Here is a 55,543-nt window from a genome sequence, read left to right on the forward strand (position 1 = left end):
CTGTTCGAGCGAAGTCGAGAACTTGGGGAAGGGTCTGCGCCGGGGCGATCGTGACGGGTGCATCGGGGGTGATCCTCCGGGAACTCCGGGAACGGTACGGATGGCCCGGACGCTAGGGAGGCACCGTTACTGAGGAATTACTGGCAGGGTGACGGGGGTCTCTGGCGCCCAAAAACTAACGGCGCTAGTTTGGGGCGCGGATCGACTACGCCGTAGCCACGGAACCCTCGGGAGGAATGCGATGAAGGCCCACGACGGGATGTACATCGGCGGCGAGTGGCGGGCCGCCGCGGGCACGGACACGATCGCGGTGGTCAACCCCGCGGACGAGCAGGTCATCGCCCAGGTCCCGGCGGGCATCGCGGAGGACGTCGACGCCGCCGTGTTCGCCGCCCACGAGGCGTTCCCCGCCTGGGCCGCGACCCCGCCCGCCGAACGCGCCGCGCGGATCGCCGCCCTGCGCGACGTCCTCGTCGCCCGCAAGGACGAGATCGCCGAGACCGTCACCGCCGAACTCGGCGCGCCCCTGCAGTTCTCGCAGATGGTGCACGCCGGCGTGCCGATCCTGGTCGCCGGCTCGTACGCCGAACTCGCCGCCTCGTACGCCTTCGAGGAGAAGGTCGGCAACTCCACCGTCTATGTCGAGCCGATCGGCGTCGTCGGCGCGATCACGCCCTGGAACTACCCGCTCCACCAGATCGTCGCGAAGGTCGCCCCCGCGCTCGCGGCGGGCTGCACCGTCGTCCTCAAGCCCGCCGAGGACACCCCGCTGACGGCTCAGCTCTTCGCCGAGGCCGTCCACGAAGCGGGCATTCCCGCGGGCGTGTTCAACCTCGTCACCGGCCTCGGCACCGTCGCCGGCCAGGCGCTCGCCGAGCACCCGGGCGTCGACCTGGTCTCCTTCACCGGCTCCACCGCCGTCGGCAAGCAGATCGGCGCCACCGCGGGCGCGGCCGTCAAGCGCGTCGCCCTCGAACTCGGCGGCAAGTCCGCCAACGTCATCCTGCCGAGCGCCGACCTCGCCAAGGCCGTCGGCGTCGGCATCGCCAACGTCATGGGCAACTCCGGCCAGACCTGCAGCGCCTGGACCCGCATGCTCGTCCACACGTCCCAGTACGACGAGGCGGTCACGCTCGCGGCCGAGGCCGCCACCAAGTACGGCGACCGCATCGGCCCGCTCGTCAACGCCAAGCAGCACGCGCGCGTGCGCGGCTACATCGAGAAGGGTGTCGCCGAGGGCGCCCGCCTCGTCGCCGGCGGCCCCGAAGCCCCGCGCGAGCAGGGCTACTTCGTCAGCCCGACCGTCTTCGCCGACGTCACCCCCGAGATGACCATCGCCCAGGAGGAGATCTTCGGCCCGGTCGTCTCGATCATCCGTTACGAGGACGAGGGCGACGCCCTGCGCATCGCCAACGGCACGGTGTACGGCCTGGCGGGCGCCGTCTGGGCGGCCGACGACGCCGAGGCGGTCGCGTTCGCGCGCCGGATGGACACCGGCCAGGTCGACATCAACGGCGGCCGCTTCAACCCCCTTGCCCCGTTCGGCGGTTACAAGCAGTCCGGCGTCGGCCGCGAGCTGGGCGCCCACGGCCTGTCCGAGTACCTCCAGACCAAGTCCCTCCAGTTCTAGGAGCTCCGCGCCTCATGGTCCGTGCCGCTGTACTCCCCGCCGTCGGCTCTCCCCTGGAGATCACGGAGATCGACCTGCCCGAGCCCGGCGCCGGCCAGGTCCGGGTCAGGCTCACCGCCGCCGGGGTCTGCCACTCCGACCTGTCCCTGACCAACGGCACGATGCGCGTGCCCGTCCCCGCGGTGCTCGGCCACGAGGGCGCCGGCACGGTCGTCTCCGTCGGCGAGGGCGTCACCCACGTCGCGCCCGGCGACGGGGTCGTCCTCAACTGGGCGCCCGCGTGCGGAAAGTGCCACGCCTGCTCACTGGGCGAGGTGTGGCTGTGCGCCGACGCCCTCACCGGCGCGGGCGCCGTGTACGCCCACCGCTCCGACGACGGCAGCGACCTCCACCCCGGCCTGAACGTCGCCGCGTTCGCCGAGGAGACGGTGGTCGCCGCGAACTGCGTCCTGCGCGCCCCCGAAGGCGTTCCCCTCGCCGACGCGGCCCTCCTCGGCTGCGCCGTTCTGACCGGGTACGGCGCCGTGCACCACTCGGCGCGGGTCCGCGAGGGCGAGACGGTCGCCGTCTTCGGTGTCGGCGGGGTCGGCCTCGCGACGCTGCAGGCGGCCCGTATCGCCGGCGCCTCGAAGATCATCGCCGTGGACGTCTCCCCGGCGAAGGAGGAACTGGCCCGCAAGGCCGGTGCCACCGACTACGTCGTGGCCTCCGAGACCACCGCACGCGAGATCCGCGGCCTCACCGGCAAGCAGGGCGTGGACGTCGCGGTCGAGTGCGTGGGCCGCGCGGTGACCATCCGTACCGCGTGGGAGTCCACCCGGCGCGGCGGCCGCACCACGGTCGTCGGCATCGGCGGCAAGGACCAGCAGGTCACCTTCAACGCCCTGGAGATCTTCCACTTCGGCCGCACGCTCTCCGGCTGCGTCTACGGCAACTCCGACCCGGCGAAGGACCTCCCGGTCCTGGCCGAGCACATCCGCGCGGGCCGCCTCGACCTGAGCGCGCTCGTCACCGAACACATCGCCCTCGACGGGATCCCCGCCGCCTTCGACAACATGATCGCGGGCAAGGGCGGACGGGCGCTGGTGGTCTTCTAGACCCGGACCCGGACCCGGACCAGTACCCGGACCCGTGTCCCTGTGACCCCGGTCGCCCCGCGCGGCCGGGGTCACAGGCCTGCCCGCACACCGCCTTCGCTTTCCCATGTGCAGGCAAAAACTGCTGCTGCGCAACCCGTTGACCTACGTACCGTCCGGTCAGTACGTTCCCCGAACCGCGGCGCCGCGGACCGTCCCCTCCCCGCAGTCACCGGAGTGTGCACGCATGGACACGGCACCATCCGCTCGCCCCGCAGCCACCGCTTCCCCCGAAGCCGAGACCCGCGCCCGAAGGAAGGTCGCCACCGCCGCCGCGCTCGCCTCGGCCGTCGAGTGGTACGACTACTTCGTCTTCGGCATCGCGGCCGCCCTCGTGCTCGGCGACCTCTACTTCCCCTCCGGCAGCTCGTCGGCGGGCGTGCTCGCCGCCTTCGCGACCTTCGCCGTCGGCTTCCTGGCCCGCCCGCTCGGCGGCGTCATCGCCGGCCAGCTCGGCGACAAGCGCGGCCGCAAGCCCATGCTCGTCCTCGCCCTGACCCTGATGGGCCTCGCCACCACGGGCATCGGCCTGCTCCCCACGTACGACACGATCGGCGTGGCCGCGCCGGTCCTCCTCGTCACCCTGCGGGTCGTGCAGGGACTCGCCGTCGGCGCCCAGTGGGGCGGCGCGATGCTGATGGCCACCGAGTACGCCCCCGAGGGCAAGCGCGGCCTCTACGGCAGCCTCGTCCAACTCGGCGTCCCCATCGGCGTGGTGACCGCCAACACCGTGTTCCTCCTCGCCGGCGCCCTCACCAGCGACAGTGCCTTCACCGCGTGGGGCTGGCGGCTCCCGTTCCTGGTGGGCCTGCTCGTTCTCGTGCTCGCCTGGTACATCCACACGAAGGTCGAGGAGACCCCCGAGTTCAAGGCCGCGGAAGCGGAACTGGCGAAGGCGGAGGCGGACCGCTCCCGCTCGCCGCTGCGCAGGATCCTGCGCGAACACCTCGGCACGGTCTTCCTCGCGGGCGGCTCCTTCGCCGTGAACACCGCGACGTTCTACATCATCATCACGGGAGTCCTCGACTACACGACCCGTGAACTCGGCATGGAGCGCGAGGCCGTCCTGACCGTCTCGCTCTGCATCAGCCTCACCCAACTCGCCCTGATCCCCGCGTCGGCGGCCCTCTCCGACCGCATCGGACGGCTGCGGATCTACGCGCTCGGCGCCGCCGGCCTCGTCGTGTGGGCCGTGCCGATGTTCCTGCTCATCGACACCGGCTCACTGCTCTGGCTGGCCGTGGGCACGTTCGTCACCAGCTGCTTCCTGAGCATCATGTACGGACCGCAGGCCGCCCTGTTCGCGGAGCTGTTCACCGCCGAGATGCGCTACACGGGAGCCTCGCTCGGATACCAGATCGCGGCGGTGTTCGGCGGCGGACTCGCGCCGTTCGTGATGGTGCTGCTCCTGGAGGCGACCGGCACGTCGATGGCCGTCTCCGGCTACATCATCGGGCTCGGCGTGATCGCCCTGGTCTCCATCAAGGTGCTTGCGGGGCGGGCGGCTGCGCGCTGAGCACCCCCGCCGCCATCGGCTCCGGCACCGCGGGTGCCGGAGCCGACGTCCGCAGTTTGGGGAAGGACCGGGCCGCCGCCAGGAAGGCGAACGTCGTCAGGACGAACGGCCAGGTGAACGTGTGCCCGCCCGACGGTGCGAACACCGCGGCCATGGCCGACGTCGCGGCCGTCGCGGTGAACGCGCCCGCCACGGCGTACCCGAGAGTGCGCGGACCGGACTCCAGGAACACCCCGCACAGGGCCAGCGCCACAAGGATCGCGTTGTAGCCCATGGTCCCGTCCGCGATCTGCGCGGCCGGAGCGCCGAGCGCCCACCCGGAGAGGATCCCGACGAGGCTGCCCACCGCCGCCACGGCCGCGGCCCTGCGGCTCGCGACGAGGAGCGCGGCGAGGACGAGCGCGCCGACGTACCACTGCGGCATGAAGAAGATCTCGGCAAAGCCCGTGAAGAACCCGCGCCACAGATCGGAGAAGCTGAGCGAAGTCGGCCCGGTCGCCGCGCTCGTGAGGGCGGCGAGGCCGTCACCGTGGTGCCAGATCCGCTCGAACCCCGGGGCCGCGGTGGTCATCGCGCTCGCGAGGAGGCAGTAGGGGAGCGTCAGCGACGGCAGGTTCCAGACGCCGAGCAGATTGACGACGGCCGCGGTGACCACGGTGACGATCACGCAGCCGGCCGCCGCGAGCAGCGCGGTCGACAGATGGCCGGCGCCCAGGAAGACCGCGAAACACAGCGCCGTCAGACAGGCGTTGAACCCTTCGAGTCCGGCCGAGAGGCGCTCGCGGTCCGCGCCGAGCAGCCGCGAGGTGGCCGTGCCGAGCGCCGTTCCGGCGATCCCGTAGAGCCCGTACTCCCACCCCGCGGCGAACAGCGCCACGGCGAGGAGCAGTCCGGCCGGGACGCTGGACAGAAAGACGACCTGGGCCTGCCCGCGCAGGACCTGAACGCCGTACTGCCTACAACCCGCGCCCCGATTAAGGGGTGATATGCCAGGAGTTGGGCCGTCCTTGGCCTGCCGCATGCCGCACTCCCGTGTTACGTCCGTGTTTCACCGAGCAGAACGGATGCACTTTACGGCTATCCCCTGAAAGCCGGAAGAAGGGGTGGTTGCCGTACATGAGCTGTACATGGGCCGTGCATGGGCGGTACATGAGCCCTAACGCAGCGCCTGGGCCTCGATCCCCAAGGCGTCGCCCAACGCCCGCTCCCCGTCCGGCGTGACCTTCACGGCCCGCTCCGACCCGATCCGCACGACCCAGCCCGCGTCGAGCGCGTGGCCGCACAGTGCCGCGCCCGCCGTCCCCGCGAGATGCTGCCGCCGCTCGGTCCAGTCCAGGCATGCCCGCGCCATGGGCCGGCGCCCCGAGTGCTCCAGCGCGATCCCCAACGCGCCGAACAGGTCCACCCCTTGCGGGGTCAGCGCGAACCCCGTCTCCGTTTGCAGATCCCCGCGCCGGACCAGCGCGTCCGTGAGCGCGATGCCGAGGCGCCCCGCCAGGTGGTCGTAACAGGTGCGCCCGCGCGCCATCGCGTCCCTCGCGCTCACCGCCCGCAGCGTCGGTGGCCGCTCCCCGCCGTCCGGCGCCGCATACGCCGCGAGTTCCTCGACGAGCTGGGCCACGCGCGCGTCCGCGAGCCGCACGTAACGGTGGCGCCCCTGCCGCTCCTCGGCGAGCAGGCCGCCCGCGACGAGCTTGCCCAGATGCTCGCTCGCCGTCGACGCCGCGACCCCCGCGTGCCGCGCCAGCTCACCGGCGGTCCACGCCCGTCCGTCGAGCAGCGCGAGCAGGCAGGCCGCGCGGGTCTCGTCGGCCATCAGTGCGGCGAGCGCGGCGAGGCGCGGTGCGCCGGGTTCCCTGTACTTCATGGGTCCAGGATGCGCCCGGCACGGTTCGGTGGCCGCCGAAACGTCAGTGCAGCGCTGCGACCTGCTCGTACTGCAGCGTGAGCCCGTCGAGGAGCGCCCGCAGGCCCGTCTCGAAGGCCCGCTCGTCGATCAGTTCCTGGCGGTCGGCGAGCAGGTGCGCCTGACCGAGGTGGGGATAGTCGGCGGGGTCGTACGCCGTCTCGTCGTCGACGAAGCCCCCGGCGAAGGAGCCGAGCGCGGAGCCCGTCACGAAGTACCGCATGAGCGCGCCGATCGACGTGGCCTGCGCCGGGGGCCAGCCCGCGTCCACCATCGAGCCGAACACGGCGTCGGCGAGCCGGAGCCCCGCGGGCCTGCGCCCCGGCCCCTGGGCGAGGACGGGGACGATGTTCGGGTGATCGAGGAGGGCGGCCCGGTACGACACCGCCCAGTCGTGCAGTGCGGTGCGCCAGTCGCGCCGGTCCGCGGGGTCGAACATCGACAGGTCGACCTGCGCGCTCACCGAGTCGGCGACCGCCTCCAGGATCTGGTCCTTGGTGCGGAAGTGGTTGTAGAGCGAGGGGCCGCTCACGCCCAGCTCGGCGGCGAGCCGCCGCGTCGAGACGGCCGCGAGGCCCTCGGCGTCGACGAGAGAGCGCGCCGCCGTGACGATGCGGTCGGTGCTCAGGAGGGGCTTGCGCGGTCGGGCCATGCGGCACATAGTAGGGCTGTCAGCTAAAAACTAGCAGTGCTAATTTAGTGCTCATTCACTCATGCCTGGGGTGTGGTCCATGAATCTGGAACTCAGCGAGGAGCAGACGGCCGTAAGGCAGCTCGCCAAGGACTTCGTGGCGCGCGAGATCACCCCGAACGTCGTCGGCTGGGACCGCGCCGAAGAGGTCGACCGCGGCATCGTCAAGAAGCTCGGCGACGTCGGCTTCCTGGGCCTGACCATCGACGAGGAGTACGGCGGCTCGGGCGGCGACCACCTTGCGTACTGCCTGGTCACGGAGGAGCTGGGGCGCGGCGACTCGTCCGTGCGCGGCATCGTCTCCGTCTCGCTCGGCCTGGTCACCAAGACGATCCAGTCGTACGGGACCGAGGAGCAGAAGCGGGAGTGGCTGCCGCGGCTCACGGCCGGTGAGGCCCTCGGCTGCTTCGGACTCACCGAGCCCGGCACCGGCTCCGACGCCGGCAGCCTCACCACCCGCGCCGTCCGCGACGGCGACTCATACGTGATCAACGGCTCCAAGATGTTCATCACGAACGGCACGTGGGCCGATGTCGTCCTCCTCTTCGCCCGCTCCACCGACGCCCCCGGACACAAGGGCGTCACCGCCTTCCTCGTCCCCACGGACACCCCCGGCCTCACCCGCCGCACCATCCACGGCAAGCTCGGCCTGCGCGGCCAGGCCACCGCCGAGCTGGTCCTCGAGGACGTCAGGGTCCCCGCCTCCGCGATGCTGGGCCCGGAGGGCAAGGGCTTCTCCATCGCCATGTCGGCGCTCGCCAAGGGGCGCATGTCCGTGGCCGCGGGCTGCGTCGGCATCGCGCAGGCCGCGCTCGACGCCGCCGTGGGATACGCGGCGGAGCGCGAGCAGTTCGGCAAGTCCATCGCCTCGTACCAGCTGGTGCAGGAGCTGATCAGCGACATCTCCGTCGACGTGGACGCCGCGCGCCTGCTGACCTGGCGCGTCGCCGATCTCATCGACCGGGGCGAGGACTTCGCGACGGCCGCCTCCAAGGCCAAGCTCTTCGCCTCCGAGGCCGCGGTGCGCTGCGCGAACAACGCCCTCCAGGTCTTCGGCGGCTACGGCTACATCGACGAGTACCCGGTCGGCAAACTCCTGCGCGACGCCCGCGTCATGACCCTCTACGAGGGCACCAGCCAGATCCAGAAGCTCATCATCGGCCGCGCGCTCACGGGTGTATCGGCCTTCTGAGACCGGCCTTCTGAGACCGGCCTTCTGAGACGGGCCTTCTGAGACCGGCCTGCTGGGACCGGGCTGTCGCGTCCGGCGTCTGAGTACGTTTATGAGTACGTGAGCGGATGGGGGTGCGCCCCCGTTCGCTCCATGCTGTCGCCCATGAGTGACACACCGGTCAAGCACAGGACCACCAACGCCTTCTACGGACAGGCCGTCGCCTCCTTCGCGCTCGCGCTCGTGGCGACCGCCGTCGGGGTCTACCGCATCGACGCCAGCGGCTGGGTCCGCGGCTTCCTCGCCATCGCCGTCCTCTATCTGACGACCTCCGCGTTCACGCTCGCCAAGGTCATCCGGGACCGCCAGGAGGTCGATCAGGTCGTCAGCCGTATCGACCAGGCCCGTATCGACAAGATCCTCGCCGAGCACGACCCCTTCAAGCCCGCGGTCTGACCCACGGACAAGGCCGCAGTCCGACCTACGGAACTAAGCGCTCGCTCACCTCTAGGGGTATGGTGTTCGTCCTGTCCACGGGAGGATTGTGAGCGAGCGATGAGCGCGGAGCGGCACGGCCAGAACGAGGCTGCCACGGACGACATGTCCTGGGCCGAGGTCACCCCGGACGCGGCCAGGCGGCTGCTGATCGCCGCCGTCGAGGCGTTCGCGGAGCGCGGCTACCACGCGACCACCACCAGGGACATCGCGAGCCGCGCGGGCATGAGCCCGGCCGCGCTCTACATCCACTACCGGACCAAGGAGGACCTGCTCCTGCGGATCAGCCGCATCGGCCACGAGAAGGCCCTGGAGATCCTCAAGGAGGCGGCCGCCGAAGAGGGCACCGCCGCCGAACGGCTCTCCGCGGCCGTGCGGTCCTTCGTCCGCTGGCACGCGGCACGCCATCTGACGGCGCGCGTCGTGCAGTACGAGCTGGACTCGCTGGGCGAGGAGCACCGGCCCGAGATCGTGGCCCTGCGCCGCGAGAGCGACGCCACCGTGCGCGAGATCATCAACGACGGTGTGAAAGCGGGGGAGTTCGACGTCCCCGACGTCCCCGGCACCACGCTGGCCGTGCTGTCGCTCTGCATCGACGTGGCGCGCTGGTTCAACACGGAGGGCCGCCGGACGCCCGACGAGGTCGGCGCGCTGTACGCCGACCTCGTCCTGCGGATGGTGGGGGTCCAGGTCTCCTGAGCCCCCAAGGGCTCAGAGGTAGTAGCGGGACACCGACTCGGCGACGCACACCGGCTTGTCGCCGCCGTCGCGCTCCACGGTGAAGGCGACCGAGACCTGGACGCCGCCGGGCACGTCGTCGACGCCGGTGATCTTCGCCGTGGCGCGCAGCCGGGAGCCGACAGGCACGGGGGCGGGGAAGCGGACCTTGTTCGTCCCGTAGTTCACGCCCATCTTCATGCCGTCGACCTTGATCAGCTGCGGCCCGAAGAGGGGGAGCAGCGACAGGGTCAGATAACCGTGCGCGATCGTCGTGCCGAACGGCCCGTCCTTGGCGCGCTCGGGGTCGACGTGGATCCACTGGTGGTCACCCGTGGCGTCCGCGAACTGGTCGATCCGCTTCTGCTCGATCTCGACCCAGTCGCTGTACCCCAGCTGCTCGCCCACTGCCGCGCGCAGCTCGTCGACCGTCGCGAAAACCCTCGGCTCTGCCATGTCCTGGCCTCCCATGTATGCACCATGCGTGGATGTCTAAGGCGGGTGTCTAACGAATGTCTAAGCGCTTGCTCAGCATGCTAGGGCGGGCGACCTCTGTCAACGACGGCAGGGTCGGCCCAGTAGGCTCGGCACGGTGCCCCAGATTCCAGTGAAGATCCACGAACTCACCGTCGGTCAGCTGTCGGCGCGCAGCGGAGCCGCCGTCTCGGCCCTGCACTTCTACGAGGCCAAGGGCCTGATCAGCAGCCGCCGCACGACGGGCAACCAGCGCCGCTACCACCGCGACATCCTGCGCAGGGTCGCCTTCATCCGCGCCGCCCAGCGCGTCGGCATCCCGCTCGCCACGATCCGTGACGCGCTGTCCGAGCTGCCCGAGGGGCGCACCCCGACCCGCGAGGACTGGGCGCACCTCTCCGAGGCCTGGCGCTCCGAACTGGACCAGCGCATCACCCAGCTGGGACGGCTGCGTGACCATCTGACCGACTGCATCGGGTGCGGCTGTCTGTCCCTGGAGAACTGCGTGCTCTCGAACCCGGACGACGTGTTCGGCGAACGCCTCAGCGGATCCCGCCTGATGAAGGAGGACCGGGGCCGCGCTTGAGGGGCAACCGCTCAGCGGGGTGCGGAGACCAGCCCCGACTCGTAGGCGGTGATGACCAGTTGGACCCGGTCCCGCGCGCCCAGTTTGGTGAACAGGCGCGCCACGTGCGACTTGGTCGTGGCCACGGTGATGTAGAGCTCGTCGGCGATCTCGCTGTTCGACCGGCCCAGCCCCACCAGCGTCAGGACCTCACGCTCCCGCTCGGTGATGCCCCCGAGCGGGCGGGGCGCGCGGGCGGGCGACGGCTCGGGGCGGCCCACGAAGTCCGCGATGAGGCGGCGGGTGATCCCCGGCGCGATCAGCGCGTCCCCGGCCGCGACGACCCGGATCGCGGCGAGGATGTCGTCGAGCGCCATGTCCTTGACCGCGAAACCGCTCGCGCCGGCGCGCAGCGCGCCATAGACGTGGTCGTCCTCGTCGAAGGTGGTCAGGATGAGCACACGCGTCGCCCCCGGGCCCGACGTGACCAGGCTCGTGGCCTCGATCCCGTTCATGCCCGGCATCCGGATGTCCATCACGATCACGTCGGGGCTGACCTCCTTCGCCAGCCGGACCGCCTCCTCGCCGTTCGCGGCCTCCCCGACGACCTCCAGGTCGGGGGTGTCGGCGATGAGGACGCGCAGCCCGGAGCGTACGAGCGGCTGGTCGTCGGCAAGCACCACGCGCACGGTCATCGGACGTCCGCCCCGGCCGCGTCCGCCCCGGCCACGGCGGCGTCGTCCGCTGCCGCGGCCGTCGGCTCCGGCAGCGGCAGCAGCGCCGCCACCCGGAAACCGCCCCCGGGCAGCGGCCCCGCGCTGAACTCCCCGTGCAGCAGCGCCACCCGCTCCCGCATCCCCGTGATCCCGAACCCCACGCCAGGCTCCGTGCCCCGCATCCCGCGCCCCTCGTCGACGATCTCCACGGACAGTTCATCCTCCCCGAACCCGACGCTCACGTGGCACCGCCCGGCGCCCGAGTGCCGCACCATGTTCGTCAGCGCCTCCTGCACGATCCGGTACGCCGACAGGTCGATGTCGGGCGGCAGTTGACGCCGCTGCCCGCTCCATCGCAGGTCGACCGCGACACCCGCGTCAGCGGTCGTGGCCGCCAGGCGCTCCAGTTCGCCGAGGCCCGGCGCGGGGCCGTACGGCGCGGCTTCCGGCTCCGCCGAAGAGCCCGACCTGCGCAGCGCGACGAGCGTGCGCCGCAGCCCCGACAGGGTCTCCCTGCTGGTCGCCTCGATGGCGCGCAGGGCCGCCCGCGCCTCCAGCGGCTGCGTCTCGATGACCCGGCTGCCGACACCGGCCTGGATCGCGATGATGCCGATGCTGTGCGCGACCTGGTCGTGCAACTCCCGGGCGATCCGCAGCCGTTCGGCGGTGATCGCCTCGGCGACCTCGTGCGACCGCAGCTCCGTCGCGTACCGGCGGCGCTCGCGGCCGAGGAGACCCACGACGCAGGCGGTGACCAGCGCCAGGAGGGCGATCGTGCCGATCACGATGAGGTTGTCGGGGCCGTGCGTGAAGCCGAGGACCGTCAGGCACTGCGTGAGGAACGTGAGGCAGACGGCGACCACCGACGCCCGCAGGGTGCGCGTCGCGACGACGTACCCGAGCATGAGGTCGACCGCGGCGAACGGCACGAACCACACCGGGCCGTGGTACTTGGCCACCGCCGGCAGGAGGGCCGTGACGAGCAGCATCGTGACCAGGGCCGCCATGGGCCTGCGCCGGACCAGGCCGACGAGCAGGACCGTCGCGAGCGCCGAGCCGCAGGCCGGGAGGATGCCGGGCGCCCACGGGTCCGCGCTGACCGCGGGGAGCAGCGCCATGAACGGGTACAGGACGGACCCGGTCCAGGTCAGAACGGAGCGGAGCGTCGCGTACGTGTGCTGGGGCGGCGAGGGTGTCAAGGTGGCGTCCACACCGGGATCGTAGGTGCGCGGCCCGCCCCCGGCATGAGCCCACGGGCTTCATCCCACGGGTGCATACGCGCCCGCCGGGGGCCGCCGAGGGGCCGATGCGCAGCCCTCACCCGCAGCGGCACCGTTGCTCCCGTGATCGAAGTCAGCGAACTCACCAAGCGGTACGGCGACAAGACCGCCGTCGACCAACTCTCCTTCACCGTGCGGCCCGGGCAGGTGACCGGCTTCCTCGGCCCCAACGGGGCGGGCAAGTCGACCACCATGCGGATGCTCCTCGGCCTGGACACGCCCACCGCCGGGACCTCCACCATCGGCGGCGTCCCCTTCCGCACCCACCCGCGCGGCCTGCGCCACGTCGGCGCGCTGCTCGACGCGCAGCAGGTCCACGGCGGGCGCAGCGCCACCGCGCACCTGGGCGCCCTGGCCCGCAGCAACCGCATCCCGGCGAGCCGCGTCGCCGAGGTGCTCGCCGAGGTGGGCCTGACCGAGGCGGCCGGGCGCCGCATCGGCGGGTTCTCGCTCGGCATGAAGCAGCGGCTCGGCATCGCGGCGGCCCTGCTCGGCGACCCTCCCGTCCTGATGTTCGACGAGCCGATCAACGGCATGGACCCGGAGGGCGTGCTCTGGGTACGCGGGCTCTTCCGCCGCCTGGCCGCCGAGGGACGCACCGTCTTCCTCTCCAGTCACCTCATGACGGAGATGGAGAGCACCGCGGACCAGCTGGTCGTGATCGGACAGGGCCGTCTCATCGCCGCCGAGTCCGTACGGGACTTCGCGGCCCGCAGCACCCGCTTCAGCGTGCTGGTCGCCACGCCGCAGGCCGGCGAACTGACGGCCGCCCTCACGGCGGCGGGCGCGTCCGTCGCGCCGCACGGCCCGCCGGAAGCGGCCAGGCTCGCCGTGACCGGGCTGCCCGCCGAGCGGATCGGAGCGCTCGCGTTCGAGCACCGGATCATGCTGCACGAGCTGACCAACCGGACGGCCTCGCTGGAAGAGGCGTTCATGGAACTCACCGCCGGGAGCGTCGAGTACCTGTCGGGAGACGCAGGAAAGGCGGGTCAGCCCCGATGACGAGCACGACTTCCCGCACCATGCCCACCACGGTCACGGCCGTCGTGGACGAACCGCCGGCCCGCTTCATCGACCTCGTCGCCGCCGAGTGGATCAAGGTGCGGTCGCTGCGGTCCACGCCCTGGGTGATCGTCCTGGTCGCGCTGGTCGTGACCGGCATGGCCGCGGCCCGCGCCCTCGCCGACTACAACAACTTCCCGTCCTACAACGCCCCCGCGCAGCAGGAGCACCCGTTCTCGCTGGGCGATTCCTTTCCGGCGGAGGGGTATCTGACGCTGATGCTCGCCGCCGTGGCCGTCGGCTCGATCGCCGCGGTCAGCGAGTACGGCAGCGGCCTGATCCGCACCACCACGGTGGCCGTCCCCGCGCGCGGCGCGGTGGTCCTCGCCAAGGCCGTCGTGCAGGTCGTCCTGTGGACCGTGGTCGGGTTGCTCGCCGCCCTGGGCTCGTTCTTCGTCGCTCAGACCATCCTCGGCGGGCGGGACGCCGCGATCCCGCTCAGCGACCCCGACTCGCTGCGGGCACTGGTGGCGTCCGCCCTGCTCGCCCCGGTGTGCGCGCTCGTCGGCCTCGGCCTCGGCGTCCTGATCCGGCACAGCGCCACCACTGTGGTCGCGGGTTCCTTCGTCCTGCTCCTGCTGCCGGTGTTCTTCTCGTCCCGCAAGCCGCTGTCCGCCACTTTCGCCAATGCGATGGTGCGCAACGCGTGGCAGCGCCTGGCCACGATCTACGGAACGCCGTCCGAGGCCTCGGTGTACCACGGGGCCACGGTCGGCGGGAGCTGGACCGTGTACGTGCTCTGGCCGCTGGTCGCGCTCGCGCTGGCGCTGGTCGTCGTACGGCGCCGCGACGTGTGACCGTGCCGAGCCGCACCCGTATCCGGGCGTCCGGATGTCTTCACCCGCACGGGAGTTGGGGATGAATGACAGCAGGACGGCAGGACTGATCACGGGGACGGGGAGACGCGCATGGGACTCGCCATCTGCTCGCTGAAGTACGAGGCCGCACGCTCGGGCTCGCAGAAGATCACCTACGACCGCGACGGCTACCACCTCGTCCGCTTCCCCTACGCGGCGGGCGAGGAGTCGTACGACCCCTGGAAGATGCACGATCCGGTGAAGGGGTCGAAGTACCCCGACACCCACTCCGGTCTGGTCCGGCCGAGTCACGACGGCTGGGGCACCCTGTCCGCGCTGGTCTTCTGGGAGCCGGATGCCGGACCGCGCGAGTTCAGGGCACGCTTCGTACGCGACCCGCTGGCCGGTTCGACCGGCTACGACTCGACCGCCACGACGGACTCGGCGCCGACCGGCGGCGGTCAATACCGGTCGTACACCTGGCAGATGTTCGTGCACCCGGGAACCCCGGTCGGCCTGAAGGTCTCGGTGCGTGGCTCGGGCGACGCGCTGATCCGTACGCCGCTGATCCTCGCCGAGTTCAAACTGGCCATCCAGACGGACGTGATCACACCGGTGAGCTGAGGCGCGCGAGTGGACCGGGGGTGCGGCTCATGGGCGGCACCCCCGTCGTGCTCACGCGGCCGTGCTCGTGCAGTCGTGCTCGTGCCGGTGCGCTCACGCCGAGACAAGGACCCGTGCGCGCCAGGCTCCGGCCAGGGACTCGGGGGTGAGGACGGGGCGCGGCACCACGATGCCGCAGTCGGTGCAGACCGGTCCGGACGACGGCTCGTGCGCCAGGTCGTGCGTCCAGAGGAGTGCCGTGCCGGTGCAGACGGGACAGGCCGTGCCGGGCTCCCGCTCCAGGGCCGCGATCAGCCGGTTGAGGACTTCCGCGAGGGGTTCGCGGGGGTGGACCATCGGGTCGTCGCACCAGGCGACGCCGAAGCCTCCCCAGGTCAGCCGGTGCCAGTCGTCGACCGTGCCCGGCCTGCGCAGCCCGTCGTGCTTCTCCTTGCGGCGGCGCTCCGCGAACTGGGTCTCGTACGCGAGCCAGACCGCCCGTGCGTCCTCGAGCTCGTCGAGCGCGGCCGTCAGCCGCGCCGGCTCGGGGGAGCGGTCCTCGGGGTCGAACCCGGCCCGCGAACACAGATGGTCCCAGGTCGCCCGGTGCCCGTAAGGGGCAAACCGCTCCAGGCACTTGCGCAGCGAGTACCGCCGCAGTGCCAGATCATTGCGCGGGTCGCGCGCCTGTCTCGCCAGACTCCGGAATCCGGCCATCGCCCTGCACCTCCGTCACACGTACATGTACTTCGGCGTCGTCGTCGAACGGACGTCGCCGAATAGACGTATCGACACTCGATTCGGATCCATGCCCGTCCATCCGAATTCCGATGGACTCCATCAGCGGCACCGCCTGGGGTGGGTACGTCCCAGGGGGTCGCGTGTGGCGATTCCGAAAAGGTGACGCATGTTCATCTTCAGTCGGGCGCCTACCGCCGGTAACCTCCGGCGCACCATCGTCGGGAGGATCAGGCATGCGACGGCGCACCCCACGAACCACCCAGCACAGAAGCTTCCGCAGAACTCTCCAGCACACGGCCGCCACCGCGGTGTTCGTCCTCGCTGCGGGGCTGTTGTCCCCGGCCGGCGAGGCGTCCGCCGCGGAGCCGGCACCGGCGCCCGACTACTGCGCCGGCCGGTGCGCGGACATCCTGCCGCCCGGCGCGAACGGCAACGCCACGCTGGCCGAGATTCTCGGCCACCGTCTCTTCGGCACCCAGCCCGCCCACGCAGACGATCAACTCGGCCCCTACGACGCGCTCTCGGCCGGGTACCCGTCCCTGACGGACGACACCCTCACCCAGTTCTTCAACGACTCCTCCTTCGGGGTCCCCGATGGTCAGGTCGGTTCCGTCACGCGCCCCCGCGACGATGTGACGATCACCCGTGACAAGAAGAACGGTGTACCCCACGTCAAAGGTTCCACGCGTTACGGAACAGAGTTCGGCGCCGGCTACGCCGCAGGTCAGGACCGCCTCTGGCTGATCGACCTGTTCCGGCACATCGGCCGGGGCGAGCTCACGTCGTTCGCGGGCGGCGCCCTCGCCAATCAAGGACTCGAGCAGGAGTTCTGGCCGCAGGCCCCGTACACCGAGCAGGACCTGGAGCAGCAGGTCGAGTACATCAGGACCACGCAGGGCGCCCGCGGCAAGCAGGCCATGGACGACGCGCAGGCCTATATCGACGGGCTCAACGCCTATCGCGAGAAGTCGAAGAACGGCCGTTACTTCCCCGGCGAGTACGTCCTCACCGGCAAGATCGACGCGATCACGAACGTGGGCGAGATCCAGCCGTTCAAGGTGACCGACATGATCGCGCTCGCCTCGGTCGTCGGCGGCCTCTTCGGGGGCGGCGGCGGGGGAGAGGTCGGCCAGGCCCTCTCCCTCCTGTCGGCGCAGCAGAAGTACGGCGTCGAGCGGGGCACCGAGGTCTGGGAGTCCTTCCGGGGGCGCGACGACCCCGAGGCCGTGGCGACCATCCACGACGGCACGAGCTTCCCCTACGGGGCCAAGCCGAAGAACCCGCGCGGGGAGGCGCTGCCCGACAAGGGCACCGTCGAGAGCGAACCGCTCGTCTACGACCGGGAGGGCTCGGCCAAGCCGGCCGAGGCGGGGCGCAAGACCCCCGTCAAGGCACCGGCGAAGCTCAAGCCGCTCCAGGGCATGTATGACAAGGGCGTGCTGCCCGCGGACACGTTCCGCAACTCCGACTCGAAGAAGGGCATGTCCAACGCCCTCCTTGTCTCCGGGAAGCACACCGCGTCCGGCCACCCGGTCGCCGTCTTCGGCCCGCAGACCGGGTACTTCGCCCCGCAGCTGCTGATGATGCAGGAGCTCCAGGGTCCGGGCATCAGCGCGCGCGGCGTCTCGTTCGCGGGCGTCGGCATGTACATCCAGCTCGGCCGCGGCCAGGACTACGCCTGGTCGGCGACCTCGGCGGGCCAGGACATCACGGACACGTACGCCGTGCAGCTGTGCGAGCCGGGCGGTGGCACCCCCACCAAGGAGTCCACCAACTACCTGTACCGCGGCACCTGCACGCCCATGGAGAAGCTGGAGAAGAAGAACGCCTGGAAGCCGACGCTCGCCGACTCCACGGCGGCCGGCTCATACCGGATGCAGGTCTTCCGCACGAAGTACGGCATCGTCACGCACCGCGCGACGGTCGACGGCAAGCCCGTCGCGTACACCTCACTGCGCTCGACGTACCGGCACGAGGCCGACTCCATCATCGGCTTCCAGATGCTGAACGACCCGTCGTACGTCAAGGACGCCGCGACCTTCGAGAGGGCGGCGCAGCACATCAGCTACGCCTTCAACTGGTTCTACGCCGACTCGCGCGACATCGCGTACTACAACAGCGGCGCCAACCCGGTGCGGGCCGACGACGTCGACGCCTCCTTCCCGGTGAAGGCCGAGAAGGCTTACGAGTGGCGGGACTTCGACCCGGTGGACAACACGGCCGCGTACACCCCGCCGTCCCAGCACCCGAACTCCGTCGACCAGGACTACTACATCTCCTGGAACAACAAGCAGGCCAAGGGGTTCGGCGCCGCCAACTTCAGTCTCGGCGCCGTACACCGCGCGAATCTGCTCGACGACCGGGTGAAGAAGCTCACGGCCGAGGGCGGCGTCACCAGGGCCTCGCTCACCCAGGCCATGGAGGAAGCCGCGCTCACGGATCTGCGGGGTGAGCAGGTGCTGCCCGAGATCCTCAAGGTCGTGCGCAGCAAGCCCGTGGACGACCCGGCCCTGAACAAGGCCGTGCAGCAGCTGGAGGCCTGGCGCAAGGCGGGCGCCCAGCGCAACCAGACCTCGGCCGGCTCGCACACGTACGCGCACCCGGACGCCGTACGCATCATGGACGCCTGGTGGCCGCTGCTGGTGAAGGCCGAGTTCGAACCCGGTCTCGGAGGCGACCTGTACGGGGCGCTCACCGGCCAGCTGACCGTCGACGAGTCGCCGTCCGCGGGCCACGGCCCGACCGGGGCGCACGCGGGATCGGCCTTCCAGTACGGCTGGTGGGGCTACGTCGACAAGGACCTGCGCACGGTCCTCGGGCAGCCGGTGAAGGGCAAGCTCGGCGCCGCCTACTGCGGCGGCGGCAAGCTCGACGCCTGCCGCGACGCCCTGCTCGCCACGCTCGTGCAGGCGGTCGCCAAGCCCGCCGCCGAGGTCTACCCCGGCGACGACGCGTGCAAGGCCGGCGACCAGTGGTGCTCGGACACGATCATCCACCGGGCCCTCGGCGGCATCACGCACCGCGGGATCCAGTGGCAGAACCGTCCGACGTACCAGCAGGTCGTCGAATTCCCGGCGCACCGGCCGTAGCCGACCGCTTCCATGGGGCACGCGCGCGCGTGCCCCATGGAAGGTCAGCCGACGGTCAGCCGAGTTCGCGCTCCCGCGTCTCCGGCAGGGCGAGGACACAGAGCAGGGAGACGACGGCCATGGCGCTGACGTACCAGCCCACCGAGGCCGAGCCGAACTCGCCCTGGAGCCGCGTCGCCACGAGCGGAGCCACCGCGCCGCCGAGCACGCCGCCCAGGTTGTACGCGAACGACGCCCCGGAGTAGCGCACGCGCACCCCGAACAGCTCCGGCAGATACGCGCCCATCGGCCCGTACACGACACCCATGCAGAACAGCGCGCCGCCCAGGGCGAGCGCGATCAGCACGGGCTGCTCGGTGTCCATCAGCGGGAAGAGGACCAGACCCCAGACCACCGCGAGTCCGGCGCCGGCCAGCACCAGCTTGCGGCGCCCGCCCGCGTCGGAGCGGGTCGCGGCCAGCCAGGTGCCCGCCGCGAGGAAGAGGCAGGCGACGAGCGAGACCGCGAGCATCGTGTTGCGCGGGACGCCGAGGGTCGTCGTGCCGTAGGCGAGGCAGTACGTGGTCGCGGTGTAGAAGAGCCCGTACGCGACGACCATGCCGCCCGCGCCGAGCAGGATCTCGCGGGGGTGCCGCTTGAAGACCTCCAGCGCAGGCGCCTTGCTCGCCTCCTGCTCCTTCATCACCTTGGCGAACACCGGCGTCTCACTGATCTTCAGCCGCACGAAGAGGCCGACGGCGACCAGCAGGAAGGAGAGCAGGAACGGCACGCGCCAGCCCCAGGAGTGGAACGCCTCGTCGTCGAGCGTCGTCGACAGGATCCAGAAGATGCCGGTCGCCGCGAAGAAGCCCACGGACGGGCCGAGTTGGGGGAACGCCGCGAACAGCCCGCGCTTGCCGCGCGGCGCGTGTTCCACGGCGAGCAGCGCGGCCCCGCCCCACTCGCCGCCGAGGCCCACGCCCTGGAGGAAGCGCAGCAGGACGAGCAGCACCGGCGCCCACACGCCCAAGGTGCCGTACCCGGGCAGCAGGCCGACGCACGCCGTCGACAGGCCCATCAGGAGCAGCGAGGCGACGAGTACGGACTTGCGGCCGACGCGGTCGCCGAAGTGGCCGAACAGGAGCGAGCCGATGGGGCGGGCCGCGAAGGCCACGGCGTACGTCGAGAAGGACGCGAGGGTGGCGTTGAGGGAGGAGAGGTTCGGGAAGAACGCGTCGTTGAGGACGAGGGCGGCGGCCGTTCCGTAGACGTAGAAGTCGTAGAACTCGATCGCGGTCCCGATGAAACTGGCGACGGCCACGCGGCGCAGGCTCTCGGGGTTGTCCCCGTCAGAATCCGCGCCGGTGACCGTGTCCTGCCTGGTGGAGTCGTCTTTGAGCACGTACTGCACTGTGGTTGTGCGTGTACATGGCAGTCAATACGCGGAATGGGTCGTCCCGTATCGCGAGACGTCACGGGACGACAGTCCTATTTGTGCGCCCTTACTGGTACGCCTGTACGCCCTTACTTGTAGGCCAGGTAGCGGCTGCGGACCGCCCGGAACGCCGCCAGTTCGCCCTGCCAGGCCGCGACCACCTCGTCCGTGGACGCCCCGGCGTCGATCATCGTCCGCACCTGGGTGGACCCCGTGAGCTTGTCGATCCAGTTGTCCGAGCGCCACGCGAAGCCGCTCCAGGACTTCTTCGCCGTCACCAGGAGCGCGATGCCGGTACGAACGGGGTCGTACGCGGCCCGGTCCCTGACGTGGATCTGTACCCCGCCGATCGTCTTGCCCTGGAACTTGGAGAACGTCGGCGCGAAGTACGCCTCGCGGAAGTCCACGCCGGGCAGGCGGAGTTCATTGGCGGCGGCCGCCCAGCGCCCGTCGACGTCCTCGGCGCCGAGCAGTTCGAAGGGGCGGGTCGTACCGCGGCCCTCGGAGAGGTTCGTGCCCTCGAACAGGCAGGTCCCCGAGTAGACGAGCGCGGTGTCGGGCGTCGGCATGTTCGGGCTCGGCGGCACCCACGGCAGCCCCGACGCGTCGTAGAAGTCGCGCCGCTTCCACCCCGTCATCCGGACCGTCTCCAGCTCGACGGGCTTCGCCAGGTACTCGCCGTTGAACAGGCGCGCCAGTTCCGTGACCGTCATTCCGTGGGCCTGGGAGATCTCGCGGCGGCCGACGAACGTCGCGAACTCCTTGTGCAGGACGGGCCCGTAGGCGTTCCGGCCGGTCACCGGGTTCGGGCGGTCGAGCACCACGAACTTCTTGCCCGCGAGCTGCGCGGCCTCCATGCAGTCGTAGAGCGTCCAGATGTACGTGTAGAAGCGGGCGCCCGCGTCCTGGATGTCGAAGACGACCGTGTCGACACCGGACGCGGTGAAGATGTCCGCCAGCGCCTGCCCGCTCTTCAAGTAGGTGTCGTAGACCGGCAGTCCGGTCGCCGGGTCGTCGTAGCGCCCCTCCGAGCCGCCGGCCTGCGCCGTGCCGCGGAAGCCGTGCTCGGGCCCGAACACCGCGGTCAGCTTCACCCGTTCGTCGGCGTGCATCACGTCGACGATGTGCTTGACGTCGCGTGTGACGCCGGTCGGGTTCGTCACGAAGCCGACCTTCTGCCCGGCGAGGATCCGGTATCCGTCGGCCGCGAGCCGCTCGAAACCGGTGCGGAGCCGGCCGCCGTCCTTCTCCGCGGCGAGCGCGGGGGACGCCGCGCCCGTCGTCGCGGCCACCGCCGAGGCGGTGGTGGCGGCGAGCAGGCTCCGTCTGGACACGTTCATGTGGTGACCTCCGTGATCGCGGAAGCTGGCATGTGCACGCACGCTAGCGCGCGCCGTGCTCCCGCGGAACGAAGCCGGCCGCCGACACCCCTTCCGTTGAGCTGACCGACTGCTTAGTCTGTGACCGATGTCGAGTCAAGGGAGACCGATGGTGGACAGCCTGCACGGCACGGGGGTCGTCGTCACCGGCGCGGGAGGCGGCATCGGAGCCGCACTCGCCCGCCGCTTCGCCGCTTCGGGAGCGCGCGTCGTCGTGAACGACCTGGACGCGGGGAAGGCCAAGGCGGTCGCGGACGAGATCGGCGCCAGAGCGGTCCCGGGCGACGCCTCCGCGATCGTGCCCGAGGCGTTGGACGCCCTGGACGGCACCGTCGACGTCTACTGCGCCAACGCGGGGCTCGCCTCCGGCGGCACCGAGGACGCCGACGAGCAGATCTGGGCCGACGCCTGGGACGTCAACGTCATGGCCCACGTCCGTGCCGCGAAGGCCCTGCTGCCCGGCTGGCTGGAGCGCGGCAGCGGCCGCTTCGTCTCCACCGTCTCCGCGGCGGGACTGCTCACGATGGTCGGCGCCGCGCCCTACAGCGTCACCAAGCACGGCGCGTACGCCTTCGCCGAATGGCTCTCCCTCACCTACGGCCACCGCGGGCTCAAGGTCCACGCGATCTGCCCCCAGGGCGTGCGTACGGACATGCTCACCGCCGCCGGATCGGCCGGGGAACTCGTCCTCGCGCCGACCGCCATCGAGCCCGAGGACGTCGCCGACGCGCTCTTCGCCGGCATGGAGGAGGACCGCTTCCTGATCCTCCCGCACCCCGAGGTCGCCGGGTACTACGCGGCCAGGGCCGCGACGCCCGACCGTTGGCTGTCGAACATGAACCACATCCAGCAGAAGTGGGAGGCCGCACAGAAGTGAGCTCCTCGATCTACGCGGCCAAGCCCTGGCTCGGCCGGCTCTCCGAGGCACAGCGGGCCCCGGTCACCCCGGCCGACTCCGTGCTGCACGCCTTCCGCGCCGCGGCCCGCACCGCCCCCGACCGCACCGCCGTCGCCTACTTCGACGGCCGCCTCAGCTACCGGGAGCTCGACGAGCTCAGCGACTCCGTCGCCGGGCACCTCGCCGCGCGCGGTCTCGAGCGCGGCGACCGCGCCGCCCTCATGCTGCAGAACTCCCCGCACTTCGTGATCGGCCTGCTCGCCGCCTACAAGGCGGGCGCCACCGTCGTCCCGGTCAACCCGATGTACAAGTCGGGCGAGGTCACCCACGTCCTGCACGACGCCGACGTCACCGCCCTGATCTGCTCGGACCGGGCCTGGGACACGTATCTGCGGGAGACCGCCGCGGATTCTCCCGTACGGATCGTGCTCACCGCCTGCGAGCTGGACCTCCAGACGCGCGGCGACGAGCGCGTCCTGAAGTTCGAGCGCGTCGAGCCGCGGGCCGAGGACGCCGACGACCTCCTGACGGTCGCCCGGCAGGGCCACGCGGCGCCCGAAGGCCGCGCCCCGGGCCCGGACGACATCGCGCTCATCAGCTACACCTCCGGCACCAGCGGCACGCCCAAGGGCGCCACGAACCTGCACCGCAACATCACGTACAACGCCGAGCGCCAGCGCACCGGACTCGGCATCCCCGAGGGCGGCACGTACTTCGGGCTCGCGCCGCTCTTCCACATCACCGGCATGGTCTGCGAGCTGGTCTCCTCCTTCGCGAACACGGGCACCCTCGTCCTCGCGTACCGCTTCGAGGCCGGCGTCGTCCTGGACGCGTTCGCCGAGCACCGGCCCGCCTACACCGTGGGCCCCTCGACCGCGTTCATGGCGCTCGCCGCGCACCCGGCCGCGACCCGCGAGCACTTCGCGTCCTTCCAGTCGATCTCGTCCGGCGGCGCGCCGGTGCCGCCCGCCCTCGTGGAGAAGTTCCGGGCCGGCTTCGGCCCCTACATCCACAACGGCTACGGCCTCACCGAGTGCACCGCCCCCTGCGCCTCCGTGCCGCCCGGCATGGAAGCCCCCGTCGACCCCGTCTCCGGCACCCTCGCCGTCGGCGTCCCGGGGCCCGAGAGCGTCGTGCGGATCGTGGACGACCTCGGGCAGGAGGTGCCCTTCGGCGAGCAGGGCGAGATCGCCGTCCGCGGTCCCCAGGTCGTGCCCGGCTACTGGAAGCGCCCCGACGCCACCGCCGAGTCCTTCCCCGACGGCGAACTGCGCACCGGCGACATCGGCTTCATGGACGCGAACGGCTGGCTCTACGTTGTCGACCGCAAGAAGGACATGATCAACGCGTCCGGCTTCAAGGTCTGGCCCCGCGAGGTCGAGGATGTCCTGTACACCCACGAGGCCGTGCGCGAGGCAGCCGTCGTGGGTGTCCCCGACCCCTATCGCGGTGAGACGGTCAGGGCGTACGTGAGCCTGCGCCCGGGAGCCTCGGTGGGCCCGGACGAGCTGTCCGCCTACTGCAAGGAACGGCTCGCCGCGTACAAATACCCGCGCGAGGTGGAGATCCTGCCCGAGCTGCCGAAGACGACGAGTGGGAAGATCCTCCGGCGGGAACTGCGTTCCCGTACACAGAACAGCTGATCGCAGGAGAAAGGCAGGTGGCGGCAGTGCCCAGGACGTCGGACGGAGACGGTACGCCCGTCCCTCAGAGGCTGCTCGCCGCCGCCACCCGGCTCTTCGCCGAGCGCGGTTACGACCGCACCTCGGTCCAGGAGATCGTCGAGGCGGCCGGTGTCACCAAGGGCGCGCTCTACCACTACTTCGGCTCGAAGGACGACCTGCTGCACGAGGTGTACGCGCGCGTGCTCCGCGTGCAGCAGGAGCGCCTCGACGCGTTCGCGGACGCCGACGCGCCGGTGGAGCAGCGGCTGCGCGACGCCGCCGCGGACGTGGTCGTCACGACCATCGAGAACCTCGACGACGCGTCGATCTTCTTCCGCTCCCTGCAGCACCTCAGCCCGGAGAAGAACAAGCAGGTACGGGCCGAACGAAGGCGCTACCACGAGCGGTTCAGGGCCCTGATCGAGGAGGGCCAGCGGTCCGGCGTGTTCTCCACGGCCACGCCCGCCGACCTGGTGGTCGACTACCACTTCGGGTCCGTGCACCACCTCTCCACCTGGTACCGCCCGGGGGGTCCGCTCGGCCCGCAGGAGGTCGCGGACCACCTCGCGGACCTGCTGCTGCGCGCACTGCGTCCCTGACGCAGCGCACGCTCCGACACAGCCGGAGGGCCCCCGCACTCACACCGAGTGCGGGGGCCCTTCGCCGTCAGGCCGTCAGGCCGTCACGGTGTCACCGCGTCACAGGTACTTCTTCAGCTCGCGCCGGGCCAGCGAGCGCTGGTGGACCTCGTCGGGGCCGTCCGCGAGGCGCAGGGTGCGCGCGCCCGCCCACAGTTCGGCCAGTGGGAAGTCCTGGCTGACGCCGCCCGCTCCGTGCAGCTGCACGGCCTGGTCGATGATGTCGACGACGGTGCGCGGGGTGGCGATCTTGATGGACTGGATCTCCGTGTGGGCGCCCTTGTTGCCGACGGTGTCCATCAGCCAGGCGGTCTTGAGGACGAGCAGGCGCAGCTGCTCCACCGCGACCCGCGCGTCCGCGATCCACTGCTGTACGACGCCCTGCTGGGCCAGCGGCTTGCCGAAGGCCGTACGGGCCACGGCTCGCTTGCACATCAGCTCGATGGCCCGCTCGGCCATGCCGATCAGGCGCATGCAGTGGTGGATACGGCCCGGACCGAGCCGCGCCTGGGCGATGGCGAAGCCGCCGCCCTCCTCGCCGATCAGGTTGCCGACGGGGACGTGGACGTGGTCGAAGACGACCTCGGCGTGACCGCCGTGGTAGTGGTCCTCGTACCCGTACACCTGCATGGCGCGCCGGATCTCGAGGCCGGGGGTGTCGCGGGGGACGAGCACCATGGACTGCTGGCGGCGGATGTCGGCGCCCTCGGGGTCCGTCTTGCCCATCACGATGAAGATCTTGCAGTCCGGGTTCATCGCCCCGGAGATGTACCACTTGCGGCCGGTGATGACGTACTCGGAGCCGTCGGCGGAGCGCTCGATGAGCGTGGTGATGTTCGTGGCGTCCGAGGAGGCCACCTCGGGCTCGGTCATCGCGAACGCCGAACGGATCTCACCGGCGAGCAGCGGCTCCAGCCACTGCTTCTGCTGGTGCTCGTCGCCGAACTGGGACAGCACCTCCATGTTGCCGGTGTCGGGGGCCGCGCAGTTCAGGGCCGTGGGCGCCAACTGCGGGCTGCGGCCGGTGATCTCGGCCAGCGGCGCGTACTGGAGGTTGGTCAGCCCGGCGCCGTGCTCCGCGTCGGGCAGGAAGAGGTTCCACAGCCCCTGCCGCCTGGCCTCGGCCTTCAGCTCCTCGACGACGGCCGGGGTGTCCCACGGGGAGGCGAGCTGCGCGCGCTGCTCGTGCGCGACGGCCTCGGCCGGGTACACGTGCTCGTCCATGAAGGCGAGGAGTTTGGCCCGCAGTTCCTCGGTGCGTGCGTCGAATGCGAAGTCCATTGCGGGTCAGCCTTTCTGAAGGGTCGTCAGGCCGTGGTCGATGAAGACGGGCACGAGCTCACCGATGCGGTCGAAGCCGGCGCCGACGGTCTGGCCGAGGGTGTAGCGGTAGTGGATGCCTTCGAGGATCACGGCGAGCTTGAACCAGGCGAAGGCCGTGTACCAGGAGACGGCGGAGACGTCGCGCCCCGAGCGCGCGGCGTACCGCTCGACGATCTCGGCGGGGTCGGGGTGCCCGGCGGCCGCGGCGGTCGTGGAGACGGGGGAGTCGGGCAGGTCCAGCTTCGCGCTGTACATCACCAGCAGGCCCAGGTCGGTGAGCGGGTCACCGAGCGTGGACATCTCCCAGTCGAGGACCGCCTTGATCCGGTCGACGCCGTCGGCGTCCTCGTTGATCAGGACGTTGTCGAGGCGGTAGTCGCCGTGCACGAGCGTGGGCGTGGGCGAGGCGGGAAGCGAGCGGCCGAGCGCGGCGTGCAACTCGTCGACACCGGCCAGCTCGCGGTTCCTGGAGGCGTCGAGCTGCTTGCCCCAGCGCCGCAGCTGCCGGTCGAGGAACCCGTCGGGCCGCCCGAAGTCCGCGAGGCCCACCTCGGCGGGGTCCACGGCGTGCAGGTCGACGAGGGTGTCCACGAGGGCGAGCACGGCGGCGCGGGTGCGCTCGGGGCCCAGCTGTGCGAGCTGGTCGGCCGTGCGGTACGGCGTGCCCGTCACGTACTCCATCACGTAGAACGGCGCGCCGAGCACGCTGTCGTCCTCGCACAGCAGCAGCGCCTCGGGCACCGGCACGGAGGTCGGGTGCAGGGCGCTGATCACCCGGTGCTCGCGCTTCATGTCGTGCGCGGTGGCGAGTACGTGACCCAGTGGCGGGCGCCGGACCACCCAGGTCGACGAGCCGTCGCCGACGAGGTACGTGAGGTTCGACCGGCCGCCCTCGACGATCCGCCCGGACAGCGGACCGGCCACGAGCCCCGGGCGCTCCCGGTCGAGGTGGCCGCGCAGCTGGTCGAGATCGAGACCTGGGGGGTGGCCGGCATTCATCGAATGTCCTCCGGAGGCAGTGTGAAGCAGTGTCGCCTCACATGATGCCGACCGGTCGGTATGTCGTCTAGAGCAGGGGCCGAACGTGATCCATCTCGTACGTTACTGCCCGTGTGCGGGCGATGCGGGTGCGTCCGGCGAGAACGCCGGCCGCACCCCGCGCGGCCGCAGGTCCGTCAGTGGTCGTCCCAGTGACCGTCGTGCTCCGCGTGCCGGTGGCCGTCGTGGACGTAGTCGACGTGATCGCCGTGCGTGACGGCCTCGTGCCCGCACTGCCGGCCGTGCTGGTGCTCGTGGCCCTGGTGCGTGGTGTGGGCGCCGGGCTCGCACTCGTCCCAGTGGCCGTTGTGCTCCGCGTGGAGATGCCCCTCGTGCGCGTAGTCGACGTGGTCGCCGTGCGGGACCGCGGTGTGGCCGCAGCCCTCACCGTGGGCGTGCTCGTGGGCGGGGTGTTCCTGGTGGAGAGTGGTCATGGATTCAGGCTAGCCGGAAATGCCCGGATCACTCCGCTATGGAACGCTTGTGCCTGTTCCTGTGACCTTCGCGAGGAGTGCGTCGGATGAAGGCGATCAGCTACAGCGGCTACGGCGGTCCCGAGGTACTCGAGTACGGCGAGGTGCGTGACCCCAAGGTCGGGCCCGACTCCGTCCTGGTGAAGGTCAGGGCCGCGGCGGTGAACCCCGTCGACTGGAAGGCCCGCGAGGGCTACCTGGCCCCGGCGCTCGACGCCGTCTTCCCGGTGATCCCCGGCTGGGACGTGTCCGGCGTCGTGGTCCAACCCGGCGCCTCCGTCACGGAGTTCGCCACCGGCGACGAGGTGATCGGCTACGTACGCGAGGACTTCCTCTCCCGTGGGACCTTCGCCGAGTACGTCGCCGCGCCCGTGCGGACCCTGGCGCGCAAGCCGCGGAACCTCACCTACGAGGAGGCCGCCGGGCTGCCGCTCGCCGGGCTCACCGCCTACCAGGTCCTGACCGGCGCCCTGGCCGTGCAGGAGGGCGACGTGGTGCTCGTCCACGCGGCGGCCGGCGGCGTCGGGTCGATCGCGGTGCAGCTGAGCCGCCACCTCGGTGCCCGCGTCATCGGCACGGCGAGCGAACGCAACCACGACTTCCTGCGGGAGCTGGGCGCCGAACCGGTCACGTACGGGGAAGGGCTCGCCGAACGCGTGCGGGCCCTCGCGCCGGAGGGCGTGGACGCCGTGTTCGACACGGTGGGCGGAGAGGCCCTGAAGGTGTCCGCGGACCTGCTGGCGCCGGGCGGCCGGATCGCGTCCATCGCCGATGCGTCGGTCGTCGACCTGGGCGGGCGCTACGTCTTCGTGCGCCCCGACGCCGCCGACCTCACGCGCCTCGCGGACCTCGCGGAACAGGACGTCATCACGGTGCACGTCGACGAGACGTTCCCGCTGGAGCGGACCGCCGACGCTCAGCGGCTGAGCGCCGAGGGCCGCACCAGGGGCAAGATCGTGGTCACTGTGCCGTGGCCCGACTGACGGGCAGGCATCGGCGCGGGCCCCCGTCACACCACCAGCGCCGCGGCGAACGCGGCCAGCGCCACAGAGCAGGCCACCGCCACGACGGCCGCGGGCGGGGTCAGCGCGGGCGGCCGGGCCTCGTGCAGCGCCAGATCGCGGATACGGCGGTGCGCCACCGCCAAAAACCCCAGCCACGCCAGGAAGCACAGGGCCGCGCCCAGCACGCCGAGGGTGTCCGCGCCGCCGCTCAGTGTCGTCTTGGCGGCGAGGATCGCCGCCACGGTGCAGGACAGCGTCGTCCGCCGCCAGGCGAGCCGCGTCCGCGCGGGCTGGAGCCCGGGATCGCGCCGGGGCGCTCCTCCGTCGCCGGCCGGCGACGGCCCCGGGCCGCTCACCCCGCCCACCCGGCCAGCACGACCACCACCATCGCGACGGCCACCAGCGCCACGACCACGCTCAACAGCGCCGGGAACCGCGAGACGGGCAGATCCTCGCCCCGCCGCATCGCCCGCTCGCAGCGCACCCAGTGGCTGACGGCCCGCAGGGAGCACAGGGCGCCCGCCGCGAGCAGCGCGAGCGCGAGACCGGCCCGCCAGGCCCAGCGCAGGTCCGGCAGGAACTGGTCCACGGCGAACCCGCCGCCGATCAGCGCGAGCGCCGTGCGCAGCCAGGCCAGGAACGTGCGCTCGTTGGCCAGTGAGAAGCGGTAGTCGGGTGTCTCGCCGTCCTCCCGGACCCGCTCGGGCGCGAACCAGAGGCGGACACTGCGCACAAATTCGATCACGGGGCGACCCTATCCGGGCGGCGTCGGCAGTTCCGTGGCCCCTGCACGGTAGACCCGCAGCCGCTCGTACGCGTCGAGCCCGTCCGGCACCCACGGCCACTCTTGGAGCCGCCGCTCCAGTTCCTCGTCGGTGAGGAAAGCGTGCCAGGCGACCTCCTCGGCCTGCGGGTCCACAGGCAGCTCGCAGCGCACCTCGTACAGGTACGACCACCAGGTCCGGCCCGCTCCGCCGTCGTACAGGAACTTGAACAGCGGCTCGGGGCGGGGCAGCCCGCGGACGCCGAGCTCCTCCTCCGCCTCGCGCAGCGCCGCGTCGCCGTAGGACTCGCCGGCGCCTACGACGCCGCCGACGAACATGTCGTACAGCGACGGGAACACCAGCTTCGACGGGGTGCGGCGGTGCACGAAGATCCGGCCGTCGGCGTCCCTGGCCTGGATGAACACGCACCGGTGGCGCAGTCCCCGGGCGTAGGCCTCGCCGCGCGGGGCCTGGCCGACCACCCGGTCGTGCTCGTCGACGATGTCGAGGACCTCCGCCGCCGGGTCCGGGGCGTCAGCAGCGGCAGCGGCGTTCGTGGGATCGGTGGGAGGGGTCATGCGCCCATGACACCAGAACCCGGCAGGCCCCGGCGGCTCAGACCCCGGCCCCCGCCCGGTTCCCCTCCCGAGGACCCGTGGTCGGCATCGCCGGGTGCATCCCCAGCAGCACGATCCCCGACACGATCGCCGTGAGCCCGGTCGCCTGCCAGGCGAGCGCCCCGGCGTCCGTGCGCAGTTGGTCGCCCATGAAACCGACCCCGCACGCGATGCCCGCCAGCGGCTGCGCCGCCGTCAGTGCGGGCAGCGACATCCGCAGCGGCGCCATCTCGAAGGCGCTCTGCACGAGGATCAGGCCCGTGACACCGAGCACCAGGACTCCGTACGGCTGCCAGCTGGTGAGCAACCCGGACCAGCCGCCCGACGAGAACAGTTGCCCGCTCATCCGCGTCAGCGCGTCCTGCACCCCGTAGAGGAGCCCGGCCGCCACGCCGAGGAGGACCGGGGCCGAACTCATCCGTGACTTCTTCGCGTACGCCGTGAGCAGCAGTGCGCCGCCCACCATCACGCCGATGATCACCCAGCGCCGCAGCGGGTCGGTGATCGCGTCCCCGCTGCGTGGCTCGCCCGCCACGATGAAGGCCGTCACCCCGCCCGCGAGCAGGGCCAGGCCCGACCAGCCCTGTTTGCCGAGCGACTGGCGGGTCTGGTGGCGCGAGAGGGCGAGCGCGAACAGGAGATTGGTCGCGAGCAGTGGCTCGACGAGGGAGATCTCCCCGTTGCCCAGCGCGATCGCGCCGAGCACCATGCCGCACACCATGAAACCTATGCCGAACAGCCAGCGCGGCACCCGTACGAGGTCGAGGAGCAGGCGCGGCGACAGGAAGTCGCTCAGCGGGGCGTGCTGCGCCGCGTTCTGCTGGAGCACGAATCCGATGCCGAGACAGAAGGCCGCGGAGACGGCGAGGACGAATACGAGAACCGACACGCTGCGCACCTCGAGAATGCAGGTATCAAGATCAGCCATGGGCGGGGCGTTGCACGGGTATATCGCCGACGATAGCGCCCCGCGGCACGCACTGCCCCGCGAGTGACCCGGTCGGCGAGGTTGACGCCGTCCACCCCTGTACCCAAGATCTGACCCACCGGTAACTTTCGAGAGGGACGGATCCCAATGACGTCGTACGACGCGGACGTGATCGTGATCGGGGCGGGCCTCGCCGGGCTCGCGGCGGTGGCGGAACTCGTGGACGCGGGCCGCAAGGTGATCCTGCTGGACCAGGAGCCGGAGCAGTCCATCGGCGGCCAGGCGCACTGGTCCTTCGGCGGGCTCTTCTTCGTCGACTCGCCCGAGCAGCGCCGCCTGCGGATCAAGGACAGTCACGCGCTCGCACTCCAGGACTGGATGGGCACCGCCGGCTTCGACCGTGCCGAGGACCACTGGCCGCGCAAGTGGGCCGAGGCCTACGTCGACTTCGCCGCGGGCGAGAAGCGGTCCTGGCTGCACCAGCAGGGCGTCCGGTTCTTCCCCGTGGTCGGCTGGGCCGAGCGAGGCGGATACGACGCGAACGGGCACGGGAACTCGGTGCCCCGCTTCCACATCACCTGGGGGACCGGCCCCGGCCTCGTCGCCCCCTTCGAGCGCCGGGTCAGGGAAGGCGTGGCGCGCGGTCTGGTCCAGCTGAAGTTCCGGCACCGGGTCACCGGCCTGTCCCGCAGCGCCGGCGCCGTCGACACCGTCAGCGGCGAGATCCTCGAACCGTCGTCCATCGAGCGCGGCCAGGGCAGCAGCCGTACGGTCACGGGCTCCTTCGAGCTCAAGGCGCAGGCGGTGATCGTCACCTCCGGCGGCATCGGCGGAAACCACGACCTGGTCCGCGCCAACTGGCCCGAGCGCCTCGGCACCCCGCCCGAGAAGATGCTTTCCGGCGTGCCCGCGCACGTCGACGGCCTGATGCTCGGGATAACGGAGGACGCGGGCGCGCACCTCATCAACCGCGACCGCATGTGGCACTACACCGAGGGCATCGAGAACTGGAACCCCATCTGGGACAAGCACGGCATCCGCATCCTGCCGGGCCCGTCCTCGCTCTGGCTCGACGCGCGCGGCGAGCGCCTGCCGGTGCCGCTCTTCCCCGGATTCGACACCCTCGGCACGCTCGACCACATCATGAAGACCGGGTACGGCTACACGTGGTTCGTGCTCAACCAGCGCATCATCGGCAAGGAATTCACCCTCAGCGGCTCCGAGCAGAACCCCGACCTGACGGGTAAGTCGGTACGCGGTGTCATCGACCGGGCCCGCGCCGACGTGCCGGCGCCCGTCAAGGCCTTCATGGACAACGGCGCCGACTTCGTCGTCGAGAAGGACCTCCCCGCCCTGGTGCGCGGCATGAACGCCCTCGCCGAGAAGTCGGGGGGCCCGCTGATCGACGAGGCCGACCTGCGCAGCACCCTCGTCGCCCGCGACCGCGAGATCGCCAACCCCTTCACCAAGGACCTCCAGGTGACCGCCATCCGCGGCACCCGCAAGTTCCTCGGCGACCGCCTCATCCGCACCGCGGCGCCGCACCGCATCCTCGACCCGAAGGCGGGCCCGCTGGTCGCGGTGCGCCTCAACATCCTCACCCGCAAGTCACTCGGGGGACTTGAGACCGACCTGTCCTCGCGCGTCCTGACGGAGGGCGGCGAGCCGCTGCCGGGTGTGTACGCGGCGGGGGAGGCGGCCGGGTTCGGCGGCGGCGGAGTACACGGCTACCGCTCCCTCGAAGGGACCTTCCTCGGCGGCTGCCTCTTCTCGGGACGCACGGCCGGCCGCGCCGCGGCCGCCGCGACCGGCTGAATCTCGCCTTGACAGCACCCCGGACGCTTCTTTGCAGTCCGGGGTGCTGTCTCGTGTCACCAGCTCAACAGCCCAGGTGAGAAAGGGAATTGGTGGATCGCGAGGGCGAACTCGGAGGATTGTGAAACGAGTTGGTGAAGGTCGCCCCTTGGTCTGCCCTTGACTCGGAGCACCCGGTACCGCTTTGCTGTGCGTGATCACCTCAAGTAAGCCGCGTCGTAGAGGATTTCCTGCGGTGCCCCCACCCCCGCCACCACTCGGGCGTGCCCGCAAGCGGGCCGCTGCCCCGTTCGACTCCGCGCTCGACGACAGCGGCCTCGTGGCCGCCCGCGCGGCCCTCGCTCAGGGGCGCTGGACCGAGGTCAGGGAACTGATCTCGGCCACCGGCGACGACTGGGACCGCCGCGGCCACCGCATCGTCGTCCTCGCCGAGGAACCCACCACCACCGCCTGGGTCAGGGACTGGCGGCTCGCCGAACCCGAGTCGGCCGACGCCGCCGTCCTGCTCGCCCTTGCCGCCGTGCAGCGCGCCCGGACCGGCAGGACGCGACCCGAAAAGGCCCGCGACGCCTGCCGCGAGGCCGCGGCCCTCGCACCCGCCGACCCCACGCCCTGGCTCGGACTCCTGCTCCTGGAACGGGACATGGGCCGCGAGGAAGACGTCGTCCGCCTCTTCGACGAGATCCGCCACCGCCACCCCGAGCACCACCACGCCCACCACCTGATGGTCGCCCGGCTCGCCGAACGCCGCCCCGACGCGGGCCAGGACCCGCTCCACGAGGTCTACGACTTCGCGTCCTGGGCCGCCGAACAGGCCGGCCCCGGATCACCGCTGGCCGTCCTGCCCGTCGTCGCGCACGCCGAGCGCTACCGCGTCCTCGCCGCAGCCGGCAGCGAACCGCCCGACGCCAAGGCGTCCGGACACTGGACGGGCCGCCGCGCCCGACTCGTGATGAAGACCGCCTTCGACTGGTGGCTCGAGTGGGGCGGTCCCGAGCGCCCCGCCCATCCGCGCGGTCGCGTCGACCTGAACTTCCTCGCCCACGCCAAGTCCTGCGAGGGCAGGCCCGCGGAGGCCGCCGCCCTGTTCCACCGCATCGGCCGGCACGCCACCGCGGCCCCCTGGTCGTACCCGGACCGTGATCCGCACGAAGCGTTCAGCGCCGCGCGCCGCGCCGCGCTGGGCACGGCCTAGGACGCCCCCGGACATCCACAGACATCCGCGGACATCCCCAGCACCCGCACCAGCAGCGCTCATCCACAGCCACAGGGAAGGGACAACCCCGCCATGATGACGGGCAGTTCGAGCACGAGCGACACGGCACGACCCCCCGCGTCCGGCGCGGGGATCAGCACGTTCAAGGGACAGGAGAGCGCCCTGCGCGCCGGCCGTCTCGGCACGGCGGGCCTGCTGCTCTCCGTGCTGGCCGCGACGGGCCCGCTCATGGTGGTCGCCGGCGTCATGCCCACCACGTTCGCCGTGATGGGCGTTGTCGGGCAGCCGCTGCTCTTCCTCATCCTGGGCGTCGTCCTCGCCCTGTTCAGTGTCGGCTACGCCGAGATGAGCCGCCACGTCCACAACGCCGGCGCCTTCTACGCGTACATATCCCGCGGCCTCGGCCCGACGGCGGGCGCCGGCGCCGCCCTGGTCGCTCTCGTCGCCTACAGCGTTCTGCAGGTCGGCATCTACGGAATGTTCGGCTTCGAGGTGTCCAACCTCCTCGCCACCTACCTCGACCTCAGCATCGCCTGGTGGATCCCGGCGCTGGTCGCCGTGCTCGCCGTCGGCGCGCTCGCCCTGCTGAAGATCGACGTGAACGCGCGCGTGCTCGGCGTACTCCTGCTCGTCGAGGTCGCGCTCGTCGTCGTCTTCGACATCGCGGCGATCGGCGACCCGGCCAAGGAGGGCCTGTCGCTGCACGCCTTCAACCCGGACACCCTCACCGGCGCGGGCGTCGGCACCGCCCTGTGCTTCTGCATCGCCGCCTTCACCGGCTTCGAGCAGGCGCCCGTGTACGCGGAGGAGACCAGCCGCCCGCACGTCCTCGTACCGCGCGTGATGTTCATGGCGGTCGGCTTCGTCGCCGTCTTCTTCGCCATCAGCTCCTGGGCGCTCACCGTCGCCGCGGGACCCTCCGCGATCATCCCGACCGCGCAGAAGCAGAGCGCGGGCCTGATGTTCTTCCTGACGGAGAGCAGGCTCGGCGGCACGTTCACGGACATCGTCCATGTCCTGTTCGTCACCGGCATGTTCGCGGCGCTCCTCAGCTTCCACAACGTCGTCTCGCGCTACGCCTTCGCCATGGGCCGCGAGGGCCTGCTGCCCGCCACCTTCGGCCGCACCAACAGCTCCAGCGGCGCGCCCGGCACCGGCTCCCTGCTCCAGACCGCCCTCTCCCTGGTCATCGTCGTGGCGTTCGCCGTCACCGACGACGGCAAGGCGGGCGACCCCACGGCGCCCGTGCTCAAGCTCTTCACCTGGGGCGGCAACGTCGGCGCCCTCGGCATCATCCTGCTGATGGCCACCGCCTCGCTTGCCGTGATCGTCTTCTTCGTCCGGCGCGGCGCGGCGGGCGCCCAGATCTGGCGCCTGATCGCGTCGGGGATCGCCGGGATCGCGCTGCTCGTCATCGCGTTCTACACGGTCAAGGACTTCGACGTCCTCGTCGGCTCGGGCCCCGGCTCCTCCCTCAACTGGGTGCTGCCCGGCATCATCGCGCTGGCCGCGGTCATCGGCCTCGTCCACGGCGTCGTCCTGCGCGGCAGGAACCCCGAGACGCACGCCCGGATCGGTCTCGGCAACGAGGCGTTCCAGCTGGAGAAGGCGGCCGGCGTGCCCGCCGAGAAGTGACAGAACGCTGACGAACACCCGTGGCCCCTGGTCTCCGGAGGCCACGGGTGCTCGAATCAGTGTGTGAACCCGGAAGAACCCGTACCGCCCGAGCGGGACGAACAGCGCGGAGCGCCCGTCGGCCGCCGCCTCGTCCTCGGCATGCTCGGACTCGGTGCCCTCGGCGTCGCCGCCGCGCCCACCCTCCAGCGCGGCCTCGAATCCTTCCTCGGCAGCGCCGCGGACAAGGACCCCACCGGCCTGACGGACCTCCTGCCGAACGGCGGCGGCTTCCGCTACTACTCGGTGGCCTCGTCCGTCCCGCACAGGTCGGCCGCCGACTACCGCCTCACCGTCGACGGCCTGGTCGACCGGCCCGCCACCTATACGCTCCCCGCGCTGCGGGCCCTCCCGCAGACCCGCCTCGTGCGCGACGTCCAGTGCGTCACCGGGTGGCGCGTGCCGGAAACCCCCTTCGAGGGCGTACGCCTGTCCAGCATCCTCGACGCGGCCGGGGTCCGGCCCTCCGCCAAGGCACTGCGGCTGACCTGCTTCGACGGTACGTACAGCGAGAGCCTCACACTGCCGCAGGCCCGCCGCGCCGACGTACTCGTCGCCCTGCGGATGCAGGACAAGCCCCTCGGCCACACCCATGGCGGACCCGTCCGCCTCTACGTCGGCCCCATGTACTTCTACAAGTCGGCGAAATGGCTGTCCGGTATCACCGTCACCGACCGCGTCGAACCCGGCTACTGGGAAGAGCGCGGCTACGACGTGGACGCGTGGGTCGGCCGCTCGAACGGACGCGACGATGAACCCACCCACTGAACTCCCGGCGCGCGTAAGGCGCTTCACCCGCTCCGAGACCTGGGTCCACCGGTCCATGGCCGCCCTCATGGGCCTGTGCGTCCTGACGGCGGCCTGCCTGTACGTACCCCAGTTCGCGGAGCTCGTCGGCCGCCGCGAACTCGTGGTCAGGCTCCACGAGTGGTCCGGTCTCCTGCTGCCCGCGCCCTACCTCGCCGGCCTCGCGTCCCGCGCCTTCCGTGCCGACCTGCGCCGCCTGAACCGCTTCGTCCCGCACGACCGCACCTGGCTGCGCTCCGCCCTGCGTCGCTCCGGCCCACGGCCCGCGGGCAAGTTCAACGCCGGTCAGAAGCTGTACGCGGGCTGGCTCGGGGGAGCGGTCCTGGTGATGCTCGGCACCGGCCTGCTCATGTGGTTCACCCACCTCACGCCGCTGACCTGGCGCACCGGCAGCACCTTCGTGCACGATTGGCTGTCGCTCGCCCTCGGCATCGTGATCGCCGGGCACATCGCGAAGGCCTGGGCGGACCCCGAGGCGCGGCTCGGGATGCGGACCGGGTTCGTGGGGAGGGAGTGGGCCGAGCGCGAGCACGGCGAGTGGCTGCCTTAAAGGCGCCGCGTCACGCGCTCGCGCCGAAGTCCAGCAGGACCTTGCACGCCCGCGCGCGGTCCGCGGCCAGCACGAACGCCGACTCCGCTTCCGCCACCGGGACCACCGCGCTGATCAGCTCCGCGAGCCCCGGCCGCTCGGCGAGCAGGCGCAGCGCGTCGTCGAACTCCGTGTGGAAGCGGAACGCCCCGCGCAGCTCGATCTCCCGGCTGACCACGAGGTTCCCCGCGAACGGGCTCTGTCCCGGCGGCAGCATCCCGAGCTGTACGACCACACCGCCGCGCCGCACATGGCGCAGGCAGCTGTCGAGCCCGGCGGCCACCCCCGACGCCTCGACGGCCGCGTGGGCCTCGTCGGGCCAGCCCTTGTCGGCCGGGTCGTCCGCGTGTACGAGGGTGTCGGCACCGGCGAGTTGCGCGTACCGGAGAGCTTGGGGGAGGAGGTCGGTGGCGGTCACGTGCGCCGCTCCGGCGGCCTTGGCCGCGGCGACGACGAGGCAGCCGATGGGGCCCGCGCCGGTCACGAGCACGTGCTTGCCCGCGACCGGTCCGGCCCGGCGCACCGCGTGCAGCGCCACCGCGAGGGGCTCGGCGAGGGCGGCCCGGTCGAGCGGAAGCCCGGCGGGCACGGCCCTCAACTGGGCGGCGGGGACGGCGATCCGCGCGGCGAAACCGCCCTGGACGTGCGGGGTGCGGGCGGCGCTGCCGAGGTAGCGGGTGTCGCGGCACACATTGCGCCGCCGGTCCGCGCACTCGGGGCAGGTCCCGCAGGGGGTGGCGGGGTGCACGGCGACGGCCGTGCCCGGCGCGGGGCCGGTGGCTCCGTCGCCGTACGAGATGACCGTGCCCACGACCTCGTGGCCGAGCAGCATGGGTTCCTGGAGCCGGAAGTCGCCGACGCCGCCGTGGCGCCAGTAGTGCAGGTCAGAGCCGCACACCCCGCCGTAGCGGACGGCTACGAGCGCCTGGCCCGGACCCGGTTCGGGGGAGGGCAGTTCGTCGACGCGCAGATCTCCCGCGCCGTGGATCACGCAGCCCAGCATCAGGTCTCCTCCAGCTGTGCGGTCTTCTAGAGAACGCTCGTCATGCCGCCGTCGACGTACAGGATCTGCCCGCTGACGAAGTCGGACGCGGGCGAGGCCAGGAACAGCGTGCCGCCGACGAGGTCGTCGGTGCGGCCCCAGCGGCCGGCGGGGGTCCTGCGGCGGACCCAGGCGCTGAACTCCTCGTCGCGGACGAGCGGCGCGGTCAGCTCGGTCTCGATGTAGCCGGGGCCGAGCCCGTTGACCTGGACTCCGGACGGTCCCCAGTCGGCGCACATGCCCTTGGTGAGCATCTTCAGGGCGCCCTTGGTGGCGGCGTAGGGCGCGATGCCGGGCCGCACGACCTCGCTCTGCAGCGAGCAGATGTTGATGATCTTTCCGTGGCCGCGTTCGACCATGCCGCGGGCCGCCTCACGGCCCACCAGGAACGCGCTCGTCAGATTGGTGTCGATCACCCGGTGCCAGTCGGCGTCGGTGAACTCCAGGAGCGGGGCGCGCAGTTGCATGCCCGCGTTGTTGACGAGGATGTCGAGCGGACCCACCCTCTCCTCGATCCCGGCGACTCCGGCGGCCACGGAGGGTCCGTCCGTGACGTCGAACGCCGCGGTGTGGACCGGGCCGAGGCCCGAGAGTTCCGAGGCCGCTGCCTTGAGCGCGGCCTCGTCGCGTCCGTTGAGGACGACGGTCGCGCCGGCCTCCAGGAGGCCGCGGGCCAGGGCGAACCCGATCCCGCGGCTGGAACCGGTCACCAGGGCGGTCCGGCCGCTGATGTCGAAGAGGGGGTGGGTCATCACTCGGTTACTCCAGTCACTCCACAGAGGGAGCCAGTTCATTAGGCCTCCCGCCGGCCGACTGAGGCCGCCAGGTGGCTGAGGCCGCTAGATGACCAGTGACAGCAGCAGGACCAGGCCACCGGCGACGACCGAGATGATCGTCTCCATGACGGACCAGGTCTTGATGGTCTGCCCGACGTTCAGGCCGAAGTATTCCTTCACCAGCCAGAAGCCCGCGTCGTTCACATGGCTGAAGAAGAGCGAGCCGGCGCCGATCGCGAGGACCAGCAGGGCCGTGTGCGCGGTCGACATGTCGGCCGCGAGCGGCGCCACGAGGCCGGCCGCCGAGATGGTCGCGACGGTGGCGGAGCCCGTGGCGAGGCGGATGACGACCGCGATCAGCCAGGCGAGCAGCAGGGCCGGGATCGACCAGTCCTTGGAGATGTCGAGGATCATCTGGCCCACGCCGGAGTCGACGAGGGTCTGCTTGAAGCCGCCGCCCGCGCCGACGATGAGGAGGACGCCCGCGATCGGGGCGAGCGACTTCTCGACGGTGGAGGACAGCTGGTCCTTGGTGAAGCCGGCCGCGCGGCCCATGGTGAACATGGCCACGATCACGGCGGCGAGCAGGGCGATCAGCGGCGAGCCGATGACGTCGAAGACGCGCTGCACGGTGTGCTCGGGATTGTCCACGACGATGTCGACGAGCGCCTTGGCGAGCATCAGGACGACGGGGAGCAGGATCGTGGCGACAGCGGCGCGGAAGCTCGGACGCTTCTCCAGGTCGTCGGAGGCCCGTCCCGGGACCATCTTGTCCGGGGCCTGGACGTCCACCCAGCGGGCGGCGACCTTGGAGAACAGCGGACCCGCGATGATCACCGTCGGGATGGCGACGAGGACACCCAGGGCCAGCGTGACGCCGAGGTTGGCGCCGACCGCGTCGATCGCGACGAGCGGGCCGGGGTGCGGCGGGATCAGACCGTGCATGACCGACAGGCCGGCGAGGGCCGGGATGCCGATGCGCATCAGCGAGTAGTTGCCGCGCTTGGCGACCATCAGGACGACCGGGATCAGCAGCACGATGCCGACCTCGAAGAACAGCGGCAGACCGATCACCGAGGCGATCAGGACCATCGCCCACGGCATGGCGCGCCCGCCAGCCTTGGCGAGGATCGTGTCGACGATCTGGTCGGCGCCGCCGGAGTCGGCGAGCAGCCTGCCCAGGATCGCGCCGAGCGCGATCAGTACACCCACACCGGCCACCGTGGAACCCAGGCCCGCGGTGAAGCTGACGATGGTCTTGTCGAGCGGGGCGCCCGCGAAGGCTCCGAGGGCCAGAGAACCGATGGTCAGCGCCAGGAAGGCGTGGACCCGGAACTTCGTGATGAGCAGAACGATGACAGCGATGCCCGCGAGGACGGCGATCCCCAGCTGGGCGTGGCCCGCCGAGGTGATCGGTTCGACGGCATCCGCTGCCAGCGTCTCGACGCTGAGACTGGTCACGGTTTTTCCTTGGTGTGGGTGGAGACTTCTGGGACTACTTCAGCGCCTGGCGCTGAGGGGACGGAGGCTGTCCCTCGAGGTCGGCGAGGGCCGCGACGGCCCGCTCCGTGATCTCCTCGGGGCTGCCCGACACATCGACGTCGACGCCCGCCTCGTCCGCCGCGAGCGGCTGGAGCGTGGCGAACTGCGAGTCCAGCAGGGCCGTGGGCATGAAGTGGCCCTGGCGGTGCGACATCCGGTCCTCGATGAGGGTGCGGTCGCCCGTGAGGTGGACGAACACGACTCCGGGGGCCTCGGCCCTGAGCCGGTCGCGATAGCTCCGCTTGAGGGCGGAGCTGCTGACGACGCCGCCGAGTCCCGCCCGCCCGTGCGCCCAGGCGCCGATGGCGTCGAGCCACGGCCACCGGTCGTCGTCCGTCAGGGGGGTGCCGGCCGACATCTTGGCGATGTTCGCCGGCGGGTGGAAGTCGTCGCCCTCGGCGTACGGGACGCCGAGCCTGTCTGCGAGCAGGGGGCCGATCGTGGTCTTGCCGGTCCCTGCCACGCCCATGACTACGACGACGTGGGGGGTGCGTCGTGCGTTCATCGCGTCCTCGCTGTCTTCTTCGACATCGCTGTGTCACGCCACTGAAACTCAAATGGTCGGACAAATTCAAGAGACTGTGACATAAAAGTCTGACTTTTTATTCCCCTGGCCCGCCTCGTACGCTGACGTCATGACCACACAGGGCCGGGGGCTGCACGCCCACGTACTGGAGAACCTCGGCCCCGCCATCACCGCGGGGGAGTACCCACCGGGCAGCGTGCTGCGCACCGACGAACTGGCCCAGCGCTACGAGGTGTCGCGTTCGGTGATGCGGGAGGCCGTAAGGGTGCTCGAGTCGATGCACCTCGTGGAGTCCCGGCGCCGGGTCGGCGTGACCGTACGGCCCACGCAGGAGTGGAACGTCTACGACCCACAGGTCATCCGCTGGCGCCTGGCCGGCGCCGACCGGCCGCGCCAGCTGCGCTCCCTCACGGTGCTGCGTTCCGCGGTCGAGCCGGTCGCGGCCGGACTCGCGGCCACGCATGCCACGCCCGAGCAGTGCGCGGCGCTCACCGAGTGCGCGCTGGGCATGGTCGCCACGTCACGCGGCCATCAGCTGGAGGCGTACCTCGTCCACGACATCGAATTCCACCGGGTCGTCCTGAACGCGTCGGGCAACGAGATGTTCGCCCGCCTCGGTGACGTGGTCGCAGAGGTCCTCGCGGGCCGCACGCACCACCAGGTGATGTTCGAGGACCCGGACCCGGCGGCCGTGTCGCTCCATGTGCACGTCGCCGAGGCCGTCCGCGAGGGGGACGCGATCCGCGCGGAGGCACTCACGCGCGAGATCGCGGTGGGCGCGCTCCAGGAACTGGACATCCTCGCGCCCTGATCGCAGGGCCGGCTCCTACTCGATGAAGTCGCCGTCCACGTACACCCAGGCGCCGTCGAGCCTTATGAACCTGCTGCGCTCGTGCAGCGAGCCGGGCCGTCCGCCGTCGGTGTAGCCGGCCCGGAACGTCACGGTGCCGGTGCTGTGGAAGGCCGACCCCTCGCTCGTGCCCAGGATCTCCAGGCCGGTCCACTTCGTGCCCGGCTCGAAGGTGATGACCGTCGGCCGGGTGGCCGGGTGCCAGGTCCGCAGCAGATACGCGGCGTCCTTGACGGCGAAGGCGCAGTAGCGGGAGCGCATCAGGGCCTCGGCGGTGGGCGCGTTCGCCCCTCCGGAGTGGTAGCGGCCGCAGCAGGCGTCGTACGGGGAGGGGAGCCCGCAGGGGCAGGTGGGGGCGGGGCGTGACATGCGGACGATTCAATCAGCTCCGCCGTCGATCACCCGGCCCACCCCACCGGCGCGCTGGCTCACCGCAGTTCCAGGACGCGCACGCCGTACGGGTCCAGGGTGACGTCCGTGACGGGCTCGCCCGTTCCCGCGTCGTGCAGGGTCCCGGCCGCCTGCGGGCGCACCGTCACCTCCTGCCCGGACTGGCTCACCAGCCACACGAACCGCCGCCCGTCCTCGTGGACCAGCACATCGGCCGACACGTACGGGCTCCCGACCGTCACGGGCCGTGCCACCCCGGCGACCTCGGCGAGCGCCGCGTACAGCCGGTGCGTCTGCTCCGGGTTGACGTGCGCCGTGCGGGCGGCCATGTGCTCCAGCGGATACGTCGCCAGTACGGTGCGGCCGAGGCCGGTCGCCCGCGACAGGAGTGCCGGGCGGCCGTGCGCGTCCACGGCGACGACCTCCGCCTCGCGCGCCTCGACCGGCAGGTACGCCCGGCTGTCCTCGTTGCCCGCGACCGGGAAGCGCAGGGTCTCACCGGCCCTGATGCCCCCGAAGTCCTTCGTGAACGTCATCTCCAGGGCGTCGTCCTCGATCGGCTCCGCCACGCCGTACGACAGCTGCATCTCGACCCCGAACAGCCCGTCCAGGTCGTCGAACCACGGCCCGCGCGTGCCGGGGTGCTCGCCCGAGCAGAACGACAGGTAGACCGTCGCTCCCTCGGCGGCCCGCCGTTCCAGGGCGCGCCGGGTCCGCGTCGTCAACTGCCGTGTCGCGGGCAGGAGATAGAGCGACGCGTCCTCGCTGATCCCGTCCGCCTCCCGGGTGAGGCCCACGGCCAGGTCGGCGGCGCGCGCCGCGACGTACCCCTGGTGGAGCGAGGTGAAGATGAGCGGGCGGTCGGCGGGGCGGCTGTACGGGTAGCCGCGCTCCAGGAACGCGGGCACGACCAGCGCGGCCCCGGCGTCCGAGCGGCGGCAGCGCGCGAAGTCGACCCGCTCCAACACCTCGGCGAACGCGGCGAGTTCGACGAGCGGGGCCTTCGGGGTGCCCGTGCTGTCCGTGATGCCGAAGTGCATCTCGAAGGGGTGGTGGTCGTAGGGGGACCGGTCCCACAGGTCGTCGTAGTCCGTGTTGTTCCAGGCGACCCAGCCCGTCGCGCCGCCCAGCAGCGAGTTGTGCAGCGTCTGGCGGTAGTACACGCCCGCGTTCTCGGCGGAGACCGTGTCCGTCGACAGGCCGAACTCCTCCAGGACCACCGGCTGCCCGGTGACGGCCGCGAGCTCGCACTCGAAGGCGGCCCGGTAGTGCTGGCGCGGCCGGTCCGTGTCGGAGCGGTAGACGTGCGGGCCCACGAAGTCGACGTACTCGGCGGTGTCCCGCAGCGAGAAACCGTTGTCGCGGCCCGTCACCTCGATGCCCCACGCGCCGTCGCCCAGGGACACGGGCTGGGTGCCGCCGGCCGCGCGCACCGCGTTGCACATGGCCTGCGCCCACGCCGTGACGACGTCACTGGAGGGCGGGTCGACCTGGTAGATCCGCCCGTAGCCCGGCATCTCGTTGGTGATCAGCCAGCCCGTGACCGCCGGGTGGTCCTTGAAGCGGCGCGTCATCTGCGACGCGAACCACGCCTGGCGGCCGACCATCCACACGTCCTCGTACAGGTCGCGGCCGCCGCGCCAGGCCGGATCCCAGTTCTCACCGGACATGTGCCCGACGATGAACGTCGGCACCGTCCCCATGCCCGACTCGGTGTGCGCGTCGAGGAAGTCACGGAAGCGCTCGCACAACTCCTCGTCGATGCGGTGCGGTTCGGGGTGGAAGTCGGGCCAGTAGAAGAACGAGCGGGTCATGTTCAGGCCGTGCGCCCGCAGCACCTCCAGCTCCTCGCGCACCACCTTCGGGTCGTAGTCGCGCCACATCAGGGGCCCGCCGGTGCGGGACCAGAAGTTGGCGCCGAGCCAGGGCAGGACGGCGGAGTCGTGGGTGAGGTGGGCGCTGTGGCGTCGCATGGTGGTACCTAGCTCCGTTGGAATGCGGGATTTTTCAGGGGGTTGCGGGGCCGGTCGACTCGCGGACGACCAGGTGCGGGCGCCCTTCGAGCGGTGTCTCGGGGACGTCCTCGCCGCACCGGGCGAGCAGCACGCGCGCGGCGGCCGCGCCGACCCGCTGCACCTGCTGGTCGACGGTCGTCAGGCGCGGGTGCAGCCAGCTGCCGAGCGGCAGGTTGTCGTAGCCGACGACGGACAGGTCGTCCGGCACGCGCAGGCCGGCGCGCTGGGCGGTGCCGATGCCGCACACGGCCATCGAGTCGTTGGCGTACACGATCGCGGTGGGCCGCTCGGCGCGCCCGATGAGCTCCTCGGTCGCGGCGACGGCGGCGGCTTCCGAGAAGTCGGTGCTCAGGACGGCGAGGGGACGGAGCCCGGCGAGGTCGAGCGTCTCCTCGAAGACGGTGCGGCGCAGCCGGGTGTGCTGGAGCTCGGCGGGACCGCAGACGTACGCGATGCGCCGGTGGCCGAGTCCGAGCAGGTGGTCGACCGCCTCGTGGACGCCCGACCCCTGATTGCCGAGCCCGACGGTCGGCACGGTGGCCTCCGGGTCGGGCGCGCCGAGCAGCACCGACGGAAGCCTGAGGCGGCGCAGCAGGGCCGGGCGCGGGTCGTCGGCCCGCGCGTCGGTGAGGACGGCCCCGTCGACCCGGCCCTCCGCGGCGAGCCGCTCGTACAGGGCGCTCTCCTCGTCGACACCGGCGACGAGATGCAGGAGAAGTCCGTAGCCGCGCGGCGCCAACTCGCCCTCTATGCCGGTGATCAGCTCACTGAAGTGCGGGTCGGCCCCGAGCACGTCGGTGGGCCTGCGCACGACGAGCGCGAGCGTACGGGTACGGGCACTGCGCAGCGCCGCCGCCGACGCGCTCGGCGACCAGCCGAGCTCCGCCGCCGCGTCGAGGATCCGCCGCCGCGTCGGCTCGGCGAGGCGCCCCTTGTCGTTGAACGCCTGCGACACCGCCGCCGTCGACACACCTGCCGCGGCCGCCACCGCCTTGATGGTCGGCCGGTTTCCGGTTCGGGCCTTGCTCACATCTTCACCGCCCCACTGACGAGTGCCTGCTGCATCCGCTTCTGGAGCACCGTATAGACGACCCACACGGGTACGAGGGTGAGGACGGTCCCCGCGGTCAGGACGCCGTAGTCCGTGCCGGTGATGGACTTCAGGGTGGGCAGCGCCACCTGGACCGTGCGCTGCGCGGGGTCCGGTCCGATGATCACGAGCGAGTACAGGTACTCGTTCCAGAACGTCAGGAAGTTCAGGAGCAGCACCGTCGCGATGCCGGGCAGGCACATCGGCGTGTACACGTGCCGGAGCACCGCGAAGGTCGAGGCGCCGTCCATGCGGGCCGCCTCCTCCATCTCCCGGGGGATGGTCCGCATGAACTGGACCAGGATCACCACCGAGAGCGGCAGCGCCGTGGCCGGCAGGAACAGGATCATGAACGTGCGGGTGTGGAACAGGCCGGTGGCCGCGGCGAGCAGGAACGTCGGGAAGAGCGCCGCGAACGTCGGGATCAGGAACCCCAGCGAGAAGACGGCCTCGACCACCGAGGCGAGCCGGCCCGTCGAGCGTGCCAGCGCGAACGCCGCCGGTATCGCGAGCGCCAGCGTCAAGACGAGCGAGAACACCGTCACCAGAGCCGAGTTGACGACGGCGAGCCCGAGGTCGGCGCTGTGGAAGGCGGTGCTGAAGTTGCCGAGGCCGAACGACGACGGCAGCGCGAACGGGTCGGCGAAGATCTCCTCGTTCGTCTTGAACGCCGAGGCGACGAAGTAGTACAGCGGCACGACGAGCAGCACCGCGTAGAGCCAGACGAGTATGTGGGCGGGCAGCCAGGACCTGCCGAGGCGGCTGTGCTTGACGGACTTCATGGCGACGGCTCCGATCAGTGGTTCTGGCGGAACGCGCGCCGGATGGCGAGCAGTCCGACGAGCCCGGCGAGGAAGAGGACGACCCCGACGGTCTGGCTGTAGCCGAGGTCGGCCGCGATGAACGCCTTCTGGTAGACGAGGAAGGACAGCGTCGTCGACGAGCTGCCCGGACCTCCCTGCGTCAGCAGCAGCACATGCTGCGCCGAGCCGAACAGCGTCCACAGGAACTGGAGCATCGTCACGACGCCCACATAGTCCTTGATCACCGGGAAGTGGATGCGCCACATGGTCCGCCAGTGCCCGGCCCCGTCGAGCTGTGCCGCCTCGCCCAGCTCGTCCGGCACACTGCCGAGCCGCGCCGCGAACAGCACCGCGGTGAAGCCGATCCCCGCCCAGATGTCCAGCGCGATCAGACAGGCGAGGGCGGTGGACGGCGAGGCGAGCCACGCGTCGGCGACAGAACCGAGACCGACCGCCTTCAGGCCGCCGTTGACCAGGCCGTCGGGGGAGAGGGCTGCGTAGAAGACCATGGCCTTCGCCGGGGTCGAGATCAGCCCGGGGATGAACAGGAGATAGCGGATGACCTTGTGGCCGGGCGGCTTCTGCGCGACGTAGTAGCCCAGCATGTACGCGCACACCACCATCACCGGGATGGCGACGACGAGTTGGATCGCCGTGTTGCTCACCGCGTCCCAGAACACCGGGTCGTCGAAGACCGTGCGTACGTTGTCGAACCCGGCGAACGACACCGGCTGCAGCATGCCCGGCCAGTGCAGGGCCGCCACCACGAAGATGGCGACCAGCGGGCCGACCATGAACACGAGGTACCAGACGAGCGCGGGCAGCGCGAGGATCGTGCCGCCCTGGCGGCGCGGGCGCCGGGCGGTGTCCGGGGAGGACGGGGTGGGGCGGCGGACCGCGGTCTCGCCCGCTGTCGACGTCATCGTCGTCATGAGCAACTCCCTTACCGGTGAGGAGAGATGGGGGCGGGCGGTCAGACGCCGCGGTACGCGGCCTCGAGCACCGAGCGGACCTGGGCCGCGCTCGTGCCGCGCGTGAAGGACGTACTCGTCGCCGTGATCAGCGGCTGCGTCGCGGCCGGCGGGACGAAGAGGTCGGGCAGCAGCACCTGGCCCACCTCGCCGCCGAGCCGCTGCGCGGCCGCGACCAGCGGAAAGTCCGAGCTGACCGTGTCGGACCGCAGCGCCATGTCGCGCCCGGCCTCCTTGATGAACCGCGAGACGGTGTCCGGGCGGTACATGAACCGAAGGAACTTCTCGACGGCGTCGATCTTCTTCGTGCCGTTCGGGCTGACCCAGAAGCCGATCAGCGTGTACGTGCGCAGGATCGTCGGCTTGTCGTGCGCCGCGCCCGGCGCAAGCGGCCAGCCGCCCACGTCCGTGTGGCGCGCCACCGGCTCCGGCACCTTCGCGAGCGCCGACGACATCGCCGACTGCATCGCCGCGGCCTGCGTGTTGAACTGCGTCGTCATCGAGTCCGAGGTGAGGCCCTGCGCCTTGTCGGCGAACACCCCCGCGTCGCGCAGCTCCACGAAGTAGTCGATGCCCTGCCGTGCGCCCCGGCCGCCGAAGTCCCCGGTCGCGTAGACGTGCCGGGCCTCGTCCTCGGTCAGGAACGTCTGGATGATCTGCGCGAGCAGCTTCTGCCCGGTCCAGTCATTGCCGCCGACCGTGACGGGCGCGAGGCCCTTCCTGCGCAACTTCCGTGCGGCCGCGACGAGTTGGTCCCCGGTGGCGGGGATCTCGCCGACCCCCGCCCTGTCGAGGAGCGCCCGGTTGTAGGCGACCGGCCAGTTGGTGGCGAAGTAGGGGAACGCCCGCAGCCGTCCCTTGCTGTCGGTCCAGGCGTCGAGGGCCACCGGCAGCACCCGCTCGCGCAGCCCCCAGTCGTCCAGGTAGCCCTTCACGTCCACGGCGGCCCCGACCTCGGTCCAGGCCAGCGTCTTGTCGTAGAGGTTCACCATGACGACGTCCGGCTCCTTGCGGGCCAGTCGCGAGGTCTCGTAGACCTGCGCGAGGTCGTCGCCGTTGACGAGGTTGCGCACCTTGAGGCCGGTCTCCTCACGGAACCGGTCCAGGGCCGAGAGGTAGGTGGGGGAGCCGGGGGCCGTGGTGCCGAGCTGGCTGTGCACCACGAGCGTGTCGGGGTCGTCGTCGGCGGCGGCGAGGGCGGAGCAGCCGGACAGGGCGGAGGCGGCGGCGAGTGCGCCACCGGCGGCGAGGAATCCGCGCCGACTCATCGTCGAGGGCACAGGGGGCACAGCGGTATGTCTCCAACCGAGAGTGGTTAATCGATATACCTGCGGGAGGTGCGAGCAACGTAAGGGGCGGTGGGGGAACGGTCAACCCCCCGTTGCGCAGGGTGAAATGGGGCCGCCGCGGGCGCGTGTGTATCCGGGGAAACGTAGGCGCATCCCGTAAAAAAGGGACTTATCAGACCTGTTCGGCCCGGAATGCCGCCGGCGTCACGCCCGCGTGCTGCTGGAAGAACTTGGAGAAGTTCGCCGAGTCCGCGATGCCGACCGCCACGCCGATCCGGCCCACCGGCAGGTCCGTGTGGGCGAGTAGGCGCTTGGCCTCCAGGATCACCCGGCGGTCGATGAACGCCTTGGGGGTCTGGCCGGTCGCCGCCCGCACCGCGCGGACGAGGGTGCGCCGGGAGTAGCCGAGCTCGTCGGCGTACGCGCTCACGCTGTGGTTCGTGGTGAAGCCCTGCTCGACCGCCATGCGGAAGCGGCTGAACGTCGTGTCCGGCTGCGGTCTGCACTCGTCCGCCGCCGCCTGCGCCGACACGTGGGCCACCCGCAGCATGAACGCCGTCAGGGAGTGCCGCAGTACCGACGTGTGCAGGCTGAGCGGGAGCGTCGCCGTGTCCAGGTACTCGCGCTTCAACTGCTCCAACGAGGCGTCCAGTGCGGCGATTTGGGCCTCGTCGGGGTGGAGCAGGGGCGGCCGGTCGTAGCGGTACAGGCCCGTCGCCTCGACGATCGCGCGCGGCAGGAAGCCGGGCTGCATGGTGAGTGCCGTGCCGACGTAGCGCTCGCTCGTCGAGAAGCCGTGCACCTGGCCGGGGCGGATCCACAGGATGTCGCCGGCGCCGACCTCGTACTCCGTGAAGTCGATCATGTGGTGGACCGGGCCCTCGCGGAAGAAGAGCAGGACGTGGAAGTCGATCCGGTGCACGCGGCGCGACAGGCCGATGCCACCCGCCCAGGGGCCCTCCGTGCCCATCGGGCCGATCTGTATCCCGACCCCGGACACGCTGGCGCTCGGGTCGAAGGGATACGTACGGATGTGCTCCGCGGCTCCCATATGTGCGCTCGGATGTGCGCCACCCTGCTCCGTCATCCACTTTCCTTGACTCAAACCGGCTCGGCCTCTTACGGGTGTCCCATTTTCACCGAACGCTGGCACGGGCGCACCTGCCGCGCCAAAAGTATGACCTTTAGATTCGTAGGTAGTTCGACCAGGGCTTTCGGTCCTGTCGGGCGGTGCCTTTCGGTACCTCGGATGCCACACGGATGCGAAGGAAGTCGTACAGATGAGCACGCAGACACCGGACGCCCTCGGCCCCTTCGAGTGGAGTGACCTCGACCGGCGTGCCGTCGACACCGCGCGCCTGCTCGCGGCCGACGCCGTGCAGCAGGTCGGCAACGGCCACCCGGGCACGGCGATGAGCCTGGCCCCCGCCGCGTACACCCTCTTCCAGAAGGTCATGCGCCACGACCCGGCCGACCCCGAGTGGACCGGACGCGACCGCTTCGTCCTCTCCCCGGGCCACACCAGCCTCACCCTCTACACCCAGCTCTTCCTGTCCGGCTACGAGCTGGAGCTCGACGACCTGAAGGCGTTCCGCACCCACGGCTCGAAGACCCCGGGCCACCCCGAGTACGGCCACACCGCCGGTGTCGAGACGACGACCGGCCCGCTCGGCCAGGGCGTCGCCAACGCCGTCGGCATGGCCATGGCGGCCCGCTACGAGCGCGGCCTCTTCGACCCCGAGGCCCCCGAGGGCGAGTCCCCCTTCGACCACACCATCTGGGCGATCGTCTCCGACGGCGACCTGGAGGAGGGCATCTCCGCCGAGGCCTCCTCCCTCGCCGGCCACCAGAAGCTCGGCAACCTCGTCTTCGTCTACGACGACAACCACATCTCCATCGAGGGCGACACCGCCACCGCCTTCTCCGAGGACGTCCTCAAGCGCTACGAGGCCTACGGCTGGCACGTCCAGCGCATCGAGCCCAAGGCCGACGGCGACACCGACGTGCACGCCCTGTACGAGGCCCTGGCCGCGGCCAAGGCCGAGACCGGCCGACCCTCCATCATCGCGATGCGCACGATCATCGCCTGGCCCGCCCCGAACGCGCAGAACACCGAGGCCTCCCACGGCTCCGCGCTCGGCGCCGAGGAGATCGCCGCCACCAAGCGCGTCCTCGGCTTCGACCCGGAGCAGACCTTCGAGGTCGCCGACGACGTCATCGCCCACACCCGCGGGGCCCTCGACCGCGGCGCCGACGCGCACGCCGAGTGGGACAAGCGCCTCGGCGAGTGGCGCACGGCCGAGCCCGAGCGCTCCGCCCTGCTCGACCGCATCGTCGCCGGCCGCCTCCCCGAGGGCTGGGAGCAGGCGCTCCCGACCTTCGACGAGGGCACGAAGGTCGCGACGCGTGCCGCGTCCGGCAAGGTCCTCCAGGCGCTCGGCCCGGTCATCCCGGAGCTGTGGGGCGGCTCGGCCGACCTCGCGGGCTCGAACAACACGACCATCGACAAGGGCAGTTCGTTCCTGCCCAAGGGCAACCCGCTGCCGGAGGCCGACCCGTACGGCCGCACGATCCACTTCGGCATCCGCGAGCACTCGATGGCCGCCGAGATGAACGGCATCGCGCTGCACGGCAACACCCGCATCTACGGCGGCACGTTCCTCGTCTTCTCGGACTACATGCGCAACGCCGTCCGCCTCTCCGCGCTGATGCAGCTCCCCGTGACGTACGTGTGGACCCACGACTCCATCGGCCTGGGCGAGGACGGCCCCACGCACCAGCCCGTCGAGCACCTCGCCTCCCTGCGCGCCATCCCGGGCCTGAACATCGTCCGCCCGGCCGACGCCAACGAGACCGCCGTCGCCTGGCGCGAGATCCTGCGCCGCGGCACCACCAAGCCCGCCCCGCACGGCCTCGCCCTGACCCGCCAGGGCGTGCCCACCTACGAGCTCAACGAGCAGGCGGCGAAGGGCGGTTACGTCCTGCGCGAGTCCTCCACCGCGACGCCCGACCTGATCCTGATCGCGACCGGCTCCGAGGTGCACCTCGCCGTGGCCGCCCGCGAGCAGCTGGAGGCCGAGGGGATCGGCACGCGCGTCGTGTCGATGCCGTCCGTCGAGTGGTTCGAGGAGCAGGCGCGGGACTACAAGGACAGCGTCCTGCCGTCGTCCGTCAAGGCGCGCGTCGCCGTCGAGGCCGGCATCGGCCTGACCTGGTACCGCTACGTCGGCGATGCCGGCCGCATCGTCTCCCTGGAGCACTTCGGCGCCTCCGCCGACGCCGGCACGCTCTTCGCCGAGTACGGCTTCACCGCCGACAACATCGCCGCCACGGCGCGCGAGTCCCTCACCGCCGCCCGCGCCTGACCCATAGGCACCCGTACGCACCCGTACACCCGAAGGAAGATGAAGAACATGAGCAACGCCGACTCCACCGTCAAGCCCCTCAAGTCCCTTGCCGGCGAAGGCGTTTCCATCTGGCTGGACGACCTGTCCCGCAAGCGCATCGAGTCCGGCAACCTCGCCGAACTCATCGAGAACAGCCACGTCGTGGGCGTCACGACGAACCCCTCGATCTTCCAGGCGGCCATCGGCTCCGGTGAGGGTTACGAGGAGCAGCTCGCCGACCTCGCCACGCGCGGCGTCACCGTCGACGAGGCGGTCCGCATGATGACCACCGCCGACGTCCGCGCCGCCGCCGACATCCTGCGCCCCGTGTACGACGCGACGCAGGGCCGCGACGGCCGCGTCTCCATCGAGGTCGACCCGCGCCTGGCCCACAACACCGAGGCCACGATCGCCGAGGCCAAGCAGCTCGCCTGGCTGGTCGACCGCCCGAACGTCATGATCAAGATCCCGGCGACGAAGGCGGGCCTCCCGGCCATCACCGAGGTCATCGGCCTCGGCATCAGTGTCAACGTCACCCTGATCTTCTCCCTCGACCGCTACAAGGCCGTCATGGACGCCTACCTCGCGGGCCTGGAGAAGGCGCAGGCCGCGGGCATCGACCTGGCGGGCATCCACTCCGTCGCCTCCTTCTTCGTCTCGCGCGTCGACGCCGAGATCGACAAGCGCCTCGACCAGATCGGCAGCGACGAAGCCAAGTCCCTCAAGGGCAAGGCCGCCCTCGCCAACGCCCGTCTCGCGTACGAGGCGTACGAAGAGGTCTTCGCCTCCGAGCGCGCGAGCAAGCTGGAGACCGCCGGCGCCAACAAGCAGCGCCCGCTGTGGGCCTCCACCGGCGTCAAGGACCCCGCGTACAAGGACACCCTGTACGTCGACGAGCTCGTCGCCCCGGGCACGGTCAACACCATGCCCGAGGCCACCCTGAAGGCCACCGCCGACCACGGCGAGATCACCGGCGACACGGTGACGGGCGGCTACGAGCAGGCCCGCGCCGACCTCAAGGCCGTCGACGCGCTCGGCATCTCCTACGACGAGGTCGTGCAGCAGCTGGAGGACGAGGGCGTCGCCAAGTTCGACGTGGCGTGGAACGACCTGCTCGGCACGGTCGCCGGCCGCCTCGCCGACAAGGAGGCGCAGGCCAAGTGAGCACCACTGCTTGGCAGAACCCGCTGAGGGACCCCCGCGACCGCCGCCTGCCGCGCATCGCGGGCCCCTCCGGCCTCGTCATCTTCGGCGTCACCGGCGACCTGTCCCGCAAGAAGCTGATGCCGGCGGTCTACGACCTCGCCAACCGCGGGCTGCTGCCGCCGGGCTTCTCGCTCGTCGGCTTCGCCCGCCGCGAGTGGGAGGACCAGGACTTCGCCCAGGTCGTCCACGACGCGGTGCGCGAGCACTCCCGCACCGAGTTCCGCGAGGAGGTCTGGCAGCAGCTCGTCGAAGGCATGCGCTTCATCCCCGGCGACTTCGACGACGACACGGCGTTCAAGCAGCTGCGCGAGGCCGTCGACGACCTCGACGAGAAGCGCGGCACCAGCGGCAACTACGCCTTCTACCTCTCCGTGCCGCCCAAGTTCTTCCCGCAGGTCGTGCAGCAGCTCAAGAAGCACGGCCTCGCCGACGGACCCGAGGGCTCCTGGCGCCGCGCCGTCATCGAGAAGCCGTTCGGCCACGACCTGGCCAGCGCCCGCGAACTCAACGCGATCGTGCACGACGTCTTCGACTCCGACCAGGTCTTCCGCATCGACCACTACCTCGGCAAGGAGACCGTCCAGAACATCCTGGCCCTCCGCTTCGCCAACCAGATGTACGAACCCATCTGGAACCGGAGTTACGTCGACCACGTGCAGATCACGATGGCCGAGGACATCGGCATCGGCGGCCGCGCCGGCTACTACGACGGCATCGGCGCCGCCCGTGACGTCATCCAGAACCACCTCCTCCAGCTCATGGCGCTGACCGCCATGGAGGAACCGGCCTCCTTCGACGCGGAATCGCTCCTCACCGAGAAGCTCAAGGTCCTCAAGTCGGTGCGGCTGCCCGAGAACCTCGGCGAGCACACCGTCCGCGCCCAGTACGCGGCCGGCTGGCAGGGCGGCGAGAAGGTCCCCGGCTACCTCCAGGAAGACGGCATCGACCCCAAGTCGAAGACCGACACCTACGCGGCCATCAAGCTGTCGGTCGACAACCGCCGCTGGGCGGGCGTCCCCTTCTACCTGCGCACCGGCAAGCGCCTCGGCCGCCGCGTCACCGAGATCGCCGTCGTCTTCCAGCGCGCCCCGCACTCCCCGTTCGACTCCACCGCCACGGAGGAACTCGGCCAGAACGCGATCGTCATCCGCGTCCAGCCCGACGAGGGCATGACCGTACGCTTCGGCTCGAAGGTCCCGGGTACGTCGATGGAGATCAGGGACGTGTCGATGGACTTCGCCTACGGCGAGTCCTTCACCGAGTCCAGCCCGGAGGCCTACGAACGGCTCATCCTGGACGTCCTGCTCGGCGACGCCAACCTCTTCCCCCGCACGGAGGAGGTGGAGGAGTCCTGGAAGATCCTCGACCCGATCGAGGGCCACTGGGACGCCCACGGCCGGCCCGCGCAGTACGCCTCGGGAAGCTGGGGCCCGAAGGAAGCGGACGAGATGCTCGCACGAGACGGACGGAGCTGGCGCAGGCCATGAAGATCGACCTCACCGACACGACGGCAAGCAAGGTCAACAAGGCCTTGGTGGAAGGCCGCAGGGCGATTGGCACCCCGGCCGTGGGCATGGTCCTCACGATGGTCATCGTGACCGACGAGGAGAACGCCTACGACTCCATCAAGGCCGCGGAGGAGGCCTCGCGCGAGCACCCCTCGCGCACCCTCGTCGTGATCAAGCGGCACGCCCGCTCGCCCCGCGACCGCCAGGGCAACCGCCTCGACGCCGAGGTCAGGGTCGGCGCGGACGCCGGTACCGGCGAGACCGTCCTGCTGCGCCTGTACGGCGAGGTCGGCCAGCACGCCGACTCCGTCGTCCTGCCACTGATGCTCCCGGACGCGCCCGTCGTCGTCTGGTGGCCCGTCGACGCCCCCGAGGTTCCCGCCAAGGACCCCCTGGGAGCGCTCGCCCAGCGCCGCATCACCGACACGTACGCCGTCGAGGACCCGCTGTCCGCGCTGGCCGCCCGCGCGGCCTCGTACGCCCCCGGCGACACCGATCTGGCCTGGACCCGCCTCACCCCGTGGCGCTCCATGCTCGCCGCCGCCCTCGACCAGGCCGGCGCCGAGATCACCTCGGCGGCCGTCGAGAGCGAGGCCGAGAACCCCAGCGCCGAGCTGCTAGCCCGCTGGCTGGGCGTCCGCCTCGGCGTGCCCGTCGAGCGCGTCACCACTGAGGGCCCGGTCGTCACCGCCGTCCGCCTCGGCACGGCGGGCGGCGAGATCCGCATCGACCGCCCCGACGGGCCCCTCGCGCAGCTCACCCTGCCCGGCCAGCCGCAGCGCACCCTGGCCCTCAAGGTCCGCACCACCTCCGAGCTGATCGCCGAAGAACTCCGCCGCCTCGACGCGGACGAGATGTACGCCATCGCCTTGCGCGGCGACGGCACCAAGGAGCGCGTTCAACATGCCTGACACCACCCCGCACCTCACGGTCCGCCCCCAGTGGACGGCCCTGTCGGACCACCGCGCGAAGCAGCGCCAGGTCCACCTGCGGGATCTGTTCGCCACCGACCCGGACCGCGCCGGGCGCTACACCGTCCAGGTCGGCGATCTGCACATCGACTACTCCAAGCACCTGATCACGGACGAGACGCTCGCCCTGCTCCAGGAACTGGCCACCGCCACCGACGTGTTCGGGCAGCGGGACGCCATGTTCCGTGGCGAGAAGATCAACACGACGGAGGACCGGGCTGTTCTGCACGCGGCGCTGCGGGCTCCGCGGGGTGCGGTGATCGAGGTCGACGGCGTCGATGTCGTCCCGCAGGTGCATGCGGTCCTGGACAAGATGGCCGTCTTCGCGGACAAGGTCCGTTCGGGCGA

Annotated in this window: 53 protein-coding genes and 1 pseudogene (1 of these 54 cut by a window edge); 26 read left to right on the top strand and 28 right to left on the bottom strand. The window is 71.2% G+C overall.

Annotated elements, in window-relative coordinates; genetic code table 11:
• A protein-coding gene (locus AC07EJ_RS32335) for a S8 family serine peptidase (RefSeq protein WP_478885609.1) crosses the window boundary here: on the bottom strand, positions 1–63 show its start. Its footprint begins 2,511 nt before the window's first position; the window shows 63 of its 2,574 coding nt (coding positions 1–63); the start codon lies at positions 61–63; the stop codon falls past the left edge of the window.
• Between the two features lie 178 nt (positions 64–241).
• Between AC07EJ_RS32335 and AC07EJ_RS32340 the strand changes: the two genes are divergently transcribed.
• The 3 genes from AC07EJ_RS32340 to AC07EJ_RS32350 all read left to right on the top strand — a co-directional run bounded on the left by AC07EJ_RS32340 (position 242) and on the right by AC07EJ_RS32350 (position 4,282).
• Positions 242–1,630 carry an aldehyde dehydrogenase family protein gene (locus tag AC07EJ_RS32340; protein ID WP_478885610.1) on the top strand — a complete coding sequence of 463 codons (1,389 nt, stop codon included), beginning with the start codon at positions 242–244 and terminating at the stop codon, positions 1,628–1,630.
• Between the two features lie 14 nt (positions 1,631–1,644).
• Entirely contained in the window at positions 1,645–2,727 is a 1,083-nt protein-coding gene (locus AC07EJ_RS32345) for a Zn-dependent alcohol dehydrogenase (protein ID WP_393587288.1), read from the top strand.
• A 226-nt stretch (positions 2,728–2,953) separates the two neighbouring features.
• Complete coding sequence (locus AC07EJ_RS32350; RefSeq protein WP_393587286.1) at positions 2,954–4,282, top strand: MFS transporter; 1,329 nt, start codon at positions 2,954–2,956, stop codon at positions 4,280–4,282.
• Here AC07EJ_RS32350 and AC07EJ_RS32355 read toward each other — a convergent pair.
• The 3 genes from AC07EJ_RS32355 to AC07EJ_RS32365 form a co-directional block, all read right to left on the bottom strand.
• On the bottom strand, positions 4,248–5,303 hold the full coding sequence (locus AC07EJ_RS32355) for an urea transporter (RefSeq protein WP_393587284.1): 1,056 nt from the start codon (positions 5,301–5,303) through the stop codon (positions 4,248–4,250). The genes AC07EJ_RS32350 and AC07EJ_RS32355 overlap by 35 nt on opposite strands.
• A 135-nt stretch (positions 5,304–5,438) precedes the next feature.
• Positions 5,439–6,149 carry an ArsR/SmtB family transcription factor gene (locus AC07EJ_RS32360; RefSeq protein ID WP_478885611.1) on the bottom strand — a complete coding sequence of 237 codons (711 nt, stop codon included), beginning with the start codon at positions 6,147–6,149 and terminating at the stop codon, positions 5,439–5,441.
• Between the two features lie 43 nt (positions 6,150–6,192).
• A complete protein-coding gene (locus tag AC07EJ_RS32365; protein ID WP_389483737.1) occupies positions 6,193–6,840 on the bottom strand; it encodes a TetR/AcrR family transcriptional regulator in 648 nt (215 codons plus the stop codon).
• 79 nt (positions 6,841–6,919) lie between these two features.
• On the opposite strand from AC07EJ_RS32365, the gene AC07EJ_RS32370 reads away from it, so the two are divergent.
• From AC07EJ_RS32370 to AC07EJ_RS32380, 3 genes are all read left to right on the top strand, one after another.
• Entirely contained in the window at positions 6,920–8,071 is a 1,152-nt protein-coding gene (locus tag AC07EJ_RS32370) for an acyl-CoA dehydrogenase family protein (protein ID WP_478885612.1), read from the top strand.
• A gap of 144 nt (positions 8,072–8,215) precedes the next feature.
• Positions 8,216–8,506: a YiaA/YiaB family inner membrane protein gene (locus AC07EJ_RS32375; protein WP_389483731.1), complete on the top strand. Its 291-nt coding sequence runs from the start codon at positions 8,216–8,218 to the stop codon at positions 8,504–8,506.
• Positions 8,507–8,605: 99 nt separating this feature from the next.
• On the top strand, positions 8,606–9,244 hold the full coding sequence (locus AC07EJ_RS32380) for a TetR/AcrR family transcriptional regulator (RefSeq protein ID WP_389483728.1): 639 nt from the start codon (positions 8,606–8,608) through the stop codon (positions 9,242–9,244).
• A gap of 12 nt (positions 9,245–9,256) precedes the next feature.
• Here the strand turns inward: AC07EJ_RS32380 and AC07EJ_RS32385 are convergent, their stop codons facing one another.
• Entirely contained in the window at positions 9,257–9,718 is a 462-nt protein-coding gene (locus tag AC07EJ_RS32385; RefSeq protein ID WP_266566073.1) for a MaoC family dehydratase, read from the bottom strand.
• Positions 9,719–9,854: 136 nt separating this feature from the next.
• Between AC07EJ_RS32385 and soxR the strand changes: the two genes are divergently transcribed.
• Complete coding sequence (gene soxR / locus AC07EJ_RS32390; protein WP_389483725.1) at positions 9,855–10,322, top strand: redox-sensitive transcriptional activator SoxR; 468 nt, start codon at positions 9,855–9,857, stop codon at positions 10,320–10,322.
• Between the two features lie 11 nt (positions 10,323–10,333).
• Here soxR and AC07EJ_RS32395 read toward each other — a convergent pair whose 3' ends face one another.
• Together AC07EJ_RS32395 and AC07EJ_RS32400 are read right to left on the bottom strand one after the other, a co-directional pair.
• Entirely contained in the window at positions 10,334–10,996 is a 663-nt protein-coding gene (locus AC07EJ_RS32395) for a response regulator (RefSeq protein ID WP_389483723.1), read from the bottom strand.
• Positions 10,993–12,228, bottom strand: a complete 1,236-nt coding sequence (locus AC07EJ_RS32400) for a sensor histidine kinase (RefSeq protein WP_389483721.1) — start codon at positions 12,226–12,228, stop codon at positions 10,993–10,995. Before AC07EJ_RS32400 ends, AC07EJ_RS32395 begins: the two co-directional genes overlap by 4 nt.
• A 132-nt stretch (positions 12,229–12,360) precedes the next feature.
• Here AC07EJ_RS32400 and AC07EJ_RS32405 point away from each other — a divergent pair, with 132 nt between their 5' ends.
• The 3 genes from AC07EJ_RS32405 (at position 12,361) to AC07EJ_RS32415 (ending at position 14,780) form a co-directional block, all read left to right on the top strand.
• On the top strand, positions 12,361–13,299 hold the full coding sequence (locus tag AC07EJ_RS32405; protein ID WP_478885613.1) for an ABC transporter ATP-binding protein: 939 nt from the start codon (positions 12,361–12,363) through the stop codon (positions 13,297–13,299).
• On the top strand, positions 13,296–14,156 hold the full coding sequence (locus AC07EJ_RS32410; protein ID WP_478885614.1) for an ABC transporter permease: 861 nt from the start codon (positions 13,296–13,298) through the stop codon (positions 14,154–14,156). The genes AC07EJ_RS32405 and AC07EJ_RS32410 overlap by 4 nt, the downstream gene beginning before the upstream one ends.
• A 111-nt stretch (positions 14,157–14,267) precedes the next feature.
• Positions 14,268–14,780 (top strand): hypothetical protein, encoded by a 513-nt coding sequence (locus AC07EJ_RS32415; RefSeq protein WP_389483715.1) that lies wholly within the window; start codon positions 14,268–14,270, stop codon positions 14,778–14,780.
• A gap of 93 nt (positions 14,781–14,873) precedes the next feature.
• Here AC07EJ_RS32415 and AC07EJ_RS32420 read toward each other — a convergent pair whose 3' ends face one another.
• Positions 14,874–15,476 carry a hypothetical protein gene (locus AC07EJ_RS32420; RefSeq protein WP_389483713.1) on the bottom strand — a complete coding sequence of 201 codons (603 nt, stop codon included), beginning with the start codon at positions 15,474–15,476 and terminating at the stop codon, positions 14,874–14,876.
• A gap of 257 nt (positions 15,477–15,733) precedes the next feature.
• Here AC07EJ_RS32420 and AC07EJ_RS32425 point away from each other — a divergent pair, with 257 nt between their 5' ends.
• Positions 15,734–18,589 (top strand): penicillin acylase family protein, encoded by a 2,856-nt coding sequence (locus tag AC07EJ_RS32425; protein WP_389483711.1) that lies wholly within the window; start codon positions 15,734–15,736, stop codon positions 18,587–18,589.
• Positions 18,590–18,644: 55 nt separating this feature from the next.
• Here the strand turns inward: AC07EJ_RS32425 and AC07EJ_RS32430 are convergent, their stop codons facing one another.
• Both AC07EJ_RS32430 and AC07EJ_RS32435 read right to left on the bottom strand, forming a co-directional pair.
• A complete protein-coding gene (locus AC07EJ_RS32430) occupies positions 18,645–19,898 on the bottom strand; it encodes an MFS transporter (RefSeq protein WP_389483769.1) in 1,254 nt (417 codons plus the stop codon).
• A 194-nt stretch (positions 19,899–20,092) separates the two neighbouring features.
• Entirely contained in the window at positions 20,093–21,343 is a 1,251-nt protein-coding gene (locus tag AC07EJ_RS32435) for an exo-beta-N-acetylmuramidase NamZ family protein (RefSeq protein ID WP_389483709.1), read from the bottom strand.
• 148 nt (positions 21,344–21,491) lie between these two features.
• Here AC07EJ_RS32435 and AC07EJ_RS32440 point away from each other — a divergent pair, with 148 nt between their 5' ends.
• From AC07EJ_RS32440 to AC07EJ_RS32450, 3 genes are read left to right on the top strand one after another with little or no spacing between them, the layout of a single operon-like run.
• Positions 21,492–22,259: an SDR family oxidoreductase gene (locus tag AC07EJ_RS32440; RefSeq protein WP_393587274.1), complete on the top strand. Its 768-nt coding sequence runs from the start codon at positions 21,492–21,494 to the stop codon at positions 22,257–22,259.
• Complete coding sequence (locus AC07EJ_RS32445) at positions 22,256–23,923, top strand: class I adenylate-forming enzyme family protein (RefSeq protein ID WP_478885615.1); 1,668 nt, start codon at positions 22,256–22,258, stop codon at positions 23,921–23,923. The genes AC07EJ_RS32440 and AC07EJ_RS32445 overlap by 4 nt, the downstream gene beginning before the upstream one ends.
• 26 nt (positions 23,924–23,949) lie before the next feature.
• Positions 23,950–24,543 (top strand): TetR/AcrR family transcriptional regulator, encoded by a 594-nt coding sequence (locus AC07EJ_RS32450; protein WP_362908820.1) that lies wholly within the window; start codon positions 23,950–23,952, stop codon positions 24,541–24,543.
• A gap of 99 nt (positions 24,544–24,642) precedes the next feature.
• On the opposite strand, the gene AC07EJ_RS32455 is transcribed toward AC07EJ_RS32450, so the two are convergent.
• From AC07EJ_RS32455 to AC07EJ_RS32465, 3 genes are all read right to left on the bottom strand, one after another.
• Entirely contained in the window at positions 24,643–25,863 is a 1,221-nt protein-coding gene (locus AC07EJ_RS32455; RefSeq protein WP_393587272.1) for an acyl-CoA dehydrogenase family protein, read from the bottom strand.
• 6 nt (positions 25,864–25,869) lie between these two features.
• Complete coding sequence (locus tag AC07EJ_RS32460) at positions 25,870–26,904, bottom strand: phosphotransferase family protein (protein WP_478885616.1); 1,035 nt, start codon at positions 26,902–26,904, stop codon at positions 25,870–25,872.
• Between the two features lie 176 nt (positions 26,905–27,080).
• Complete coding sequence (locus AC07EJ_RS32465; protein WP_389483698.1) at positions 27,081–27,377, bottom strand: hypothetical protein; 297 nt, start codon at positions 27,375–27,377, stop codon at positions 27,081–27,083.
• Between the two features lie 86 nt (positions 27,378–27,463).
• Here AC07EJ_RS32465 and AC07EJ_RS32470 point away from each other — a divergent pair, with 86 nt between their 5' ends.
• On the top strand, positions 27,464–28,399 hold the full coding sequence (locus AC07EJ_RS32470; protein ID WP_478885617.1) for an NADP-dependent oxidoreductase: 936 nt from the start codon (positions 27,464–27,466) through the stop codon (positions 28,397–28,399).
• Positions 28,400–28,425: 26 nt separating this feature from the next.
• Here the strand turns inward: AC07EJ_RS32470 and AC07EJ_RS32475 are convergent, their stop codons facing one another.
• Genes AC07EJ_RS32475 through AC07EJ_RS32490 form a run of 4 tightly spaced genes read right to left on the bottom strand, consistent with a single transcriptional unit; the run spans position 28,426 to position 30,690 of the window.
• Complete coding sequence (locus AC07EJ_RS32475; protein ID WP_478885618.1) at positions 28,426–28,776, bottom strand: DUF202 domain-containing protein; 351 nt, start codon at positions 28,774–28,776, stop codon at positions 28,426–28,428.
• Positions 28,773–29,165 carry a YidH family protein gene (locus AC07EJ_RS32480; protein ID WP_100598136.1) on the bottom strand — a complete coding sequence of 131 codons (393 nt, stop codon included), beginning with the start codon at positions 29,163–29,165 and terminating at the stop codon, positions 28,773–28,775. The genes AC07EJ_RS32475 and AC07EJ_RS32480 overlap by 4 nt, the downstream gene beginning before the upstream one ends.
• Before the next feature lie 9 nt (positions 29,166–29,174).
• Complete coding sequence (locus AC07EJ_RS32485) at positions 29,175–29,762, bottom strand: NUDIX hydrolase (RefSeq protein WP_393587270.1); 588 nt, start codon at positions 29,760–29,762, stop codon at positions 29,175–29,177.
• Positions 29,763–29,799: 37 nt separating this feature from the next.
• A complete protein-coding gene (locus AC07EJ_RS32490) occupies positions 29,800–30,690 on the bottom strand; it encodes a DMT family transporter (RefSeq protein ID WP_389483690.1) in 891 nt (296 codons plus the stop codon).
• Between the two features lie 186 nt (positions 30,691–30,876).
• On the opposite strand from AC07EJ_RS32490, the gene AC07EJ_RS32495 reads away from it, so the two are divergent.
• The 5 genes from AC07EJ_RS32495 to AC07EJ_RS32515 all read left to right on the top strand — a co-directional run bounded on the left by AC07EJ_RS32495 (position 30,877) and on the right by AC07EJ_RS32515 (position 36,791).
• Complete coding sequence (locus AC07EJ_RS32495; protein WP_389483688.1) at positions 30,877–32,544, top strand: FAD-binding dehydrogenase; 1,668 nt, start codon at positions 30,877–30,879, stop codon at positions 32,542–32,544.
• Between the two features lie 235 nt (positions 32,545–32,779).
• Positions 32,780–33,739 (top strand): hypothetical protein, encoded by a 960-nt coding sequence (locus tag AC07EJ_RS32500; RefSeq protein ID WP_393587268.1) that lies wholly within the window; start codon positions 32,780–32,782, stop codon positions 33,737–33,739.
• A gap of 93 nt (positions 33,740–33,832) precedes the next feature.
• Entirely contained in the window at positions 33,833–35,395 is a 1,563-nt protein-coding gene (locus AC07EJ_RS32505) for an APC family permease (protein ID WP_478885619.1), read from the top strand.
• Positions 35,396–35,536: 141 nt separating this feature from the next.
• Complete coding sequence (locus AC07EJ_RS32510) at positions 35,537–36,202, top strand: molybdopterin-dependent oxidoreductase (RefSeq protein WP_478885627.1); 666 nt, start codon at positions 35,537–35,539, stop codon at positions 36,200–36,202.
• Complete coding sequence (locus AC07EJ_RS32515; protein WP_389483681.1) at positions 36,186–36,791, top strand: cytochrome b/b6 domain-containing protein; 606 nt, start codon at positions 36,186–36,188, stop codon at positions 36,789–36,791. The genes AC07EJ_RS32510 and AC07EJ_RS32515 overlap by 17 nt, the downstream gene beginning before the upstream one ends.
• Positions 36,792–36,801: 10 nt before the next feature.
• On the opposite strand, the gene AC07EJ_RS32520 is transcribed toward AC07EJ_RS32515, so the two are convergent.
• The 4 genes from AC07EJ_RS32520 to AC07EJ_RS32535 all read right to left on the bottom strand — a co-directional run bounded on the left by AC07EJ_RS32520 (position 36,802) and on the right by AC07EJ_RS32535 (position 40,695).
• Positions 36,802–37,833, bottom strand: coding sequence for an L-idonate 5-dehydrogenase (locus tag AC07EJ_RS32520; RefSeq protein ID WP_478885620.1), 1,032 nt, complete (start codon positions 37,831–37,833; stop codon positions 36,802–36,804).
• Between the two features lie 26 nt (positions 37,834–37,859).
• Positions 37,860–38,627 carry an SDR family oxidoreductase gene (locus AC07EJ_RS32525; protein WP_478885621.1) on the bottom strand — a complete coding sequence of 256 codons (768 nt, stop codon included), beginning with the start codon at positions 38,625–38,627 and terminating at the stop codon, positions 37,860–37,862.
• An 84-nt stretch (positions 38,628–38,711) separates the two neighbouring features.
• Complete coding sequence (locus tag AC07EJ_RS32530) at positions 38,712–40,109, bottom strand: GntT/GntP/DsdX family permease (RefSeq protein ID WP_389483674.1); 1,398 nt, start codon at positions 40,107–40,109, stop codon at positions 38,712–38,714.
• A gap of 34 nt (positions 40,110–40,143) precedes the next feature.
• Positions 40,144–40,695 carry a gluconokinase gene (locus tag AC07EJ_RS32535; RefSeq protein ID WP_478885622.1) on the bottom strand — a complete coding sequence of 184 codons (552 nt, stop codon included), beginning with the start codon at positions 40,693–40,695 and terminating at the stop codon, positions 40,144–40,146.
• Positions 40,696–40,825: 130 nt separating this feature from the next.
• Here AC07EJ_RS32535 and AC07EJ_RS32540 point away from each other — a divergent pair, with 130 nt between their 5' ends.
• Positions 40,826–41,527, top strand: coding sequence for a FadR/GntR family transcriptional regulator (locus tag AC07EJ_RS32540; protein ID WP_389483669.1), 702 nt, complete (start codon positions 40,826–40,828; stop codon positions 41,525–41,527).
• A gap of 15 nt (positions 41,528–41,542) precedes the next feature.
• On the opposite strand, the gene AC07EJ_RS32545 is transcribed toward AC07EJ_RS32540, so the two are convergent.
• The 7 genes from AC07EJ_RS32545 to AC07EJ_RS32575 all read right to left on the bottom strand — a co-directional run bounded on the left by AC07EJ_RS32545 (position 41,543) and on the right by AC07EJ_RS32575 (position 49,211).
• Positions 41,543–41,935, bottom strand: a complete 393-nt coding sequence (locus tag AC07EJ_RS32545) for a YchJ family protein (protein ID WP_389483667.1) — start codon at positions 41,933–41,935, stop codon at positions 41,543–41,545.
• A gap of 59 nt (positions 41,936–41,994) precedes the next feature.
• A complete protein-coding gene (locus AC07EJ_RS32550; RefSeq protein ID WP_478885623.1) occupies positions 41,995–43,929 on the bottom strand; it encodes a glycoside hydrolase 5 family protein in 1,935 nt (644 codons plus the stop codon).
• Between the two features lie 34 nt (positions 43,930–43,963).
• Positions 43,964–45,001: a LacI family DNA-binding transcriptional regulator gene (locus AC07EJ_RS32555; protein WP_389483662.1), complete on the bottom strand. Its 1,038-nt coding sequence runs from the start codon at positions 44,999–45,001 to the stop codon at positions 43,964–43,966.
• Positions 44,998–45,843: a carbohydrate ABC transporter permease gene (locus AC07EJ_RS32560; protein ID WP_389483660.1), complete on the bottom strand. Its 846-nt coding sequence runs from the start codon at positions 45,841–45,843 to the stop codon at positions 44,998–45,000. The genes AC07EJ_RS32555 and AC07EJ_RS32560 overlap by 4 nt, the downstream gene beginning before the upstream one ends.
• A gap of 14 nt (positions 45,844–45,857) precedes the next feature.
• Positions 45,858–46,796, bottom strand: coding sequence for a carbohydrate ABC transporter permease (locus AC07EJ_RS32565; RefSeq protein ID WP_389483658.1), 939 nt, complete (start codon positions 46,794–46,796; stop codon positions 45,858–45,860).
• A 41-nt stretch (positions 46,797–46,837) separates the two neighbouring features.
• Positions 46,838–48,115 (bottom strand): ABC transporter substrate-binding protein, encoded by a 1,278-nt coding sequence (locus AC07EJ_RS32570; protein WP_389483764.1) that lies wholly within the window; start codon positions 48,113–48,115, stop codon positions 46,838–46,840.
• A 181-nt stretch (positions 48,116–48,296) separates the two neighbouring features.
• A complete protein-coding gene (locus AC07EJ_RS32575) occupies positions 48,297–49,211 on the bottom strand; it encodes a helix-turn-helix transcriptional regulator (RefSeq protein ID WP_478885624.1) in 915 nt (304 codons plus the stop codon).
• Between the two features lie 193 nt (positions 49,212–49,404).
• On the opposite strand from AC07EJ_RS32575, the gene tkt reads away from it, so the two are divergent.
• The 5 genes and pseudogenes from tkt to AC07EJ_RS32600 form a co-directional block, all read left to right on the top strand.
• The gene (gene tkt, locus AC07EJ_RS32580; protein ID WP_389483653.1) at positions 49,405–51,489 is read left to right on the top strand and encodes a transketolase; all 2,085 of its coding nucleotides are present in this window, start codon (positions 49,405–49,407) and stop codon (positions 51,487–51,489) included.
• A gap of 48 nt (positions 51,490–51,537) precedes the next feature.
• Complete coding sequence (gene tal, locus AC07EJ_RS32585; protein ID WP_393587247.1) at positions 51,538–52,674, top strand: transaldolase; 1,137 nt, start codon at positions 51,538–51,540, stop codon at positions 52,672–52,674.
• Positions 52,671–54,203 (top strand): glucose-6-phosphate dehydrogenase, encoded by a 1,533-nt coding sequence (gene zwf / locus AC07EJ_RS32590; RefSeq protein WP_389483648.1) that lies wholly within the window; start codon positions 52,671–52,673, stop codon positions 54,201–54,203. The genes tal and zwf overlap by 4 nt, the downstream gene beginning before the upstream one ends.
• Positions 54,200–55,135, top strand: coding sequence for a glucose-6-phosphate dehydrogenase assembly protein OpcA (gene opcA, locus AC07EJ_RS32595; RefSeq protein ID WP_389483645.1), 936 nt, complete (start codon positions 54,200–54,202; stop codon positions 55,133–55,135). The genes zwf and opcA overlap by 4 nt, the downstream gene beginning before the upstream one ends.
• Positions 55,128–55,543 (top strand): annotated as a pseudogene (locus AC07EJ_RS32600) (glucose-6-phosphate isomerase); the annotation flags it as partial. The gene opcA and the pseudogene AC07EJ_RS32600, both read left to right, overlap by 8 nt.

The organism is Streptomyces sp. NPDC045026, assembly GCF_056432625.1.

Bases quoted from the DNA above. Each gene is read 5' to 3' on its own strand.
- AC07EJ_RS32340 (WP_478885610.1), top strand. From the start codon at position 242: ATGAAGGCCCACGACGGGATGTACATCGGCGGCGAGTGGCGGGCCGCC.
- AC07EJ_RS32345 (WP_393587288.1), top strand. From the start codon at position 1,645: ATGGTCCGTGCCGCTGTACTCCCCGCCGTCGGCTCTCCCCTGGAGATC.
- AC07EJ_RS32350 (WP_393587286.1), top strand. From the start codon at position 2,954: ATGGACACGGCACCATCCGCTCGCCCCGCAGCCACCGCTTCCCCCGAA.
- AC07EJ_RS32355 (WP_393587284.1), bottom strand. From the start codon at position 5,303: ATGCGGCAGGCCAAGGACGGCCCAACTCCTGGCATATCACCCCTTAAT.
- AC07EJ_RS32360 (WP_478885611.1), bottom strand. From the start codon at position 6,149: ATGAAGTACAGGGAACCCGGCGCACCGCGCCTCGCCGCGCTCGCCGCA.
- AC07EJ_RS32365 (WP_389483737.1), bottom strand. From the start codon at position 6,840: ATGGCCCGACCGCGCAAGCCCCTCCTGAGCACCGACCGCATCGTCACG.
- AC07EJ_RS32370 (WP_478885612.1), top strand. From the start codon at position 6,920: ATGAATCTGGAACTCAGCGAGGAGCAGACGGCCGTAAGGCAGCTCGCC.
- AC07EJ_RS32375 (WP_389483731.1), top strand. From the start codon at position 8,216: ATGAGTGACACACCGGTCAAGCACAGGACCACCAACGCCTTCTACGGA.
- AC07EJ_RS32380 (WP_389483728.1), top strand. From the start codon at position 8,606: ATGAGCGCGGAGCGGCACGGCCAGAACGAGGCTGCCACGGACGACATG.
- AC07EJ_RS32385 (WP_266566073.1), bottom strand. From the start codon at position 9,718: ATGGCAGAGCCGAGGGTTTTCGCGACGGTCGACGAGCTGCGCGCGGCA.
- AC07EJ_RS32395 (WP_389483723.1), bottom strand. From the start codon at position 10,996: ATGACCGTGCGCGTGGTGCTTGCCGACGACCAGCCGCTCGTACGCTCC.
- AC07EJ_RS32410 (WP_478885614.1), top strand. From the start codon at position 13,296: ATGACGAGCACGACTTCCCGCACCATGCCCACCACGGTCACGGCCGTC.
- AC07EJ_RS32415 (WP_389483715.1), top strand. From the start codon at position 14,268: ATGGGACTCGCCATCTGCTCGCTGAAGTACGAGGCCGCACGCTCGGGC.
- AC07EJ_RS32420 (WP_389483713.1), bottom strand. From the start codon at position 15,476: ATGGCCGGATTCCGGAGTCTGGCGAGACAGGCGCGCGACCCGCGCAAT.
- AC07EJ_RS32425 (WP_389483711.1), top strand. From the start codon at position 15,734: ATGCGACGGCGCACCCCACGAACCACCCAGCACAGAAGCTTCCGCAGA.
- AC07EJ_RS32435 (WP_389483709.1), bottom strand. From the start codon at position 21,343: ATGAACGTGTCCAGACGGAGCCTGCTCGCCGCCACCACCGCCTCGGCG.
- AC07EJ_RS32440 (WP_393587274.1), top strand. From the start codon at position 21,492: ATGGTGGACAGCCTGCACGGCACGGGGGTCGTCGTCACCGGCGCGGGA.
- AC07EJ_RS32455 (WP_393587272.1), bottom strand. From the start codon at position 25,863: ATGGACTTCGCATTCGACGCACGCACCGAGGAACTGCGGGCCAAACTC.
- AC07EJ_RS32460 (WP_478885616.1), bottom strand. From the start codon at position 26,904: ATGAATGCCGGCCACCCCCCAGGTCTCGATCTCGACCAGCTGCGCGGC.
- AC07EJ_RS32465 (WP_389483698.1), bottom strand. From the start codon at position 27,377: ATGACCACTCTCCACCAGGAACACCCCGCCCACGAGCACGCCCACGGT.
- AC07EJ_RS32470 (WP_478885617.1), top strand. From the start codon at position 27,464: ATGAAGGCGATCAGCTACAGCGGCTACGGCGGTCCCGAGGTACTCGAG.
- AC07EJ_RS32485 (WP_393587270.1), bottom strand. From the start codon at position 29,762: ATGACCCCTCCCACCGATCCCACGAACGCCGCTGCCGCTGCTGACGCC.
- AC07EJ_RS32495 (WP_389483688.1), top strand. From the start codon at position 30,877: ATGACGTCGTACGACGCGGACGTGATCGTGATCGGGGCGGGCCTCGCC.
- AC07EJ_RS32505 (WP_478885619.1), top strand. From the start codon at position 33,833: ATGATGACGGGCAGTTCGAGCACGAGCGACACGGCACGACCCCCCGCG.
- AC07EJ_RS32510 (WP_478885627.1), top strand. From the start codon at position 35,537: ATGCTCGGACTCGGTGCCCTCGGCGTCGCCGCCGCGCCCACCCTCCAG.
- AC07EJ_RS32515 (WP_389483681.1), top strand. From the start codon at position 36,186: ATGAACCCACCCACTGAACTCCCGGCGCGCGTAAGGCGCTTCACCCGC.
- AC07EJ_RS32520 (WP_478885620.1), bottom strand. From the start codon at position 37,833: ATGCTGGGCTGCGTGATCCACGGCGCGGGAGATCTGCGCGTCGACGAA.
- AC07EJ_RS32535 (WP_478885622.1), bottom strand. From the start codon at position 40,695: ATGAACGCACGACGCACCCCCCACGTCGTCGTAGTCATGGGCGTGGCA.
- AC07EJ_RS32540 (WP_389483669.1), top strand. From the start codon at position 40,826: ATGACCACACAGGGCCGGGGGCTGCACGCCCACGTACTGGAGAACCTC.
- AC07EJ_RS32545 (WP_389483667.1), bottom strand. From the start codon at position 41,935: ATGTCACGCCCCGCCCCCACCTGCCCCTGCGGGCTCCCCTCCCCGTAC.
- AC07EJ_RS32550 (WP_478885623.1), bottom strand. From the start codon at position 43,929: ATGCGACGCCACAGCGCCCACCTCACCCACGACTCCGCCGTCCTGCCC.
- AC07EJ_RS32560 (WP_389483660.1), bottom strand. From the start codon at position 45,843: ATGAAGTCCGTCAAGCACAGCCGCCTCGGCAGGTCCTGGCTGCCCGCC.
- AC07EJ_RS32565 (WP_389483658.1), bottom strand. From the start codon at position 46,796: ATGACGACGATGACGTCGACAGCGGGCGAGACCGCGGTCCGCCGCCCC.
- AC07EJ_RS32575 (WP_478885624.1), bottom strand. From the start codon at position 49,211: ATGACGGAGCAGGGTGGCGCACATCCGAGCGCACATATGGGAGCCGCG.
- tkt (WP_389483653.1), top strand. From the start codon at position 49,405: ATGAGCACGCAGACACCGGACGCCCTCGGCCCCTTCGAGTGGAGTGAC.
- tal (WP_393587247.1), top strand. From the start codon at position 51,538: ATGAGCAACGCCGACTCCACCGTCAAGCCCCTCAAGTCCCTTGCCGGC.
- opcA (WP_389483645.1), top strand. From the start codon at position 54,200: ATGAAGATCGACCTCACCGACACGACGGCAAGCAAGGTCAACAAGGCC.